Below are 57,671 nucleotides of genomic sequence, written 5' to 3'. Positions count from 1 at the left end.
CGGCGATCGCCCACGGCATCTCAGATATCATTGGCTCTGTAGAAGAAGGCAAGCTGGCAGACTTATGCCTATGGGATCCTGCTTTCTTTGGCGTGAAACCAGAGACTGTCGTGAAAGGGGGCTTCATTGCCTGGGCGCAAATGGGAGATGCGAACGCCAGCATTTCAACCCCTGGTCCGGTACATATGCGGCCCATGTTCGGCAGCTATGGGAAGGCAATCTCGAGTACGGCGTTAACCTTTGTTTCGCAAGCCGCAATGGCAGACGATATCGCTACCCAGTTAGGGCTAGAGTCTAGTCGACTGCGAGCAGTGTCAGACACTAGGCAGTTAAAGAAAACAGATCTAAAGCTGAACGATGTGATGCCTAATATCGAAGTAGCGCCAGAGACTTTCGAAGTGAGAGTTGACGGGAAGCTGTTAACTTGCGAACCTGCCGACCGGTTACCGATGGCTCAGCGCTACTTCCTGTTTTAGAAACGTTAGTCAACTATTTGAGAAACGCCAGCAGGCAGATGACAAAGAAGTAATAAAAAGACCCACACACGCACCGAGACCAGATTCACGTCTGCATAGAAACTCAAGTGACTCAGTTTGTATCAAACGCTACAACTCGTGATCTAACCCGGAGCATAGGATACCTTCAAAATCAGTAAGACTATATAGAGGAAAGCTAGTGAAGAAAGCTAGTCTAGCTTCTTCATAGGGACTGATTCCGACTGAGTTAGATTTGCTGTTTGGCTCAAGCCTAGAGCTTGTCAGGGCGCAGAGACTGTTAGACGTGTGATTTTAGGGAGTAGAGAGATTAGCTGATGGCTAAACTGGGTAGACGTAAGTTTTTGGTATACGGCACCGCCGCTGCGGGTGCGAGCGTTTTCTTGAAGTCTTGTGCTTCGACACCGGAAGAAGGTGATACGCCTGCTGCTGATGCGGGGGCAGATGCATCAGCTGATTCGGGAGATACAATCAAAGTCGGTATTTTGCACTCTTTGAGTGGCACAATGGCGATCAGTGAAACCACCGTTGTAGATGCGGAAGAGATGGCGATCGAAGAGATCAACGCAGCCGGAGGATTGTTGGGAAAACAGATTGTTGCAATCAAGGAAGATGGCGCGTCAGACTGGCCGACATTTGCAGAAAAAGCTGAAAAGCTAATCGATCAGGACGAAGTTGCGGTGGTCTTTGGCTGCTGGACATCAGCTAGTCGCAAAGCGGTACTGCCCGTCTTTGAAGAAAAGGACCACATGCTGTGGTACCCCGTACAGTACGAAGGCCAAGAGTGCTCCAAGAATATTTTCTACACTGGCGCTGCGCCTAATCAGCAGATTGAACCTGCGGTTGACTGGCTGCTAGAAAATAAAGGAACAGAGTTCTTCCTAGTCGGCTCTGACTATGTTTTCCCTCGAACTGCCAACAACATTATCAAAGAGCAGCTAGCAGCTAATGGCGGTACAACCGTTGGTGAAGACTATCTGCCTCTAGGCAATACAGAAGTTACGCCAATCATTGAGAAGATTCAGCAGGCGTTGCCAGATGGGGGAGTTATCTTCAATAGCTTGAACGGCGATAGCAACGTTGCTTTCTTCAAGCAGATGAAGAGTGCAGGCATGGAACCTGATAAGTATCCAGTGATGTCTGTCAGTGTTGCCGAGGAAGAAGTCCGCCAGATCGGACCAGAATTCCTAGAAGGACACTATGCCGCTTGGAACTACTTCCAAACCGTTGAAAGCCCCGAGAACGAGAAGTGGGTCGCAGACTTCAAGGCCAAGTACGGCGAAGACCGCGTGACTAACGACCCGATGGAGGCGGCCTACATCATGGTCTATCTATGGGCGCAAGCGGTAGAAAAAGCAGGTACAACTGATATCGCGGCTGTGCGCGAAGCGGCCTATGGTCAGACGTTTGATGCGCCAGAAGGGCTAGTAACCATGCAGCCTAATCACCATATCTCTAAGACTGTGCGAATTGGTGAAGTTCGAGAAGATGGCTTATTCGAGATTGTCTCTTCTACCGATGGTCCTTTGGAGCCTATTCCCTGGAATCAGTACGTTGCGGATACGAAGGGCTTTGCCTGTGACTGGTCTGATCCCGAAAAGGGCGGTAAGTACAAGGCTGAAGAAGTCTAGACTTAAGGTCTTGATTCGGAACACACGTCTAAACAGCATACCGGTTGACTCAGCAATCTGTAAGGGTATACCATGCTACGCCCCTACGGATTGTTGAATAGATAGCAAGGAGGTGGCGGTCGCTAAGACCTGTCACCTCTTTTTGGGTTGTCGTTGAATTATCGATTGCCGCTGAATTGTCTGTGGCAGCGTTGTCTATAGCGACTTTGTCTGTAGCAAAGAGTGCATTTGCTCGGACTGTTCTATGAGAGCGTGTTTGTAACGTAGGTCAAAGGGATAGGAGGTTAGAGAAACTGCTGTGATAGATAGCTTGATCACTACACTGTTTAACGGGGTAAGTATCGGCACGGTTTTGTTGATTGTGGCGCTAGGTCTAGCGATTGTGTTTGGTCTGATGGGTGTGATTAACCTGGCCCATGGCGAGCTGATGATGCTAGGAGCCTATACAACCTATGTGGTACAAAATGGCTTCAAAATGCTAGGAGATGGCTGGCAAGGATGGTACATCTGGGCAGCGATTCCGATGTCTTTTTTGGTGGCAGCGTTAGTAGGGCTGGCACTGGAGCGAGGCGTCATCAGATTTCTATATGGCAGACCGCTAGAGACGCTATTGGCGACTTGGGGAGTTAGCCTAATCTTGCAGCAGTTTGTGCGGAGCGTAGGCTGGTCAATGGTGATTGGCTTGCTAGCGTTTTGCGGACTGTTTTTTGGTGGGAAGTGGGTGCTTACTCGCTTCGCTAGCATTGCTGAGCATCGACGGAATTTAGTGAGTACGGGCTTATTTTTGCTTTCGGGGGCGATCGCGTTCCTCCTTGGCAGCAGCCTCAACAGCAACCAGACCCTGGCAGAACCCTGGTTCAGTGCCCGTAACGTAGATGTGACCGCGCCTAGCTGGCTACAGGGTAGCGTATCTGTGACCGACTCGATTCAGTTTCCGGCCTCCAGACTATTTATCATTGCGCTGACGGCAGTCTGTCTATTAGGCGTCTATTTATTCTTACAAAAATCAGCCTGGGGCTTACGCATTCGTTCTGTGACTCAAAACCGTGATATGAGTGCCTGTTTAGGCATTCCGACTGCGCAGGTAGACGCCGTTACCTTTGCGTTGGGTTCAGGGCTAGCCGGAATCGCCGGCTTTGCGGTGACGCTATTGGGATCAGTTGGCCCAAACCTAGGCGTGAACTACATCGTGGATGCTTTTATGGTGGTAGTTGTAGGCGGCGTTGGCAACCTGCTAGGCAGCGTCATTGCAGCGCTGGGAATTGGCATCGTGACCTACCTGCTAGGTTCTGGTACGATTCCGCTGGCATTGGGATCTGGCGACGGCTTCGTTGTGTCATTCTTTGACTTTTTTGCAACAACAAGCATGGCGAAAGTAATGGTGTTTGCTCTGATCATTGTGTTCTTACAGGTACGTCCGGCGGGTTTGTTCCCACCCAAGGGCCGTTCAGCGGAGGTGTAGACAATGGCACAAGCAAATACATCAGTATCTGAGGTTGGTGCGAAGGTGGGAAAGGGTCGGCTGATTCAGCGACGCTGGGAAGTGCTACTAGTTGTAGCGATCGCCCTTCTTCTGATAGTTGTCTTTCCGCTAATTCTCTCTAACTTTCGGTTGGGGCTGCTTGGTCGCTTTCTTTGTTTGAGCATTGTTGCACTAGGTATTGATCTAATCTGGGGATTTACCGGACTGCTAAGCCTGGGTCATGGCATCTTCTTTGCGATCGGCGGATATGTGATCGCGATGAATCTACAGCTGCAAAGCTTGAGCGAAGGCAGCATTCCTGACTTCTTTAGTCTGTACGGGGTATCTGAGCTGCCGGCTTTTTGGCGGCCGTTTTACTCTTTTCCGGTGACGCTGATAGCGATTGTTGTAATTCCCTCAATCATTGCTGGACTACTGGGCTATCTAGTTTTTCGCAATCGTATTCGAGGCGTTTACTTTTCGATTTTGACGCAAGCAGCGCTAGTCGTCTTTTTCAACTTTTTCAATGGGCAGCAAGAGCTGATCAATGGCACCAATGGGCTCAAGACCAATACTACAGAACTGTTTGGCCAGTCGGTCGGTGGCGACGGTATGCAGTTTACTTTTTACTGCGTCACGGTTGTCCTATTAGCGCTGACCTACGGACTGTGCCGGTGGCTGACGAGCGGGCGCTTTGGCCGGATGCTGATAGCTATTCGCGACGATGAGAACCGGGTACGGTTTTCTGGCTACGATCCGACCGCCTTTAAAGTGCTGGTGTTTGCTGTCTCAGGTGGAATTGCAGGGGTGGCCGGAGCGCTCTATACGGTGCAATCAGGTATCGTTTCACCGCAGTATATGAGCATTGCCTTTTCGATCGAGATGGTGATCTGGGTAGCAGTCGGTGGCCGCGCTTCTTTAGTCGGAGCCATTATCGGCGCGCTAGCAGTGAACTGGGGGCGGGCGCTGTTAAGTGAAAGCTATCCAGAGATTTGGCTGTTTTTCCAGGGAGCACTATTTTTGATTGTGGTAACGGTACTGCCAGATGGCATTATTGGTTGGTTCCGTTACCAAGCGGCAGATGATTTGCGATCGCTTTTTGGCAAACCTCAGCGGGTCAACACCTACCCTCGCCTAGAAGTAGATGAAACCGTGAAACAAGAAGCTGAGATATACACTAAGCCTACCGTTGCTCGCCCGATTGATCCGACTAGTGATCCGACTAGTGATCCGACCATAAAGCCATCCTCAAAGTCGAATGTAGAGTTAGGAGACAGGCCATGACAACTGCTAGTCAACTAACCCCTTTGTTAGAAATAGATAATGTCACCGTCAGCTTTGATGGCTTTAAGGCGATCAACGGCCTCAACTTCACGCTAGCAGAAAGAGGGCTGCGGGTGATCATTGGTCCGAACGGTGCCGGAAAGACAACCTTTCTAGACGTGATTACGGGGAAAGTGCAGCCGACAACCGGACGAGCATTGTTTAAAGGAAAAGATATCAAGTCTTTACCCGAGCATGCGATCGCCCGTCTTGGGATCGGACGAAAATTTCAAACGCCTCGGGTGTATCTAAACCTGACGCCGAGGGAGAATTTAGAGCTTTCTTGCAATCGTCAAAAAACGGTCTGGACAACATTGTTTAAACCCACACCAAAAGCTGAAGCAAGAACTGTTATTGGCTTGATTGATACTATTGGCCTAAGTGCCAAAGCTGATGTCCCAGCCGCGCTACTTTCACATGGAGAGAAACAGTGGCTAGAGATTGGGATGCTAGTTGCTCAGTCACCTGATTTGCTATTAGTTGATGAGCCAGTAGCAGGGCTCACGGACGAAGAAACCGAGCGAACAGGAGAGCTGTTATTATCTTTGGCCGAAAGTCACGCTGTGGTTGTAATTGAGCACGATATGGAATTTGTTCGGCAGATTGCGCAGCACAACAAAGTAACGGTGCTTCATGAAGGGAGTGTGCTATGCGAAGGCACGATGGATGAAATTCAAAATGATTCGCGTGTAATCAAAGTGTATCTAGGTGATCCAGACTCATGACCCAGTCCACTACGCTTCTACGACAGCAGCCAATACCTACCGCGCCAACGCTGAAGATCTCTGGGCTCAATGTTTACTACGCAGAAAGCCACATTCTTCGCAACGTAGATATGACCATTCCTCAAGGCAAAATGGTCTGTTTGATAGGTCGTAATGGTGTTGGCAAGACGACACTGCTCAAAACTGTGATGGGTCTACTTACCCCTCGCAGCGGTCAGATTAACTACCAGGGCCGCTCTCTTTTGGGATTAGCGACCAACCAAAGAGCAAAGCTAGGCATTGGCTATGTCCCTCAAGGCAGAGAGATTATTCCAAGACTAACGGTCAAAGAGAATCTTCTTGTTGGCTTAGAAGCGAAGGCAAATCAAAAGGGAAATCCTTTAAACGAGGAAGTGCCTGAAGATATCTTGCAGCTATTTCCAGTGCTAAAACAGATGCTTTCTCGGATGGGCGGAGATTTGAGCGGCGGACAGCAGCAGCAGCTGGCAATTGCCCGCGCGCTGATGGGTCGACCCAAGCTTCTAGTGCTTGATGAACCAACCGAAGGAATTCAGCCCTCGATCATTCTTGATATTGAAAACGCAGTGCGTCAGATTGTCGAAACTAAAGGCGTATCTGTTCTGCTAGTAGAACAGCATCTGCACTTTGCTCAGCAGGCGGACTATTACTATGCAATGCAAAAGGGGGGCATCGTTGACTCCGGAGAAGCTAGCCAGTTAGACAGCCATGTAATTCAGCGATTCTTGGCGGTATAGACCCTTTGTCGGCTCCCAGTTCAAAGACAACGTTCAAAGATAATCACCCCATAACTTAAAGAAATATTTCGTAATGTAATTCCAGTGTTTTTGTTAAGCAAAGGCATAGTCTGCGGTTCTTTGCGACACAATAAGGATTCCAACTTTTTTCTTTCTAGATAATACTACCCCTCGGATTTTCTGCGATGGCTCCTTCCGACCAAATTGTAAACCGCTTGAATAATCGCCCATCAGTACCTACTCAGCAAGGTCTTTACGACCCCAAAAATGAGCATGATGCCTGCGGCGTTGGCTTTGTGGTTCAGATGAAGGGGCAAGTCTCTCACGATATTGTGCGGCAGGGCCTGACGATTTTACTGAACTTAGATCATCGAGGTGCTGTCGGCGCTGAGCCTAACACGGGCGACGGTGCTGGTATCTTGCTCCAGATACCCCACCGATTTATGACGAAGGTGGCTGCAGCCGAAGGAATTACTTTGCCAGCGCCAGGACAGTACGGCGTAGCCATGGTCTATGCCAGCCCAGACGAGGCGGTCCGAACCAAAAGTAGAAAAGAATTTGAAAATGCCGTTACAGAAGCGGGCTTGGAGCTGCTGGGCTGGCGCGACGTCCCGACAGATAATTCGTCTTTGGGCCCAACTGCTCAAGCGAGTGAGCCCTTTATACAGCAGGCATTTATCGGTCGTGGAAGTTTAGCCACAGATACTGATGAATTGGCAATGGAGCGGAAGCTATACGTTGTCCGCAAGCGATCGCATCACATTCGTAAAACTGAGCTTGACAACTACTGGTATGTGGCCAGCTTGTCTTGCCGCACGATTGTGTACAAGGGCATGCTAATGCCCTTGCAGGTGGGTAACTATTATCTAGATCTGCACGACGCTGATATAGAAAGTGCGTTGGCTTTGGTGCATTCTCGCTTTAGTACGAACACATTTCCTAGCTGGGAGCGTTCACACCCTTACCGATACATCGCTCACAACGGTGAAATCAATACCTTGCGCGGTAATATCAACTGGATGACCGCCCGTCAGTCGATGTTCGAATCTGAACTATTCGGCGAAGATCTAGATAAGGCAAGACCGCTAATCAACGTCCAGGGCAGTGACTCGACCATCTTTGATAATACGTTAGAGCTATTGGCATTAAGTGGGCGATCGCTACCTCACGCGCTAATGATGATGGTGCCTGAACCCTGGTCTGGCCATGCCAACATGGACGCTAAGAAGAAAGCGTTTTACGAATATCACTCTTGTTTGATAGAGCCTTGGGATGGTCCGGCTTCAATTGCCTTTACCGACGGCACTCAAATGGGCGCAGTCCTAGATAGGAACGGCCTTCGCCCCGGCCGCTACTATGTCACTAAAGACGACCGGGTAATCATGGCCTCTGAAGCAGGCGTGCTACCAGTCGCGCCAGAAGATGTGGTCAAAAAAGGTCGACTAGAACCCGGCAAAATGTTCTTGGTTGATACTAAAGCTGGCAAGATTGTTTCAGATGAAGAAATTAAACAACAGATTGCAACTGAGCAACCTTATCAGACTTGGCTAGACGAGAATCTTGTTTCTCTTGATGATTTAAGCTCAACTGACGACAAAGCTTTTGAAGAAGCGCCCGAAGTAGATACTAGCCCTAGCGCGGTCACTAAGCGACAGATGGCCTTTGGCTATACGTTTGAAGAGCTACGGATGTTGCTTTCACCGATGGGCAAAAATGGTGTAGAAGCCATTGGTGCGATGGGTACAGATACGCCTCTTCCTGTTCTCTCCAATCGACCGAAGCTGTTGTATAACTACTTTCAACAGCTATTTGCCCAAGTCACCAATCCGCCTATCGACTCTATCCGCGAAGCGATCATCACCTCTGCTACAACAACCATTGGATCAGAGCGAAATCTGTTGGAACCTACGCCCGAAAGCTGTCATTTACTCCAGCTCAAAACCCCCTTCATCACCAATGCTGAACTCGCTAGGATTAAGTGTAATACTCAATTCAAGACAAGCGTTTTACCCATCTTGTTCGACCCTGATCAGGGCGAGGCCGGGCTTAGCGGGGCGATGGAAGCGCTGTGTATAAAAGCTGACGAAGAAATTGAATCTGGTCACGAAATCTTAATTCTCTCCGACCGTGACATCGCTCAGAACCGAGCACCGATTCCGGCACTGCTAGCAGTTGCGGGGCTACACCATCACCTCATTCGTCACGGTACGCGCACTCGTGTAGGAATTGTGCTTGAATCAGGTGAGCCGCGTGAGGTGCATCACTTTGCAGTGCTTTTGGGCTATGGCTGTGGAGCAATTAACCCCTATATGGCCTTCGAGACTTTCGAGCGGATGATCGAAGAGAATCTGCTGCGCGATATCTCGCTAGAGGCGGCTTGTAAGAACTACATCAAAGCGGCAACCAAAGGCGTGGTAAAAGTCGCCTCTAAAATCGGAATTTCAACATTGCAAAGCTACCGAGGCGCACAAATCTTCGAGGCGATTGGTCTTAATAGCTCCGTTATCGATAAATATTTTACCTGGACGGCTTCTCGTATTCAGGGGGTCGGTTTAGAGGTATTGGCAGAAGAAGCCATTCAGCGGCATCGTCATGCCTTCCCGGATCGACTAGCAGCAGGTAGCAGCAACGCAGCCACTCTAGATGTAGGCGGTGAATATCAGTGGCGCAAAGATGGTGAGGCTCATCTACTTAGTCCGCAAAGCATTCATCTCTTACAACAGGCAACTCGCGAGGGTAATTACGATCTGTTTAAGAAGTACTCAGCGCTTGTAAACGAGCAGGGCAAGCAGTTCTTCCGTTTGCGCGATCTGTTGGAATTCACACCTCAAGCGTCGATTCCGATTGAAGAAGTCGAACCCATTGAAGCGATCATGAAGCGCTTTAAGACTGGGGCGATGAGCTATGGTTCGATTTCGCAAGAGGCGCATGAGACCTTGGCGATCGCTATGAACAGAATCGGTGGCCGATCCAATACAGGAGAAGGGGGCGAAGATCCCGATCGCTACACCTGGACCAATGAGCAAGGCGATTCCAAAAATAGTGCCATCAAGCAGGTCGCCTCTGGTCGCTTCGGCGTCAGCAGTCTGTATCTTTCACAGGCCAAAGAGCTCCAAATCAAAATGGCCCAAGGTGCGAAACCTGGTGAAGGCGGACAGCTACCTGGTCGTAAGGTTTATCCTTGGATTGCTAAGGTGCGTAACTCTACCCCCGGCGTGGGTCTTATCTCGCCACCGCCTCACCACGACATCTACTCAATTGAAGATCTCGCAGAGCTAATTCACGATCTTAAGAATGCCAACCGCGAGGCTAGAGTGAGTGTGAAGCTAGTTTCTGAAGTTGGCGTTGGCACGATTGCCGCAGGCGTAGCCAAAGCCCATGCAGATGTTGTTTTAATTTCTGGGTTTGATGGCGGAACGGGCGCTTCGCCGCAGACCTCGATTAAGCATGCAGGGCTGCCCTGGGAATTAGGACTGGCTGAAACGCATCAGACGCTGGTATTAAACAATCTGCGTAGTCGGATTGTGATTGAGACAGATGGCCAGATGAAAACGGGCCGAGATGTCGCGATCGCAGCTCTTCTTGGCGCAGAAGAATTTGGCTTTAGCACCGCGCCGCTTGTCACCTTAGGCTGCATCATGATGCGTGTTTGCCATCTCAACACCTGCCCTGTCGGCGTCGCCACTCAAAACCCAGACCTGCGTAGCAAGTTCAGCGGCGATCCTGCCTACACCGTTAACTTCATGAAGTTCATCGCCCAAGAAACTAGAGAAATCATGGCAGAGCTGGGCTTTCGGACCCTAGATGAAATGGTAGGCCGTACAGAAATGCTGGCGCCCAAAAAAGCCATTGATCATTGGAAAGCTAAGGGCATCGACCTTTCTCCTTTGCTACATAAGCCCGAAGTGGGTCCAGAAGTTGGCCGCTACTGCACTCAGGCGCAAGATCACGGTCTAGACAAATCGCTTGACATCACCAAACTACTGGAGATTTGCAAGCCTGCGATCGAAAAGGGAGAAAAAGTCAAAGCAACATTGCCTATCACTAATATCAACCGCGTCGTCGGTACTATCGTCGGCAACGAAATCACCAAAAACTACTGGGAAGGTCTACCTGATGACACCGTTCACCTGCACTTCCAGGGCACAGCGGGTCAGAGCTTTGGTGCATTCACGCCTGCGGGCATGACCTTAGAGCTAGAAGGCGATGCTAATGACTATCTTGGCAAAGGGCTCAGCGGCGGCAAGATCATCCTCTATCCGCACAAGTCTTCTGAGCTAGTGGCCGAAGATAACATCGTGACTGGGAACGTTACGCTTTATGGTGCGACTCGTGGCGAAGCCTATATCAACGGCCAAGCGGGAGAACGCTTTTGCGTACGTAACTCTGGCGCTCAGGCAATTGTAGAAGGCGTTGGCGACCATGGCTGCGAATACATGACAGGCGGTAAGGCCATTATCCTAGGTCGTACCGGACGTAACTTTGCCGCTGGGATGAGCGGTGGGGTTGCCTACGTGCTAGACGAAGATGGCGACTTTGCTACCCGCTGCAACACTGAAATGGTCGGCTTAGAGAAAGTCGAAACCTCTGGTGAACAGCAAGAGCTGCGAGATATCATACAGCGCCATCTAGAACTCACAGGTAGCAACAAAGCAAAAGTAGTGTTAGCAAATTGGGAAGATACGCTGCCTAAGTTTGTAAAAGTAATGCCACGCGATTACAAGCGAGTGTTACAGCACATTCAAAAGGCGCTTGCAGATGGCCTTAGTAACGACGAAGCGATGTCTGCGGCCTTCGAAGAGAACGCTCGTGACTTAGCTAGAGTCAGCGGTAGCTAGTCGGGCTTCCCACAAAAGGCTACGTTAGAGACTGCGCTTCGTCCTCGACACTTCCCCTGCGTCCGACACGTTGAGAACTTAGGGCTCCCGTTGATTGAGTGGAGCCGTAGAACGATGCTCTTTTCGAAGATTGGCCTCGCCCTTGAGTAGCCACACCCTATTAACTATTTTTTCTTATCCTTCATTTTCACCGAACGACAAACCATGGGAAAACCAACCGGCTTCATCGAACACCTGCGCGAAGCACCCTCCGAACTTTCTCCAGAAGATCGCATTCGCAACTGGAACGAATTCCACATGCCTATGCCCGAAGAGAACCTGCAGACGCAGGGAGCTCGCTGCATGGATTGTGGTACTCCTTTTTGCCATACGGGTGAACTGATCAGCGGCATGGCCAGCGGCTGTCCAATCAACAACCTTATCCCCGAATGGAACGATCTAATCTACCGAGGACTTTGGCGAGAGGCGCTAGACCGTCTGCATAAAACCAACAATTTTCCTGAATTCACGGGTCGCGTTTGCCCTGCGCCTTGTGAGGGCTCCTGCGTTCTAGGGATCACTAGCCCACCTGTAACAATCAAGAATATCGAGTATTCCATCATTGAAAGGGGCTGGGAAGAAGGCTGGATAGTGCCACATCCACCCGCCAAGCGGACTGGAAAGACAGTTGCGATCATCGGGTCAGGGCCTGCTGGATTAGCCGCCGCTGATCAGCTGAATAAAGCTGGTCATACCGTAACGGTCTACGAGCGTGCCGATCGCCCAGGCGGGTTACTGACCTACGGCATTCCGAATATGAAGCTCGATAAGAAAGACATCGTGCGCCGCCGCTTGGATATCTTGGAAGCAGAGGGAATTACGTTTAACTGTGGCGTTGAGGTCGGTAGTGACTTACCTGCTCAGAAGCTATTGAACGATTTTGATTCTGTTATTCTTTGTACTGGATCTACCCGGCCTAGGGATTTACCTATTGAGGGAAGAGAACTAAATGGTATCCACTTTGCGATGGAGTTTTTGACTGCTAATACCCGGGCAGTATTGGACGGTAAGCCAGGTGATGACTATATCTCTGCGGCGGGTAAAGACGTGGTGATTATCGGCGGTGGTGATACAGGCACAGACTGTGTAGGCACGTCCATTCGTCATGGTTGTAAGAGCATTAATCAGTTAGAAATTATGCCCAAGCCACCGGAAGTGCGCTCTTCTAGCAACCCATGGCCAGAGTGGCCAAAGATTTATCGTTTGGACTATGGTCAAGAAGAGGCGAAGGCGCTGTTTGGTAAAGATCCACGCGGATATGTAACTACAGCAACTAAGTTTGAAGATGATGGTAACGGCAACGTGGCTGCCGTTCATACGGTAGAAGTGCAATGGGAACGTGATGAGAACGGTCGCTTTACGCCAATTCACCTACCCGGCAGTGAAAAGAGAATCCCAGCGCAGCTAGTACTGTTGGCCATGGGATTTTTGGGACCAGAGTCTCCCTTGATGGATGCACTAGGGTTAGAAAAGACTGAGCGGAGCAACATCAAGGCTGAGCACGAAGAATATACAACCAATAAACCGGGTGTGTTTGCAGCGGGTGACTGTCGCCGGGGGCAAAGCCTGGTCGTATGGGCAATTAATGAAGGGCGTGGTGTGGCTAGGGAGTGCGATCGCTACCTCATGGGTACAACAGAATTACCCTAGTCTGAACAGGAATAGTAGACGGTTACCGACTAGTTGATAGTTTGGTTGATAGTTTGATAGTTACCTGTTCGCGACAGCCTAATTTACAGACTAATTTTAGCGACAGACAATGACAGAGTAGCTAGTCGAAGGCTTCGCTAATTGCTTCGCATAGCAGGGAAACCATTGCGTAGCCGAGGAAACTATAGCCAGTAGAACTATTGAAGACTGCGCCTCTTAACCTTCGTGTTAGATAGCTTTTCTATGCCTTAGTATTTGGCAAAGGAGCAGAAGGCTATGTGAATTGTATTGGACTATATCAGGAGCTACAGACGATCTTTTGGAGTTTCAGCCATAATGGGGATTAGGGTAAGTCAGCGAACGGAGTCATAGGGATCGCAGAATCCGTACTTGCAAACTCAGTATACCCACACCTCCCAACCTCAAAGAAACTGTCAAAATAAGCTTGGGATTCCCTTTTTTATTTTTCGTCTGTTGTGCATTAGAGAGCGTTTATGAAATTTGTTCCCAGCTTGTCATTGGTTGGCCAGTTCTTCAGGCGGATGGCGACTGTGGCAGTCACCTTAATGCTGACAAATAGTCTATGGGCTTTACCTGTTTGGGCCCAAGCTGCCTCTTCCACGACGGCTACTGCACAGGCAACCACCCTTTCACCCGAAAATCTTTCGCCAGAAAGCTTTGTAGCTAGTGCGGTTCGCTCTGTTGGTAGCGCAGTTGTCCGAATTGATACAGAGAGGACAGTAACGCGCAATGTTCCAGATTTGTTTTATGACGATCCGTTCTTTAGAGGACGTATGGGTGGTGGCTTCCAAAGCATTCCACAAGAAGAGCGACTCCGAGGACAAGGCTCAGGATTTATTATTAATGACCAGGGCGATATTTTGACAAATGCTCATGTCGTCAACAACGCTGATCAGGTAACGGTAAAGCTCAAAGACGGCCGTCAGTTTGAAGGCTATGTAGAAGGCGTCGATGAGATTACAGACCTAGCGGTCATTCGGATCAATACAGCGGGCGAACCGCTCCCTGTCTCTACGCTAGGCGATTCGGATTCTGTGGAAGTAGGAGATTGGGCGATCGCAGTTGGAAATCCACTCGGATTAGACAATACTGTGACGCTTGGCATTGTCAGCACCCTCAAACGCTCGAGCGCAGCGGTTGGCATTCCAGATAAGCGTATCGACTTTATCCAGACAGATGCAGCCATCAATCCTGGTAACTCCGGCGGTCCATTGCTCAATGCGCAAGGTGAGGTAATTGGCATTAATACGGCGATTCGCGCTGATGCAATGGGCATTGGGTTTGCAATTCCGATCAACAAAGCTAAAGCAATTCAAGCTAGCTTGTCTCGTGGTGAGCGAATTGCGCATCCTTATCTAGGCGTACAGATTGCTACGCTGACGCCGGATATGGCCAAAATGAACAACGAGGATCCCAATAGCGCGATCGCACTTCCAGAAACTGACGGTGTGTTAGTCATCAGAGTGTTACCTAATACGCCTGCTGCTGAAGCGGGGCTGCGTCGAGGAGACGTTATTACTAGCGTGGCCGGTTTTCGAGTAAAGCAAGCCGATCAGCTGCAGAGTAGAGTCGATCAGGTGAAGGTAGGCGAATCGTTACAGATGACTTTACGGCGAGGCGAGCAAACTCAACACCTATCAGTTAAAACAGCTGATCTCTCAGAACAACAAAGTGCGTAGTTGGTTGTCAGCACTATGTCAGCGTGACAACTCAAACCGGCAAAGAAAAGAGTCTTGAGATATTGACCTCTCAAGACTCTTTTTCCAATAACTGCTTGTTCCTACGATACCTACCTACTGAACCCCTAACCTAAACTGATAGCAATGGCTGGATGCATACTTCGCGAGAAGGCAAAGCCTACGGTCATTGCTGACCACTTAGCTCTTCATACATCAAGGGTTTCAGCCCTAGAAAATGTGAAGAGCTAAGTGGCGAAACGACAGAAGGCTAGTACCGGCCTAGACTAAGCCTGTTCTATCATCAATCAAACCGTCTCCTCCGATTAGTGTAGAAGGCACGTTATCTGTTTCGTCAGCTTTCTTCTCAGTTCCACCAACCATACCGTCGCCAGCAATCAGATCCAATCCGCCTTCTCGGTCATAGGCTCTAGCGGTGCGATCATCTAACACCATGTCTGATAGCGCCATGTCGTTATTCAAAAAGGTGCCGTCAAATGAAGTATCAACTTCAGGTGAAGTCGGTTCCTCATAAGCATTGAAACCTGTGCCTGCTGGAATCAGGCGACCGATGATTACATTTTCCTTCAGACCACGCAGCCAATCAGACTTACCTTGAATGGCCGCCTCTGTCAGTACACGAGTGGTCTCTTGGAAACTCGCTGCTGAGATGAAGCTATCCGTGTTTAACGAAGCCTTGGTGATACCCAAAAGCACAGGTGTGTAATCCGCAGGGGCCATCCCTGTAATCGACATCGCCTCATTGACTTGCTCTAGCTGACGAATCTCAACTAGCTCGCCTGGTAGCATCGTGGTATCTCCACCATCTTCCAAACGCGCTTTCGAGGTCATCTGGCGGACAATTACCTCAATATGTTTGTCTGAGATGTCAATTCCTTGAGACTGGTACACCGACTGTACTTCGTTTACAAGGAAAGACTGAACTCTCTCCAGGCTAAGCATCGCCGCTTCATGGGTACCTTTGCTTTCGCGATAGTACTTATAGAAGACCTCTAGAATCTGATGAGGATTTGAAGGACCATCCGTTAGCGGCTCGCCTGTCTCGACCTTTTGACCATCTCCAATCACTAGGTTTTGCCCCGGTGTAACTGGGTAGTCAGTCACGACACCATCGCTCTCAATCACCTTGATCTCGACCGTCTCATCTTCTGCGTAAACCACTTGCGCTGTACCTGGCCGCTCTGCCAAGATGCAGGCTTCCTTGGGCTTACGAGCTTCTAGCAGTTCTTCGATACGAGGTAAGCCCTGGATGATATCCCCAGTCTTTGCTCGCTCAAATACTAGTAATACTAGACCATCACCTCGCTGGACCAAGTCACTATCTTCAATGTGCAAGACCGCGCCGGTAGACACCCGATAAGGTCTTGCGAGTCTCATCACAATTTCGTTCTCACCAACTGAGAGCACCTGCCCTGAATGAACAGTTTTAACGCCGGAGGCTATCTCAGTGTTGTCAACTAACAAATCACCTTCAGAGACCGTAGGCTGATTGCCTTCAGTCGATACTGTGATCTGATCGGCATCACGCACCACCAGCACCCGTCGAACTGACTCTAGATCCTCGCGGATACCACGAATTTCGCCTGCTTCCTTCGACTGAATTTCAGTCCGTGCGATCACTGCTCCCGGATGAATTTCATCGCCATCTTGGACAAGTAGACGAGTGCGCGTACTGCCTTGGGTCTGATCTGCTTCAATATCACGTCGAACGACTAGCGTTTCTAGCACCACTAGCTGAAGCCGTTGCTTAGCATCTTCCTCAGTACTATCCGCTTTCAGCTCGATATCAGCCGTTAGCTGACTACCACCTTCATCGATATCTAGAACTAGCTGTGTCCGCAATATTTCTAGTCCCTCTACCGACTTCACTCTCTCTCCATCTTTGTAGAGTAAGCGCTGGATTGCCTTCAGGCTAATACCCTTGTCGTCACTATCGCTAACAGAAGCTTGGCTAGGAATAGAAGCTTCATCAGGCACTTCAAACTCTTGGACAGGACGCAGCAGCAGCGCTGCACCTTCAGGTGTCTCGACATACTCTACATAGCGAAGCGAATCAGCTACAACGCCAGGCATGACTTCTTCACCCGCGTTGACGATATCACCACTCTTCTTACCAGCATCATCTGGACTATCCACCATGTGGATATCGCCTGGTCGAATGACGATCTCACGCAAAATATCATTTTTCTGAGTAACTTCAATGACGCCGCCGGTCTGACAAAAAATGTCTTTGACAACTTCTGTACCCGCTTCGACGTACTGGCCATCTTCGACCATCAACAAGGAAATATCTTTGTTGATCTCATGAGCCTCTTCAGGAACCCAAAGTAGCGTCCCGCCTTTGGTCACTTCGTACCCAGTCTTAGCCTTGCCACGTTTGGAGATTTCTACCCCAGCAAACTTGATAATCCCACCCGTTTGAGTACGGAAGGTATCGTCTACTAGCTCAGCGACTACCTGACCGTTAGTAACCTTAGTTCCAGGGGTGGCATTAATTGAGAACCTTTGTCCAGTAGAAGTATTCAAGAAGTAGTGCTCACGGCCTTGGCCACTTTCAATCTCAACTTCCGCTCGATCAAGCACCACAGAGGCGGTAATAATTTCAACTTCACGGCCTCCTTTACCATCATTAGAGGCGTTGGTAAGACGAACAATCCCCCCTCGCTCTGTAATTAATTTGGTCTCAGCGAGTACACCGGCCGCTTCAATGCGATCGCCATTTTTTACAACCGGTTCTGCGCCCGGCGGCAGGTTATACACCTCGCCCGAGAGCACCCACATCAATCCACCCCGTTGAGCTAGACGAGTCATATTGCCCTGGCGGTCAGTCTTTTCTTCTTGCACTAGACCGTCAAATTTCACCTCACCCGAAAGGTCCGAGGTAACGTCCTTACTCGCTTTCTCAGTGACTTTCCGCACTCGGCTAGTACTAGGCATCTCGGCGATCATTTCGCCCTTCTTAATCTCATCCCCATCTTGGGCAAACAAAATTGCGTTCTTGGCTAATGAGACGGCATATTCCTTGCCGTTAGATTCGATCGCAATCTGGCAGTTCTCGTCCATCACTAGCGCATCTTCACCGTGACGAGTACGAAAGGTGCGAGTTCTAAGCCCTTCTGGAATCCGAATCACACCACTCCGTTTGGCGTTAACCTGTGGGGCTAATTCGCCGGTAAAGGTTCCACCCGTATGAAAAGTGCGCATGGTTAGCTGCGTACCTGGTTCACCAATAGACTGAGCAGCGATAATACCGACGGCTTCTCCTAGATCAACCATATGTGAATGTGCCAAACTCCAGCCATAGCAGTGCTGGCAAACGGAACGAGCAGCCTCACAGGTTAGCGCCGAACGAGCTTTGATTTCTTTGACCTTAGCTTCTCCAATCGCATCTGCAATATCATCCGTAATCGGCTGATTACGCTCTACAATCACATCGCCAGTCTTGGGATGAACGACATCTTCGGCAGGAACTCGGCCCAGCAAGCGATCTTTTAGCGGAATCAGCACCCGCTCACCGTCTGTCATGGGTCTAACAGGGATGTAGCGCTCTGTGCCACAGTCAATTTCTCTGACAATCACATCTTGCGATACGTCTACTAAGCGGCGAGTTAGATAGCCAGAGTCAGCAGTTCGCAAAGCCGTATCTACTAATCCCTTGCGAGCACCATAGGAAGAGATTACATACTCAGTGACAGTAAGTCCTTCGCGGAAGTTGGTTTTGATCGGCAGGTCAATGATTTCGCCCTGCGGATTGGCCATCAAACCGCGCATACCCACAAGCTGGCGAACCTGAGAAATATTTCCCCTCGCCCCTGAGTTGGACATCATATACACAGAGTTAAGCGGGTTGTTGTCACGGAAGTTTTCTACAACTTTGTCTTTTAGGTACTCACTAGTGCTATTCCAAGTATCGATTACTTTTTGAAAGCGTTCTACTTCTGTAATTTCACCCCGCGTATAGCGCTCTTCGGTATCGCGAATCTCTTGTTCGGCAGACTCTAGCATTGCCTTTTTGCTAGGCGGCACTTCTAGATCTTCTACGCTGATAGAGACCCCTGCCTGGGTAGCGTATTTGAAACCCAAGCTTTTGATTTCATCAGCCATCTGAGAGGTACGAGCGGTGCCGTAGTGCTCAAACGACCAGGAAACAAGATTTTTTAGCTGCTTTTTGTCAATAACCCGGTTTCTAAATACTCTTGGTTTTGCTACGCTTTGCTGCTCTGTCATGCTCTGCTTTTTTCCCTTCGAAGTCTGCTTTGCTGCTGTTTGTTGCCGATGCTGTTTTCAATAGTTGAGCTGGCTAGATCTCTATTGGTAGATCTTTTAAGTAAACCAGGTGAACTAGCCAACTTTTAGAGACTAACCAGCTGTTAGTCTGCTGGGTGCCTAGAAACCTACTCAGCCAATGCACCTAGTACGGCGTGGTTATAAATGATTCGACCAGGCGTAGTTTCTACATACTGAGAGATGACGTTGCCTGATTCATCTTCTCTAACCCGACGGAACTTGTAGGTTTTTGTCGAGCCGCCGTTGCCGTCTTCTTCGACTTTGATGGGCTCATTGTCTTCCTCCGCTGTTTCTACATCGCCGACGAAACGGAGCCAGACTTTAGCATGAAGATCAACGTTTCCTTGCTCATAGGCAGCGATCGCATCTTCCATGTTGGCAAAGTAACGGCCAGCGCCCTTTTGTTTACTAGGATTATCTGCTGTCAGGTAGTAGCAGCCCAGTACCATATCTTGGCTAGGTGTGATGATTGGCCGACCCGTTGCAGGCGATAGCACGTTGTTAGACGCGAGCATCAACAGCCGAGCTTCTGATTGCGCTTCTAGAGATAGCGGGACGTGAACCGCCATCTGGTCGCCATCAAAGTCAGCGTTAAAGGCGGGGCAAACAAGGGGGTGTAGCTGAATAGCCCGGCCTTCCACCATAATTGGCTCGAACGCCTGGATACCAAGTCTATGTAACGTCGGCGCCCGGTTCAGCATAACCGGATGGTTTTCGATCACATCTTCTAGCACTTCCCAAACGCTAGGATCGCTGCGCTGGATCAGTTTCTTCGCTGCCTTAATGTTATTGACTAGCCCCTGACGGATGAGTCGATGAATTACAAAGGGCTGAAACAGCTCAATTGCCATTTCACGGGGAAGTCCGCACTGATGGATCTTTAGATTGGGACCCACCACAATTACCGAGCGACCGGAGTAGTCGACCCGCTTACCCAACAGGTTTTGGCGGAATCGACCTTGCTTCCCTTCAATGATGTCTGAGAGAGACTTCAGAGGTCGGTTGTTCGCACCAACCACTGTCCGACCGCGTCGACCGTTATCGATCAGGGCATCAACGGCCTCTTGCAGCATCCGTTTCTCATTGCGGACAATGATTTCTGGCGCTAGAATCTCTTGCAATCGAGCCAGACGGTTATTCCGATTGATCACCCGGCGATACAGATCATTTAGATCAGAAGTCGCAAACCGGCCACCGTCTAGCTGTACCATCGGGCGCAGGTCGGGCGGGATTACCGGAATTACATCTAGTACCATCCAATCAGGGTTAGAGCCTGTAGCAATGAAGTTATCGATCACTCTCAGACGTTTGATCAGTTTGGCTCGCTTCTGCCCTTTTGAGGTCGCGATCGTCTCGCGAAGCATTTCAGCCGTTTCTTCTAGCTGCAGATCTTCTAACAGTCGCTTCAGTGCCTCAGCGCCAATACCGACCTCAATGCCAGAAAGCTGAGACTCTTCTGCATAGAGCTGGTCCTCAATCTCCATCCACTGATCTTCACTCAGCAGCTGTTTGTAGGAGAGATTGTCTGCATTGCCTGCATCCAAAACTACGTAAGCATTGAAATACACAATCTGTTCGACATCCCGCAGGGGCATATCTAGCAAGATAGCAATGTAACTGGGAATGCCCTTTAAGTACCAAACATGGGCAACTGGCGCAGCCAGCTTGATGTAGCCCATCCGATGACGACGAACTCTTGATTCTGTAACTTCTACGCCACAACGCTCACAGACAATGCCGCGATGACGCACACGCTTATATTTGCCACAGTGACATTCCCAATCCTTCGCCGGGCCAAAAATTCGCTCGCAAAATAGCCCATCCATCTCGGGTTTGAGCGTTCTGTAGTTAATCGTCTCTGGCTTGGTGACTTCTCCAACTACGGTGCCGTTGGGTAGGGTGCGCTCTCCCCATTCTCGAATTCTCTCTGGCGAAGCAATCCCAATTTTGACGTAGTCAAACCGCTGTTCTACTTTCGGCATCCTTTATTTCCTTACTATCTGATTCCGTACTATTGCGTGGCAACTTAATGAGCGAATCTAACCAACAAGTTTGGCCTGCTCTTACCGTTAAAACATTGCCAAACTTGCCGATCTCACACCCTTAAAATGGCTGCGGTGGTTGGTTTTCTAGAGGCGTGATCGGAGAGTTGGTTTCAACGCTAGAACCGAGAGGCGCGATCGCAGCTCCAGCAACACCAGCGGTTCCGGCCGGTTCCTCTCTAGATATCGACTCGTAAGTAGGACGAGACGGTGTCCGACGATTACCTACATCTGCCATCAAATCCACCTCGCTATCGCGGCTAGTCCCGTCTTCTTGTGTCTCTAGCTTGTGAACCGCAATATCTAGGCATAGCGACTGTAGCTCTCGCATCAATACCTTGAATGATTCGGGCGTGCCTGGTCTAGGAATTGCCTTGCCCTTGACGATCGCATTTAACGCTTCATTCCGCCCTTGCATATCATCAGATTTCACCGTCAGCAGCTCTTGAAGCGTATAGGCCGCACCAAACGCCTCTAGTGCCCATACCTCCATTTCACCAAATCGCTGACCGCCTTGCTGGGCTTTTCCACCTAACGGCTGCTGGGTTACCAGCGAGTAAGGGCCTGTAGAGCGGGCGTGAATTTTATCATCAACCAGGTGAACTAGCTTCAGCATGTACGACTGACCGACAGTGACCTCTTGGTCAAAAGGCTCACCCGTACGACCATCATACAGCTGAATTTTGCCAGGATTATCAGGGTTGAATACCCAGTCTTTACCAGTTTGGTTACGCGCTTCTTGAAGCTTGCCATGAGTAGTTTCCAACGAAGCTTCTTCGCCATACATCTCATCAAACGGCGTCACCTTAAACCGAGCATCTAGGTTTTGCCCTGCCCAACCAAGCAACGCTTCGAATACCTGCCCTACATTCATCCGAGACGGTACACCTAGCGGATTGAGCACAATGTCAATTGGCGTTCCATCAGGCAAATAAGGCATATCTTCCACCGGCAGAATTCGGGAGATAATTCCCTTATTGCCATGGCGGCCCGCCATCTTATCCCCAACTTGAATTTTACGCTTTTGAGCCACATAAACCCGCACTACCATGTTCGCCCCAGGAGGAAGCTCGTCGCCCTGCTCGCGAGTAAAGACCCGAACATCGACAACGCGACCTTTCTCACCGTTGGGTACACGCAAAGAGTTATCACGAACGTCTCTAGCTTTTTCACCAAAGATAGCTCTCAGCAGCTTCTCTTCCGGCGGCTGATCCGATTCACCTTTAGGCGTAACTTTACCTACTAGGATATCGCCAGAACTCACCCACGCTCCTACACGAATGATGCCAGTCTCGTCTAGCTGACGCAGCGCATCTTCACCAACGTTTGGAATTTCACGGGTAATTTCTTCAGGCCCTAGCTTGGTTTGACGCGCCTCAATCTCAAATTTTTCAATATGAATAGAGGTATAAACGTCTTCGTAGACGAGACGCTCGCTCAGTAGAATGGCATCCTCGTAGTTATAGCCCTCCCATGGCATATAGGTAATCAGCACGTTCTGACCTAGAGCGATTTCACCACCCTCAGTCGCAGAGCCATCAGCCATCACCTGACCAGCAACGACTTTAGTGCCTTCAAAAACAAAGGGACGTTGATTCAAACAAGTATCTTGATTTGAGCGTTGATACTTCTGCAATTCGTAGGAATGAACCTGACCTTCTAGATCGGTAACTTTTATCCAGTTAGCATCAACGTAGCTGACAACACCATCAGTACGGCTAATAGTCACCATGCCAGAGTCGCGCGCGGCTTGAGCTTCTAGTCCGGTACCCACCAAGGCTCGCTCAGGTCGTAGCAAAGGAACTGCCTGACGCTGCATGTTTGAGCCCATCAGCGCTCGGTTAGCATCGTCGTGCTCTAGGAAAGGAATTAAAGAAGTTGCAACCGAAATGATCTGTACTGGCGAAACCGCTACATAATCAACCTCTTTCGGCGAGGTGACTGTAAAGTCCTGACGATACCGGACAGGAACAGATTCACCCAAGATATTATTATCCGAGTCGATCGGAACATCACCAGGGGCCACACGTAGATCATCTTCCTCGTCAGCGGTCATATAGACAGCCGGCTTGTCTTTGACGATTTGACCGTTTACCACTGGGAAAAACGGGGTTTCAATGAAGCCAAAGTCGTTCACCCGAGCATGAGTTGCGAGCGAGCCAATTAAGCCTGCGTTTGGACCTTCAGGTGTTTCAATTGGACAGATCCGGCCGTGGTGGGAAGGATGGATATCTCGAACAGCAAAACCTGCGCGTTCGCGAGTAAGGCCACCCGGACCAAGCGCACTAATTCTGCGTTTGTGAGTCAGTTCAGCTAGCGGGTTAGTCTGATCCATGAACTGAGAGAGCTGACTAGAGCCAAAAAACTCTTTAATGGCGGCAACTAGGGGTTTGGGGTTAACCAAAGATGCTGGAGTCAACGAATCAGCATCAGAAACCGTCATGCGCTCACGAATAATCCGCTCTAATCTATTAAGACCAACGCGAACCTGGTTTTGCAAAAGCTCACCGACAGAGCGGACTCGGCGGTTCCCCAAATGGTCAATATCGTCAGGATTACCAATGTCAAACTCTAGATTGATCAAGTAGTCAATTGCGGAGACGATGTCTTGAGGCGTGAGTACCCTGGTTGATTCAGGGATATTTAGACGCAGTTTGCGGTTGAGCTTATGACGACCCACTTTGCCAAGGTCATAACGTTTGGGATCAAAGAAGCGCGACTCTAATAGCTGCTGTCCTCCATTAACCGTAGGCGGTTCGCCTGGGCGCAGCTTGCGATACAGCTCTAGTAGCGCTTCTTCTTCGCTGAACTGACCTTCCTTTTCAATCGTCTTCTGGAAGTACTCAGGGTGGCGCAGCGAGTCAAAAATTTCGCCATCGCTAAGACCTAATGCCTTTAGTAAGACCTGCGCTGAGAGCTTGCGTGTCTTATCAATGCGCACCCAAACCAAATCGTTCTTGTCTGTCTCAAACTTCAGCCAAGCTCCTCTGTTAGGAATCAAGTTAGCTGTATAAGTACGCCGACCGTGTTTATCTGTCTCAGCTTTATAATAGACACCAGGGCTGCGGACGATTTGATTGACAATGACTCGCTCCGCACCGTTGATGATAAACGTACCGCGATCAGTCATCAGTGGCAGGTCACCAATGAAAACTTCTTGCTCCTTAATATCACCTGTCTCCTTGTTAATTAGGCGAGTAGGCACGTACATCTGCACCGAATAGGTACTGTCGCGACGTTTGGCCTCATCCACCATGTATTTTGGAGCCTTGAGTCGATAGTCTTTACCCAAAAAGTGAAGCTCTAGCTTGCCAGTGTAGTCAGTAATAGGAGAAAAGCTTTCTAGCTCTTCGACTAGCCCTTCGCCTAAGAACCACCGAAAGCTAGCTCTTTGAATTTCGACAAGGTCAGGTAAGAGATGGACTGGCGTTGTATTAGTAGCAGTGGGAGTGACAGCAACAGAATCAACAGTGGTAAGCGTAGAATCAACAGTGGTCAGAGTAGGGTCAGTCATGCGTTCCTCAAAAAAATCACGCCAGGCAAAGGCAAGCGTTTACAAAGTGAAAAAGAGACAAGAAGGAGTTAACTTTCGGGAGTTCGAAAGCACCAGGGGAAAAGTAGGTGCATAAGGGCAGATACCCATAAGAACTCACAAAATATAGAAAGGCTCACAGCGAAAGGTGAACCTTAGCTTGCATTATTAATAATTGTGAAGTCCGCCTGCATTTGGCAGAAAGATCGGAGGAATTCCTGTGTCGAAGTAGCAAATGATGGATAAGGAAGGACAATCCTTTTCAAATGATGGGCGATCGCTTCAGCTAACATATGAGGCTTGTATCCTATATATTCGGGGATATTGACATCTTTTCGTTAGGGGAAGAATTACATGAGAGCCTACAAACGAATCAAAAAATATTTTTTTGCTTATCTATCATAAGCTAAACACGCAGCCCAAAACTATCAGAATGTCAAGATGTTTGACTAATTTTGACCAATAAGGCTGACTAAGTCATAGGTAGGCGTCGTAGACAGGCTTAAGTGTGCTCCTAGAAGTCCTAGTTGTTGGTCTGGGGGTTTTGCTCCTTTTCGCGCTTCTACTGTACTGTGCATCCATACTTGTAGGACATAAGCTATGTCTATTGTCTATGGCGTCAATAGCTCGGTTGGGAGTGAAAACAGCTGTTGGGCATTGCGAGTAGTTTGCTGAGCGAATGTGGCTAGGGGAATTTCTCTTAGCTCTGCGACATATTCAGCGACATGTCTGACAAAAGCTGGCTGGTTACGTTTTTCTTTACGCTTAGGAACAGGCGAGAGGAAGGGACAATCAGTCTCTACTAAAATGCGATCGCTAGGAACCATCTTCGCCGAAGCTTTGACCTGCTTAGAATTTTTGAACGTGACAATTCCACTAAAACTAATAAAAAAGCCTAAGTTCAAAAAGCGCTGAGTCTCTTCAGGGCTGCCAGTCCAGCAGTGCATCACGCCTCTGACGCTACCTTTTTGAGCAAAGAACGTTTCCAACAATACAGCCATCTCCTCAGCCGCCTCCCTGCAGTGAATGATTACTGGCAAGTTCAAAGACTGCGCAATTTCTAGCTGCGCGACAAAGGCCGCCTTTTGAATCGCCTTATCATCGGCCTTGAAAAAATCTAGACCCATTTCACCAATCGCAACGACCCTGGCATCTGACTGCGCTAGATATCTAATCTCTTCCGCTGTTGTATCGCTCCACTTGTCCATATCTAATGGATGGAGCCCAACGGCAAAAGAAATCTCTGGATATCGCTGGGCGATCGCCTGAATCTTCTCAAACTCACTTGGATCGACACAGGAATGAACCAGATGAGCAACTCCTGCCTCTCTCCAAGCTGCGGCTACATCATCCCTATCAACATCAAAAGAATCGAAATTGATATGAACATGGGTATCAACAAGACGCATACAGTCGCAGCAAAGTCTAGGGTTTAAGAAAGCCTAAGGGTCTAGGCACAAAAAACAAAGTCAGCGCCAGAGAACCCAAACAGAGATCGAGCGAGGCACTTTAAGCAGAATGGTTCCTATCTTCAAGAAATCGCGTCTACTTAATCCACTTGTCTATTCAAGAATCTACTTAAGAAGCAGTGTCTAGATACATCAACAAGGCTTAATTCGACAGTCAGCTACTCTAGGCATCAGCAACTTCGACGCTTGCGATTGCGAGGATGTCACTAGCGAACGCAGTATTGCCACTCAGACAACGTCACTGGGGAGCCTTATCAGGCAACACTTTCAGAAGGAGAAGCTGTATCGGCAGAAGACCCAGCAGCTGCCTTCAACGCTTTGGCCAAGCGTGATTTGCGCCTAGCACCTGCATTCTTGTGAAGCACACCGCGCTTAACCGCTTTGTCGATCTTGCTAACGACTGCTGACATTCTTTCTTGCACCAGCTGGCTATTTTCATCAGTAGGGTCAGAGGCGTTAGCTTCTAGTGCCTCGTGGTATCGCTTAGTTAAGGTTTTTACAGCCGATTTGTATGCCTTATTGCGCAAACGATTCCGCTCTGCAACTCGAATGCGTTTAATCGCAGATTTTGTATTTGCCATTATTACTCGCGCTAATCGCCCTTATATCAATTCAGTAAGCCTATCAGAATTAACGATTATAGCACTGAAGATTCAAAACCTCACAGTCAGAATCTCTAGTTTTCTGAATGAGTGGGAAATTGTTGTCAACTGTGCGTTTGCAATTTGAACTGTTGGATGGCGACCCTTTATAATTCCACGCTAAGCTATTGAAAAGTGGTGAGTGGTTGCTATCCGTTTGCCTTGCTTGACTTGTTGCCCTTTTCTCTTGTCTTACATGCTGCGAATTATCAACCAGCTAGGTGATGCTAAAGCGGAACTTCAGCGTATTTGCGATCGCACCCATGATGCAGAGGTCGCGGAAGCGGAAGCCACGGTCAAAGAAATCGTGGAGGCCGTAGCGAAAACTGGAGACGAAGCGCTACTACACTATACCGAGAAGTTTGATGGCCAGCAGCTGACGACTGCGACATTGAAAGTGGATGGTGCCAGGCTAGATGCGGCCTATCAGCAAATTTCCCAAGATCTCTTGCAGGCGATTCGCAAGGCCTGCACTAACATCGAGAAGTTTCATCAACAGCGTCTGCCCAAAAGCTGGGTAAGCTTCGAAGACAACGGGATCGTGCTTGGTAAGCGCTATGCCCCAGTAGAAAAGGCAGGAATCTATGTACCGGGGGGGCGAGCTAGCTACCCAAGTACGGTAATGATGAATGCGATTCCGGCGCGAGTAGCTGGCGTGAAGCGGGTAGTGATGGTAACCCCAATTGGCAAAGAGGGCGTAATTAGCCCGGCGGTGCTAGTAGCAGCCCAAGAAGCAGGTGTAGAAGAAATTTATCAGGTGGGAGGGGCGCAGGCGATCGCGGCTCTTGCCTACGGGACTCATACTGTTCCATCTGTGGATGTGATTACCGGACCTGGCAACCTATACGTTACGCTAGCGAAAAAGCAGGTGTACGGGAAGGTGGGGATCGATTCGCTAGCAGGCCCGTCTGAGGTACTTGTAATTGCAGATAGCAGTGCGAATCCAGTACACGTAGCAGCTGATCTATTAGCACAAGCAGAGCACGATCCGATGGCCGCAGCGGTGTTAATTACGACCGATAGCACGCTCGCCCAGGGCGTTGCTGATGAAGTTGAGCGGCAGCTAGCTCAGCATCCAAGGCAGACATTGACCGAAAAGGCGATCGCTCACTATGGCGCTGCGATTGTTGTCGATACGCTAGAGACCGCTGCTAAGCTATCAGACCTTTTCGCACCGGAACACCTTGAGCTAGAGATAGAAGATCCGTGGGATTTACTACCCCTAATCAATCAGGCGGGGGCAATCTTTCTTGGGCATGATACGCCGGAGGCTGTCGGTGACTATTTAGCGGGTCCTAACCACACTCTGCCAACATCAGGCGCAGCTCGCTATGCCTCACCCCTAAGTACTGAGACATTTATGAAGCACACTAGCTTAGTTCAGTACAGTCGTAGCGCCCTGAAGGAAGTAGCCGCAGATATCGATGTGTTAACTCGCGCTGAAGGATTACCTTCCCACGGCGATTCGGTACGACTCCGAGTAGATGAATCGTAGCCTAGAAGAATCGTAGCCTATATGGAATTAAGTCTTCTGCCTTAGCTTTACTACGATCTCAATTGAGCGTTTTCTCACTAAGCGCGATTCTTGATCAGGCATTCACTAAGCTAGGCATTTACTTAAGCCCCTTTAGGATCAAACCTTTAAGATTGCTAAGACTGTTGATCGTGAGGATAGTTTCCTATCAATTCCCGGTTCTTAATAATCCAACGCAAAACTAACTTTGCTAAGGAGGCTTTTTGACGTATAGCTCGCAGGGACTTTGGCAAGTTGAGTGCTTGCTCTGTAGCAGGATGTAACAAATCGAACATACCAGTCGCAGCAAGATCAACAATGCCAAACTCAGAGTCTAGATAGGTAAAAGTGTCTAAAAAATATAGTGCACTTTTCCAGTTTGGCGGATCAATTTTGATCTCGTTGTCGGCCAGCCACATAGTATTCATTGGTTCTCATTTGCATTCTCTACTTTCTGTATGCCCTATTTCTGACAGGTCCAATTCAGAAAGGAGCCAGCTTAGCGGAGGCATTATCGGAGTTTAAGTTTGTAATGAAGCAGGTAGTTGTCCGTAGGTTTGGTGGTATAGAAACGATGGACGTAGTATCAGTAGATACACTGAGACCAGCGGTAGGTGAGGTGGTGATTCGACTGACAAGCGTAGGGCTAAACCAGGCGGACTTGATGGCACGGCGGGGTGAGTATCGACTCAGTTCAGGGGAACCGCCTTTTACGCCGGGAATCGAAGGCGGCGGTGTGATTACCGCAGTTGGAGAAGGGGTGAGTGATCGCACAGTAGGGCAGCGTGTGACCTTAACGGTGGGCGCAGTCGCGAAGAAAGGAACGTATCGGTCAGAGTTTCTAGCCGCGGCAGCGGAAACAATCCTTGTTCCAGAAGGCGTTGACGATGAACTATTAGGTGCGTTGTGGCTCCCATTTCTGACCGCTTGGGGAGCGTTGGTGTGGCGACAGGCCGTGCAGCCAGAGCAGATAGTGATGCTACCTGCAGCGAGTAGTAGCGTGGCGATCGCCGCTAGCCAAATTGCCAAACAGTTGGGTTGTCGTACGATTGGCACCACAACTAGTCCAGATAAAGTAGACACCCTGCAGTCTTTAGAAGCGGCTCAGTACGACCATATTGTGGTTACAAGGCAATCTAAAAGTGAAAAGCCCTGGTGGCGTAGCATCAAACAGATTACGCAGGGTAGAGGTGTCGATGTGATCTTCGATCCAGTCGCGGCAGGAGAATTTTTAAACACTGAAATTCGGTTGCTAGCTCCCGGTGGCACCATTTGGGTCTATGGTTTGCTCGGCACGCCCGATACTGTAGATATCTCGCCACTTATTCGTAAAGATGCTGCCATTCGAGGCTGGCTGCTGAATTCTATTGTTGGAACTTCGGCCGAGAATGAGGGCTATCAGCATATTCTCAAGCAGGTAGCAGCAGGTCACTATACGCTGCCAATTGCAGGTAGATTTCCATTAGAAGACGTGCGTGAAGCTCATACTGAGCTAGAAGCTGGTGGGCATATTGGAAAATATATTCTGCAGCCAGGTGGTTAGGCAAAAGATCTAACCCTAGTCTGAATAACCCCTAGTCTGAATAACCCCTAGTCTGAATAACCCCTAGATACAACAGATGTAAATTAGAAAGGCAGTCTTCAAAGCCCCAGCACGTCAACAGCGGCTACGCGTGCGCGGCTGTGCGTGCTCTGTCTGGTAATTGCAACAAGGAAGTTGCGCCTATAATGAGTGCATTCTCTTTCTATTTGACCACCAGCGAATCAGTAGTCAATAGATGGTCTATGCTTAGCGTAAGCTTGCTCCTACGTTAACGTCAGAATGCAGATCCTTTCGGTTGCGCTCACAAACTTCAAAACACACAAAGAACAGCAGTTTGATTTCCAGCTAGGTACAAACGCTATCTGCGGGGAAAACGGCGCTGGCAAAACCAGCATCCTAGAGGCGATCGCCTGGGTACTGTTCAACTATCAAGGCAGCTATAAGAAAGAAGATCTCATTCGAAACGGAGCTAGCAGCGCCCAGGTCAGGGTCGTCTTCATCTCTAGTCGTGATAGTCGAACCTACGAAGTTCAGCGCTCTACAACGCATGGCTACACTCTTTATGATCCTCAGCTTGCTGAAAAACTTCCCTACACCCGTATCAAAGACGAAGTTTTGCCCTGGCTTAGACAGAACTTAGGCGTCGCCCCCGGCACCGATTTAGGACAGCTGTTTGCAAATACCATCGGTGTTCCTCAAGGTACGTTTACTGCTGATTTCCTATTATCAACCGAGAAGCGAAAGCCGATTTTTGACATCATCTTGAAAGTAGAAGAATACCAGGAGACCTATCGTCAGAGTAACGGTTTAAGAAGATATGCGGAATCGCAGGTACAAAGGCTAAAAGATCTCATTGAACAATACGAAGATTCGTTGAAAAGCTGGGATGAACTCAAAAATAGACAGCAGCAGCTTCAATCAGAAATCACTCAGGGAGAAAGCTATCTAGAAAGACTAGAAGTAAAGCGAACTGCTCTCTTCGAGCAGCGTCAGCAGCTAATTGATCAGGCTGAGGAAATTCAGCAACTGCGTCAGCAGCAGCAGCAGCTCAACAATCAAATAAAAAGCCAGGAACAGACTCAAGAGCGAATAGTCAGTTCTCTAACTCAGGCGCAGCAATCTGCCAATATCTGTCAGGAACAACAGTCTACTTATGAGGCGTTTATCGCGATAGAACAACAGATTGAAAAACTGACTGAGGAAGGAAAAGCTAGGCAGCAACTCGATCAGCAGCAACATACTATCGAGCAGTCTTTATCACAAAGCCAGCAGGAACTCTCTCGGTTAGAAGTAAAATTAGAACAGTTTTCTGCTGCGAGAGAAGAGTTAGCCTCCTTAGCGGCTGTGATTAGCGCTCAATCAAAGCTGGAAGCTCAGCGAGATACTCTACAGCAACAGCAACAGAAATTTGCAAGCGTGCGCTTACAGTGTAAAGCACTAAAGCAGCAGCAGGAGAATATCCTGCGAGAAGTCGCTGAAGTAGAAAGCGAGATAGGTCGTCTGAACCGGTTGAAGGAGAAGCAGGGGGATATCGAGCAGTGGGAGCAGCAGCTAACGCGGACTCGAGAGCAGCTCAGCCGGTTAACAGCCGCGCAACAATTTGAGCAAGAGATCCGAACAATGCTAGATCGAGGAAAATCTAGCCAAGACGAATATCGCCATCAGGTAGCCGCCGCATTAAAGACTTTGGATAGCTGGGCGCAGCATATTGATGAATTAAGCGTGGAGGCGATCGCTCCAGTCAAAGACGCACTATTTCAAGGGGGCCTTTTGTCTAAAGGAACACTTGATCGCATAAAGAGTATTTTGAATGATCTCACTCAGCAAACTGATAAGAGACAATTGGAGAAGCAAAGTAAGACGCTACAGTCTTGGATAACACAAGCCTACAAACAGCGCGCTGAACTAGTAAGCCTACCCACTCAAGAATCTAAAAGAGTTCAGCTGAGCGCACGGCAAGAACAGATTGCTCAGCAGTTAAGCCAATTGACACAGCTGCTGACTACAGAGGAAACGATTGGTTGCTCGCTAACGCAAGTAGAAGAACAGCTCAGGCGTTTAGACAATCCTAAGGGCAAGCAGCAGCTAATTGAGCGAAACTTAGAACGGCAGGATGCGGTAGATCAGCAGTACAAAACGCTAAACGCCACTCGCGTGGCCCAGGTGCAGCAGCTAGAGACAGTTACCGCTAAGCTGAAAGCGTTTGCTCGCTTAGACGAACAGCTTCAAGCACAGCAGCAGCTCCGACAAACCCATCAGGCGGGATATCTACTGTATTTACAAAATCAACAGGCGGCTCAGCAAGCAGCTTCTCTACAGCTCGAAAGTGAGGCCTTAGCGCTAGCTTGCCAGCAGAGTCAGTCGCAAAAGGCACAGGTAGACAAGCAACTAGCTGTGCTTACAAAAGACTTCGATCCGAACGCTTTCACAATCGTTGATAAACAATACATGGACGTGAATTCTCAAGCCGATCGACTACGCGGTAGCTTGCCTCAGCTTAAGCAGCGGCTGATAGAACTCACTGGTCAGATCGACCGACTAAAGGCAACCGCAGAAAAACGTGATCAAGCTCAGAAAGAGATCAAAGAGCGCGATCGCCTCAAACGGTTCATCAACTACGCTCGTAAAGTTTATAAGGAAGCAGGACCAAGGATTACTGAACGCTATGTACAAAGTATCTCTAGAGAAGCTGACCGCCTGTTTCGTGAGCTGCTAGGCCGGACAAACGTAGCCTTAGCTTGGAGCGCCGACTATGAAATTACGGTACAAGAAGGGGCACATACGCGGCGATTTATTAATCTATCGGGCGGTGAGCAAATGTGTGCAGCGCTAGCGGTTCGACTCGCACTGCTAAAGGTGCTAGCTGATATTGACGTAGCTTTCTTCGATGAGCCAACAACCAATATGGATCGAGCTAGACGCGCTAGCTTAGCTGAGGCGATCACCCGGATCAAATCGTTTAAGCAGCTATTTGTGATCAGCCACGATGATACTTTCGAGCATGTGACTGAAACAGTGATTACCGTCGAAAGAGACCCCGACTAACAGCTTGAATTGGAGCCAAGGCATTCCATGCTATGGCAAGCGTCGTAGGCAATCCGATGATTGTGTGTTACTTAGCCAACTGCTACTTGGCCAACTGCTATAGCGGTTCTAGCAGTTAGAAATATCGCGAACTAATCAACTAAAGCGATAGAAAGACAAGTTACGTATACGATACGTCCCAATTTGTGCAAACTGGTTGCCCCTCGCCAAGTCGCCCTTTGGAAAAGACGCCTATCAGCTTTTTGATCACAGCAAAGAATTTAAGCGACTTGGAACATCATTCTGGGCATGATCATAAAAGTCTAATCACTTTGCAGCGCTTTTTGCTTCAAAATTTGTCTGCCTGAGGTGTTTCTCTATGGTCGTTGATTTGTGTCGTCTATGAACAATAATCCAAGTGCGACGCATATACAGTCACTAGTCCCCTCCTGGAAGGGATTGTCTTCGGCAGATCCACTGAACACAAAGGCACTTGAGCAGATTTTTAAATTTTCACCAATCGGGACGACAATTTTAGATTTAGACGGTCGATTCCTCAGCGCCAATCGAAGTTTTTGTCAGACGGTGGGCTATGCCGAAGATGAGCTAGCCAACCGCTTATTTACTTATCTGATCCATCCAGACGATGTTCCCATATTGAAGGAATCAAGCAAGCAGCTACTCTCAGGGAAGCGGCAATATTTTCAATTCAAAACTCGCTACCGGACCAAAAAAGAAAACCTGCTGAGTGCATGTCTGAGTGTAAGTTTGATACACAATAGCCAACAGCAAGCCATCTATTTCTTGTTACAGGTGGTAGATATAACAGAGTATAAGCTGGAACCGCAGCTTCGTCATAGGGCCTTTCCTGACAGGCTAACAGGGTTAGCGAATCAGGCTTTGTTTGTAGACAAAGTAGAGCAGGCAGTAGCCTGGCAAGAGCATCAGGACGACACTCAGTGTGCGATATTGTTGCTTGATATCGATCGATTCAAAGTTATCACCGATAGGTTGGGCCGTTCGATTGGCGATCAGCTGCTAATAGCGTTGGGCAAACGGTTGGAGACAAGCATTCGTCAGTACGATAGCGTGGCGTGCCTTGGTGGAGACAAATTTGCCGTTCTGCTAGAAGAGATTGAGGGATTGGATGGAGCACTAGTCGTGTGCGATCGCATCTATGACAGGCTGGAGAATCCCTTCAAGCTGGGTAGCTACGAAGTGTTTGCCAGCATCAGCATCGGTGTAGCCTGTAGCAATGCGGGATATGAGCAGTCTAGCGATCTGCTGCGCAACGCCGAGGCAGCCCTCTACTATGCAAAAGGACAAGGGGGAGGGTGCTACGCAGTTTTTGATCGAACCATGCACGAGCGAACCGTAGCGCTATGGCAGATGGCTACTCAGGCCCAGTTCGCTGTAGAACAAAGAGAACTCAGCTTGCATTATCAGCCTGTGATTAATACCAAGACGGGGCAAGTTGTTGCAGTAGAAGCATTAATTCGCTGGAACCATCCCCAATACGGACGCATCTCGCCTGGTGAGTTTATTCCGGTAATGGAGGAAACTGGTGTAATCACACTTATTGGCAGTTGGGTGCTTCGAACGGCCTGTCAGCAAGTTGTCCAATGGCATCAACAGCTAGGAAACATTAATCCAGTCAAGGTCCACGTCAATCTATCCGCTCGTCAGCTAGCACAGCGCGATCTAGCACGGCACGTAGAATCAGTGCTTGCAGAAACTGGATTACCCAAAGATCTTTTATGGCTAGAGATCACTGAGACCGCCGTCATGAAGAACTATCAAGCAGGCATCCAGGTGCTCGAACAGCTTAAAGCGTTAGAGATAGGGTTATGTATTGATGATTTTGGAATAGGTTATTCCTCTTTAAGCCGACTGCAACAGTTGCCAATTGATCTGCTAAAGATTGATCGTTCTTTTGTTCAGCATATTGGCTCACGAGGTGAGAACACAGAAATTGTTCGTACGATTGTCGATCTAGCTAATAACCTAGGGCTAGATATCGTTGCAGAAGGCATAGAGACTGAAACACAGCTAGCAGGATTGCGATCGCTTGGCTGCTACAACATTCAAGGCTTTTACTTTGCTAAGCCAATGACACCGACAGCAGCACTTCAGTTCATCCAAAAGCGTAACCAAACAGAGGCGAACTTGATGCACTCAGCATCTGCCTAAGTGATCTGACTAAGTGATCTGACTAAGTAATCTGCCTAAGTGGCGTTTGTTTGCCGTAGGCCCAAAAGCTAGGTGCTAACCAAAAAGTCAATAAGTGTACTCAATGAGTATAAATGCTTTCAGATAGCTCCTCTAAGCTAGTAATGCTGTAGTCGGCGTGGGCTGCAAAGGGAAACTTTCCCTGAGGATCTAGATAGACGGTGGCAGTTTTGGCATTGCGACCGGTGAGCAAATCGAACTTATGATCTCCAACCATGACAGCGCTTTCTGGACCCAGCGACCAGTTCGCCAAAAGTTTGAGAATGCCATCGGGTTGAGGCTTGGGAGGACAGCAGCTTCGGCCCAGAATGTCATCGGGATGAAAGAAGTCGGCTAGGCCACAAGCCGTCAGTGTGATGTGAACGATATCCTTGGTATTGCGCGTGAGAATGCCAACCTGTTTGCCTTTTGACTTCAAGGTGCTAAGCAACCTTCGCGCCCCAGGCTGAGCAGTGGCTTGATAAGCGATGTCTGTTTCTATCACAGCTAGCTGTCGGTTACACGTTGCCCGCTCGTCCGGTGGAAGATGTTCTAGCGCCTCTAGTATGGGCTGGTTGGGGGGAAGTCCAAGCGCGCGGCTTATGGCAGGAAAGTCGTGGAGGCTTTTGGTAAGCGTACCGTCCATATCGAAGATCCAGGCGGTGCGGGTGTGGAGCATTGGCAAACTAATAGTGAGTGAGGAACTAGTGAGTGGGGGAACCGGGTGAAGGATGAACGGGTCGTAGGGCGGCTGGTAAGATCCAGATGCCTATTACAGATGCGCGAATTTCTATGACTACGATCAACGATAACTATCTCAAACTAAAAGCAGGGTATCTATTTCCTGAAATTGGCCGCCGAGTGCGGGCCTTTACGGAGCTAAACCCTGATGCACCTGTTATTAAGTTAGGCATTGGAGATGTGACTGAGCCGCTACCAGAGGCTTGCCGAACCGCAATGATTAAGGCCGTCAATGAGATGGGCGATCGCGCTTCGTTTAGAGGCTATGGCCCCGAGCAGGGTTATCCATGGTTGCGAGAGGCGATCGCCCAAAACGATTTTCAAGCTCGCGGCTGCGATATCGACGCGACAGAAATCTTTATCTCGGATGGGTCTAAGTGTGACTGCGGTAACATCCTAGATATCTTTGGTGATGACAACAGTATTGCAGTGACCGATCCGGTTTATCCAGTCTATGTAGATACGAATGTGATGGCTGGACATACAGGTGAGGCCGACGACAGCGGTAAGTATGAAGGCATCACCTACTTACCAATTAGCGCTGACAATGATTTTTCAGCTGATATTCCTTCAAATAAAGTCGATTTGATCTATCTGTGCTCGCCCAACAATCCAACTGGCGCGACCATGACGAAAGCTCAGCTTCAAGCCTGGGTGGACTATGCCAAAGCCAACGGCTCGATTATTCTGTTTGACGCTGCCTATGAATCGTTTATTACTGATGATTCAATTCCACATTCGATCTATGAGATAGAAGGAGCACGTGAGTGCGCCATTGAGTTTCGCTCCTTTTCTAAGAATGCAGGCTTTACCGGTACCCGCTGCGCGCTAACGGTGGTACCAAAATCTTTGAAGGGAAAGGCTAAAGATGGTTCGGACATAGAGATTTGGGGGCTGTGGAATCGCCGTCAATCGACCAAGTTCAATGGCGTATCCTACGTGGTGCAAAGGGCCGCAGAGGCAGTTTATTCTGAGGCTGGAAAGCAGCAAACGCAGGAACTAGTCAGCTTTTATCTTGAGAACGCTAGGATTGTACGTGAGCAGCTAACTGCAGCAGGTATCCAAGTTTACGGCGGGGTGGACGCGCCTTATGTCTGGGTGAAGACACCCAACGGACTGACCAGCTGGGACTTCTTCGATAAGCTGCTAAATGCTTGCAATATTGTGGGCACGCCCGGATCAGGCTTTGGCGCAGCCGGCGAGGGCTATTTTCGGATCTCAGCTTTTAACAGCCGTGAGAATGTAGAAGAAGCCATGAAGCGCATCACCAAAACATTCAAAGCCTAGTGGAATAAACCCGAACTGCCTATTCGATAGCTGTAGACAGAACAGCTATCGAATCGCCTGAGAAAACGGGTTCCAGGCTTTTACGGTTTCTAAGATGGTGCGATAGCCTAAGCTATTGGGATGAATACCATCACTACAAAGGCGATCGCGTATCCAGGCTTCACTTTCTTGGCTCCATTGCTCAAAGAGATCTAGGTACGGGATCTGGTGCGCTTCGCACAGCTGGCGAGTGATTTGGTTATAGTGCTGCTGGTCTGTACGACTAAAATATAGAACATCAGCAAACGGCATAGCCGCTTCGTTCACAGGCACCATACCAACGAACAGAACTGGACAGAGCTGTCTAGACTGAATTAATAGTTGTTCGAGCGACTGGGCAAAATCGACTGGGCTGCTCATGAGCCGTCCCTTGGCCCGACCTGTTCTAGCAGAATCATTGATGCCTACTGAGAGGATCAAAAGATCTGGTGTGCGATGTCTCAGTTCGCCGCGATTACAGAACTCTCTTTCTAACCGCTGCGTAACCCGGGCGACACCATCACCACGAATACCTAAGTTGTAAAAGACTGGCCCAGATTGCTGCGGGTCTAGACAGCCTCGTCGCAATCGTTCTACCCAGCCACCCCCTTCACTATCGCCATAGCCGTAGACTAGGCTATCACCCACAACAATCACCTTTTTGGGATGACCAACGTGAATTAGCGATTGAACAGCGCTCTGCCTAACGCTAGGCTGAACGGATGGAAGCGTTGCCACCATAGAGACTACTTAATTAAACTTCAAACTAACTTCACAAGGAATAGCACGAAGCCAAACAGCTTTGCAAATCTTTACACCGCTGCTAAAGTCGCTGCGGCTTAGGTGAAACAAGTTAGGAACTCTATCTTTTCGCTGCGTATCGCCAAGCCATTTTAGAAACAAAACTACTTGCTCTTTACACGGCGTATGTAATTCTGCGCAAAAAGCAGGTTATGAAGGGCAGGTTGTTAGGTTAGGTGCTGCGATACTTTATCAGCTAGTACGTCTGTCCAGTAATCTACTGTACCTGCATCAGCAGCTTCTACCATGACTCTGATCAAAGGTTCTGTGCCAGAAGCTCTTACAAGCACGCGACCTTGATCGCCCATAGCGGTTTCTGCTCGGGTAATTGCGCTTTGTAGCGCGTCGCAGCTCTGCCAATCGCGCCGAGTGCTTGAACAATCGACTCGAACGTTCTTCAACCTTTGAGGATAGGTGTTAAAGCTTTGAGCAACAAGATCGGGCAGTGAACAGTCTGCTTGCCTAACCAAATCTGCTAAGTGCAGCGCTGTCAAAATACCATCACCGGTCCAACTATAGTGATGGCACAGAATGTGACCTGACTGCTCTCCGCCCAGCATCGCGCCCTGCGAGATCATCTCGGCATGAACGTGCTGATCACCAACTTTCGTACGAACTAAAGTGCCCCCCTGTTTTTGCCAGGCTCGCTCAAATCCTAGATTAGCCATCACCGTAGAAATGATGGTGTTGTTGGGTAGCTTGCCTGCCTGTTGAAGCGTTTGCCCCCAAAAGTAAAGAATATAGTCGCCATCAATTACCCGGCCCTGGCCATCGACGGCCATGACGCGATCAGCATCTCCATCAAAAGCAAAACCGATATCGGCTTCTAACTCAGCGACGGCAGCTTTAAGGCTACCTAGATGCGTGGACCCACAGTCTACATTGATGCGATCGCCGTCTGGTAGGCCATGCAAAATAACGACCTCAGCGCCTGTCGATTCAAACACCTGCTTAGCAACGCGAGTAGCCGCGCCCCAAGCTAGATCTAGCACAATCCGCATACCCCGTAGATTAGGATGTGGCTGAAACGGCTGATGCAGAAAATCGACGTAGCGATCGATTAAATCGGGACGTTGATAGGCGCGGCCCCACTGCATATCGGTTGCTGCGCCCTGGCTAGTAGAGCTGGCAACCGACAGACTTTGACCCCGTATGGCCGATTCAATTTGCTGTTGGATAGTGCTCGACAGTTTGGTACCAGCGGAATCGAAAAACTTAATGCCATTGTCTGCCGGGGGATTGTGGCTAGCAGAGATCATGATGCCGCCCGCGTTTCCAATGGCACTGTGAGCAACGGCTGCAGTCGGACAAAGGCCTAAATCCCACACTTCTAAGCCCGCTGTGGTCAGTCCGGCAGACAGGCCAGAAGACAGCATGTTACTGGAGTTGCGAGAGTCTTGGCCAAGAATAATGGGACCTGTTTGACCATGAGCGCGCAGCACCTGCCCTGCCCAAAAGCCCACTTGGGTAGCTAGTGGTGCAGTTAGCAGTGTACCTGCTTGTCCACGGATACCGTCTGTCCCGAACAGCGGTGTCTCAGGAAGCGCAAGCTGAACGCTACACCTATCGGCAGGAACAAGATGGAAGTGCTGGTGAGTTTTTGGTAGAGGTGCGCCCGGCTGTTCTTCTATGCTCTGCTCTACAAAGACCTGTCCGGTTGAAACTGGCTCTACTAAGGATGGATGCGCTGCAATTGGGCTCTGGTGAGTTGACCTCTGTTCTTGCAGCTGGCGATCGCTTGGATTTCTTTTTACCTGAGAACTCACCATGTTTTTAAACTCCTACAATACACCAAAGAGACTGTTATTAAAGTCACTGAGTACCTACCGTGAATACTCCCTGAGTGTGGAGAATATCACCTTAAACTTAAGCACTGCGACTAACGTACCAATTTCAGTCAATAAATTGACTGGTTACTGCTACCCACAATAGTGGCGCTTAATGCTTTATTGAATTTTTTGAGCGCAGATTTAGAGACCCTCGATAACCAAAAGCTGAGAACCAACAGCAGACCAAAACTAGCCAATGGTCTCATCAGGTTCGAGTGCGAAAGTCTGATGCTCGAAGCCACAGCTAGAAAGCCACGGCTAGTGGGCATATTCGCACCTAGCTATCCACATAGCTTCTTTGAAACCAAGCGTTAGTCTTAGTATCAGCATGTAGAACTCAAATCAGCAGAGCTTAGATGCGTAGGGCTAGTAGCAGCCACTATAGTTGAAACGGGAACCACTTAGACTATGCCCCTCTACTCAATCAGAATTTCGCACAATATCAATTAAGTTAGCTCTATCGACTGAGGTCTTTTAGCTTCCTATGCAATATCCCGTTCAGTTTCAGCAAGGCATAGACGAATTTAATAGTGGCCAATTCTACGCCTGTCACGACACGCTAGAGGCAATTTGGATGGAAGCTGAGACAATAGAGAAGCCCTTTTATCAGGGAATATTGCAAATAGCAGTGGCGTTCTACCATCTGGGTAATCTCAACTGGAGGGGCGGCGCGATCTTGCTAGGTGAAGGGATTAATCGCCTGCGTAAGTTTGAGCCTGAGCATGAAAGCGTAGATGTCGAGACGCTAGTGGACCAGGCAGTAGAGTGGTTATCGCTCGTGCAGACAACGGGCGAAACAGGACTTGCTCAGCTGATGGAAGATCCTCCATTTCCTCTTCCCCAGGTACGCCAAACTCTTGGAGAGAGTAACAAAAGTGAGTTCAAATAGAGAGGTTAAGATCTCTAGACGAGCATATGTTTGAGCTTAAGGTATGAATAGTGGCATTGTCTGCGCTGTTGAAACAGCCATTTTTTTCTAGTATGGCTTTAGAAGCACTGTCATTGGCCTACTGTCTTTTGGTTCTCTCGGTCTTCTGGTTCTCTCGGTCAACCTTTCTTTATATCTGACGCATGCTGCATTGGCGATCGCACTTCATTCATCACTTTCTTCAGATCACGCTTAATGCTCCTCGCGTTAGACGCAGGCTAGCTCAGGTAGCTTGCGGAGGCGTGGTGGCGCTGGCTTTGCCGCTAGTAACTGCCGCTTTACCCTCTCAGTTTTTGCCAAAGATACTACCAAATACGTTTACCAAAGCTACGGCTCAGACAGGTAGGGACGCGCTTCAGCTTAAGGCTTCTCGGGTAGAAGCAAATTCTAATACAGGTGTAGTAACTGCTATTGGCAATGTTCAAATCGACTACCCTAGTCGGCAAATTTTTGCAACGGCAGCCCAGGCTCAATACTACAGTCGCGACCAGCGAATCGTCCTTAGCGGCAATGTAGACGTAGAGCAAGAAGGAAATACCTTACAGGCAGAAACCATAACCTACCTTATTGTCGAAGGTCGATTTGTCGCCACGCCTGGAGCCAATAGTCAGGTAGAAGCAGTCTATCTATTGCCGGAAGAGCCTGCGCCTACAAATTCCGGTGAAGCGCCTCCCCCCACACCAATCTCGGTTCCGACACCGCCAGACGAGCTACCCTCTGAGCTAGGCCCGATTAATTCCGAATAAGGTTTGTCAGTCTATCTAAGTCAGCTTAGCGAGGACTGACTGCGCCTAAACTTGGTCTATCCAATCACTTCTATGTCAATTCAGTTAACGAGGTCTCTTCTTTGAAACTCGTGCTTACAAATGTTCAGAAAACATACGGCAGGCGTACAGTTGTCAAAGGGGTAAGCCTATCCGTAGATAGAGGTGAAATTGTCGGGTTGCTAGGGCCAAATGGTGCAGGGAAAACGACGACTTTTTATATAGCGACGGGGTTGGTGCAGCCGGATATAGGCCAGGTATTGCTTGATGGACAAGATATTACCAGCTTGCAAATGTTCAAGCGAGCACGGTTGGGAATTGGCTATCTAGCACAAGAAGCAAGCATTTTTCGGAATCTGAGCGTGCAAGACAACTTGCTGCTGGTGATGGAGCAGACAAATGTTCCTCACCACCTACGTCGTGAGAAGCTAGCCCGATTGATCAAAGAGTTTCGATTGGAGAAGGTAGCCGATTCGCTGGGTATTCAAGTCAGCGGTGGTGAAAGGCGACGCACAGAGCTAGCTCGGGCACTAGCAGCAGGGCTAGAAGGACCGAAATTTTTGTTCTTGGATGAACCGTTTGCGGGGGTCGATCCGATCGCGGTTGCTGAGATTCAGGCGATTGTAGCAGAGTTACGCGATCGCAACATGGGTATTCTCATCACTGACCACAACGTCCGTGAGACGCTACAGATTATCGATCGAGCCTACATTATGAGCGAAGGTGAAATCTTAGCCTCAGGCAGTGCCAATGACCTTTCGGATAATCCGCTCGTTCGTCAGTACTATTTAGGCGAAGGTTTCAAGCTGTGACGTTTCCTCAATCTATAGCCTCTTTGACCTTTACTCAAAGGCTGGCCAGCTGGCTACCGCGGATTACGATCATGGATCGCTATATTGCCAAGGAACTTACGTTGCCATTTCTTTTTGGCGTTGGGGCGTTTTCTTCGATTGCTGTCTCTATTGGGGCGCTATTTGAGCTGATTCGTAAAGTCGCTGACGCTGGATTATCGGCAACCTTGGCCTTTGAAATCTTCTTGTTGAGCCTACCGACATTTACTGTGCTTGCCTTTCCAATGTCGACGCTGTTGGCCACGATGATGACCTATAGTCGGTTCTCTAGTGACAGTGAGCTGATCGCGATGAGAGGGTGTGGGGTAAGTATTAACCGCATCGTTGCTCCAGCGGTAATCTTGAGCCTGCTCGTGACCGGACTAAGCTTTTCTGTCAATGAGATCATAGCTCCGGCAAGTACAGAACGAGCAGCCCTTCTGCTAGCTAGAGCTTTAGATGACGAAAAGCCGCCGTTCAGGGAAGGCAATATTGTATTTCAACAGCAGGAACCTGCTGCCGACGGCTCAGGAGATGAGCTAGTGCGGTTCTTCTATGCGCGTAATTTCGATGGTACGACAATGCGCGACATCACGGTTGTGGATTTCTCTCAGGAGGATTCGGAAGATGGTCTAAAGCAAATTGTCAGTGCGGACGCAGCGACTTGGGATTTCACTAGAAACCTATGGGAGTTTACCAATGGCACCATCTATGCGGTGTCACCTACCGGCTCTTTTCGGCAGATCATCCGATTTGATAAGCAAGATTTACAGCTTCCTCGAACGCCGTTAGATCTAGCTAACCGCACGAAAAAGCAAGAGGAGATGAACATTGCCGAAACTAAAGAATATCTAACAATCTTGCAGCAGACAGGAGATGAAAAAGCGGTGCGCAAGCTCGCGGTGGCAATTCAAAGAAAATATGCGATTCCCTTTGCCTGCGTTGTGTTTGGCCTAGTAGGAGCAGCAGTTGGCGTGCGACCACAGCGGACTGGCAAGGCAACCAGCTTTGGCATTAGCGTTGTCATTATCTTTGGCTATTACCTACTTAGCTTCATCACTTCAGCAATGGGAGAATCAGGTGTGATTACGCCATTCTTAGCTGGCTGGGTTCCCCTGTTCATTGGTCTAGGTGCGGGTCTTCTTCTACTCGCTCAGGCCTCTCGCCAGTAATCAACAACGACGCTCTATCTTGCCTATTTTCTATCTTGCCTATCTCTAGTCCTCAAATTTTCTAATTTTCTAACTTTTTCCTACCCCTCGGCTTAGTCTAACCCCAGGCTAATCAGGAATCTTCAAAGCGTAGGCTGAATCCTCCAGGGACGAAACCCAGCTCGAATACACTGCTCTAGGGCGGTATCGACAGTAGCCTCAGTGGCGTCGGAAATATCGACTACGCAACTTCCGTAGCGATCTGGCAATAGGCTGCGACCGCAGTTTTCTAATACTTTTGTAGAGGGGGTTTCTAGAAGGCTGTCGTGGATACCGATAGTGCAATTGGCAACTTCTACGGGGCGGCGCGATCGCCCACAAACGAGCAGCGCACTTTCTGCCGCTAACCCGGTAAATTCGCTAACATCAACTACGCAAGCACCTAGCGCGTCGGGATAGCGAGCAGATGCACAAGCCGCGATCGCACTTTCTTGGGGAATGCCAGCATCAAGCATTCCGGCGGTGCAGCCAAAATAGTCTGGTGCTGCCACTGCTGGACTCGCCCCTAGGAGTACGAAGCTGGACGAGATCACACCAAATGCTGACGCTACCGCTAATCTAGCTCGAGTTCCCATAGCAGCGTTAGCCTCAGTACCTACTAGAGTAGAAGAAATGCTAGCTGATAAATCAGGCATCAAAAAAGATTTCATTGGACGTCTCGTTTCTTTTGTTCGCTCTAATCTAATCTACAGTGAATAAAGCGAAGATGACCGATTACGTACATGCAGGTTTAAAGAGAGGATTTGATATGCACCTGAGCGAAATTACGCACCCTAACCAGTTGCATGGTCTGCCCGTGAGTCAGTTAGAAAAAATCGCGAGACAGATCCGAGACAAGCATCTGCAGACTATTGCCGCTAGCGGCGGCCATCTAGGACCTGGTCTAGGCGTTGTCGAACTGACGTTAGGGCTGTATCAGACGCTCGATCTTGATCGGGATAAGGTGGTCTGGGATGTCGGTCATCAGGCATATCCACACAAGCTGATAACGGGTCGCTACAAAGACTTTCATACGCTGAGGCAACAGCATGGCGTAGCAGGCTATCTAAAGCGGACAGAAAGCCGATTCGACCATTTTGGGGCAGGTCATGCCTCAACGAGCATTTCAGCAGCGCTAGGAATGGCGATCGCCCGAGATTTGAAGGGCGAAGACTTCAAAGTTGCAGCCATCATTGGCGACGGAGCGCTGACGGGTGGCATGGCGCTAGAGGCCATTAACCATGCCGGACATCTACCTAAAACTAACCTTGTCGTTGTCCTTAATGATAACGAGATGTCGATTTCGCCTAACGTCGGCGCTATTCCTCGCTACCTAAACAAGATGCGCCTAAGCCCACCGATGCAATTTTTGAGCGACAATCTTGAAGAGCAGTTCAAGCAACTGCCTTTTGGTGAGACGCTCACCCCAGAGCTGAGCCGGGTGAAAGAAGGGATGAAGCGACTAGCCGTTCCAAAAGTCGGCGCTGTATTCGAGGAGCTAGGCTTTACCTATATGGGGCCAATCGATGGCCACAACCTAACAGAACTGATCAGCGCGTTTAAAGAGGCGCATAAGCACGGTGGACCTGTACTGGTTCATGTAGCTACCACCAAAGGTAAAGGCTATGAAATCGCTGAGAAAGATCAGGTGGGCTACCACGCACAGTCTCCGTTTGATTTAGAAACGGGGCTAAAGATTCCGGCTAACAAGCCAAAGCCGCCAGGCTATTCCAAAGTCTTTGCAGAAACACTGATCACGCTAGCTGAAAAAGATCCCACGATTGTTGCTATCACCGCTGCAATGGCGACAGGGACGCGCTTAGATTTGCTTCAGGCCAAACTACCCAAGCAGTATATCGACGTGGGCATTGCTGAACAACACGCTGTTACCCTAGCAGCGGGTCTAGCCTGTGAGGGTATGAAGCCCGTACCGGTAATCTACTCTACGTTTATGCAAAGGGCGTACGACCAGATTGTGCATGACATTTGCATTCAAAAACTGCCCGTATTTATGGCCCTTGATCGAGCAGGTATTGTCGGCGTGGATGGTCCAACGCACCAGGGAATGTACGATATTGCCTATCTACGATGCATTCCTAACATCGTGCTGATGGCGCCTAAAGACGAAGCCGAGCTACAGCAGATGGTCGTCACTGGCGTCGAACACAGTGGCCCTATTGTCGTCCGCTACCCACGGGGTAGTGGCTATGGTGTGCCGCTAATGGAATCCGGTTGGGAAGCGTTGCCGATTGGAAAGGCAGAGGTTCTGCGCCAGGGTGATGATGTGATGCTAGTGGGGTATGGATCGATGGTGTATCCGGCGATGCAGACCGCTGAAATTCTGAGTGAGCATGGGGTAGAGGCAACGGTGATTAACGCTCGCTTTGCCAAGCCTTTAGATACCGAGCTAATGCTGCCGCTGGCTGAGAAGATTGGGCGGGTGGTGACCATGGAAGATGGCTGTATTAAAGGTGGCTTCGGCTCAGCTTTAGCAGAAGAGCTGATGGATGCGGAAGTAGCAGCTCAGCTACTGCGTCTGGGTGTTCCTGACAAATTGGTAGATCATGCCTCGCCCGATCAGTCAAAGGCTGAACTCGGCCTCATGCCAGCGCAAATGGCAGAGCGGGTACTTGAGAAGTTTGGGCTAGGTGAGCTTACCCTAGAGATTGCCGAGAAGGTTTAGCTCAAAAATAGTCGGTCTTACTGCTAATTAGCCCTACTAAATGTTCTACAAAAAGGCTACCCTGACTCTGCATGTGGGGTAGCCTTTGTCTTTCTCTTTCGATAGAGCTTCTGATAGAGAAAGACCCCTTGCACCATTAGCTGACCGAGTAACCGACCAGATGCGTTATGCTTGCGATCGCCTTTGGAAAGCGTCATCAAAGTGCAGCCTGACCCAGCGATTAGACCCGCTGAGCCGAGGGTGAAGAGCACTAGAGAGATAATAATCAAGCGGTCGATATCGAAGAGCGATCGCAAACTCAAGCACAGTAGGCTAATCCCAAAAACAATCAGCGCAGCATGTAGTACTAACATGCCAACACGACTCCACTCGTACTGATACTTGAGCTGCTGGCGGTGGTTTCTGAGTCGCTTGATATTAGTTTTGATATCAGCTCTGAAACTATCAGATTTGAGGCGGTCAGCCTCAATTAGATTCGAAGTAGTATCGAGCTCGCCAGAAGAACGAGTGAGCCGTTGATAGCGTGACTTCGCTTGGCGTATCTGTTGCAAAAGCATGTCTTGCCGTAGCCACGCCCCGCATAGCAACCCGGCTGAGAGCAACATCATTAGGGCCGAGTTCAGAATAAGCAAGATGAGCTGATTCGTCTGTTCGATACTCATAGGTCGAAGATGCACACAGCACTCAAGACTAGCAGTTCAAATGTACTATACTACTCTGACAATCACAAGTGCATCGATCGCAGCTTTGAATTTCGCGACCACAATGTTTTGATAAAGAAGTATCTTGCAACCCTAGCCTATGGCTTTTCAATCTAAGCGATCGCGCATTTTTCTATTCTTTGCCATTGGCTTTGGTATGGCATTGTTGTCTGCGCTGCTCAAAAGTGCGATCGCCTGGATAGCTGATATTTATATCTACTCGTTGCCTTGGGTCGGCGGCTTCCTCCGTAGCGTCGAGCTAGCCGAACTCTCTAACTTACCAGCCTTCGCCTTACTAGGGGCTGGCATTGGCGCTGCAACCTACTTTCTGCCCCGTCACTGGAACCACAAAGCCAAACTCGCACTGTTTGTACTCTTGAGTCCTTTTGTTTTTAGCGCTAGCTACCTTACTCAGCAAAATCTCTGGATTAAGAAGGTCGCTGCTCGGACAGAAACGTCCTACCAAGATGCTAGGGAACTCACCAACCAATTTTTAGAGCGTGAAACCAACAACAAAGGCTACTTTGGCTACTTCCCTCTTAGCACTCGACTAGTCGAGCTACCGGTCCAACCTGACATCTTAAATTCAGAAACTGCTGTCGTCTCAAGCGATACACTTACCGATGCACTAGCTAGCTACGATGATCCTATGGCGAATGCTGCGGTCTTCCTGTTTAAGCAAGTCGGCTGGCTGATCCGATTTATGTACATCATTGTTGCTGCGCTGACTGGTCTAATCTACTACTTCAAAGGTTGTGATTGGGCAGAAGACACCTACCAACGCGCCGCAGGCAACACTCATCCGAGCGCCACGAGAAGACCAAAAGTGCGTTGATCCTAAAAGTGCGTTGACCTAGGTATCCTTAGCCACTTAGCGAGATCTTTGAGCCCCTTTCACCTCGACACTTGCACCTCCATGATGTCTTCTGTCTCTACGGCTGCTTTAGCTATACCTGCTTTGAGCGTCATGATATTAGCAGGCGGTCGCAGTCGCCGTATGGGAAAAGATAAAGCGCTGCTGCCAATGGGAAACGGACAGTCGCTGTTACTCAACACCGTTCAGATTGCCCAAATGCTATCAACAGAGACCGTTGTCGTTACGCCCTGGCCAGAGAGATATCAAGACTCAATCCCAGATTCTGTCAGTTTTATTAAAGAGCCTTTGCCACCTACTAGACCCTATAAAGACCTACTTTGTGCCGGACCACTCAGTGGTTTTGCATATGGATGGCAGGCTATCTCCTCTGACTGGTGCCTCTTACTTGCCTGCGATCTACCCCACCTAGAGGCTGCGGTCATACAGCGCTGGTGGGAATGGCTAACAGCCTATCTAAATGACACACAAAGCCCCATCCCTATGGCCTCTCTAGCCCCGGGTCCAAAAGGCTGGGAACCCCTTTGTGGCTACTATCATCGCGGTTGTGTCCCCTCGCTCAAACAGTATCTACATAGAGGTCAAAATTATAGAGGTCAAAATTCTTTTCAAACCTGGCTGTCTAATGCACCGATTGTGCCTTACAAATCAGTCCCTAAAAAAATGCTATTCAACTGCAACACGCCTGCCGACTGGGCAGTAGCAAGTGCTCAGTCTGACATCTCCCCTTGATCTCTAACCCCCTTTGAGACGCGCCCGAAACGCCGTCGGAACGCTGCGCTCTTCCTTACTGAATAGTTTCCATCTAATGGTTCGCTTCTTATTTGTATGAGCATATGCCCGAGTTGTACACTCCACACATGCCCTCAAAAAGTGTTGCGAGATATGAGTTTTCTTATCATTCCAAACTTACTTAAGCGCCGCTGAAGCCTCTTTTTGACCATTCAGAATTTGTTAAAGCCTTTTGTGGAGGAGCTTTGGCTGAATGTTAAGCTCTGTAATGTTTTTCTCAGGTAATTCCGTTCAATAGGCCACACTCCTCTATGATTGAACAAGAATTATTTGCAGCTGTTCACAAAGTCTGGAGATTCAAGCGTGGCTCTTCCGTTATTGACCTATTCCCCCAAAAGTCAGAACCAGCGGGTTGAGGGGTTTACCGTCCAGGGCGACGATCAGCCCACTATCTACAGCGCTGAAGCTCTTCTTGAGTACAGCGAAATGACCGAGTTGATCAATGCGGCCTATACTCAGATATTCTTCTACTGCTTTGAAGCAGATAAAGAGCCTTTCCTAGAGTCCCAGCTTCGTAACAGTCAAATTACCGTGCGCGACTTCATTCGGGGTTTGATGCTCTCTGATACCTTCTTACGCAACTACTACGCGAAGAACAGCAACTACCGCTTTGTAGAGCAGTGCATTCAACGCGCATTAGGCCGTGACCCTTACAATGAGCGCGAGAAGATTGCCTGGTCTATCAAGATTGGCACCAAAGGCGTTGAGGGATTCATTGATGAGCTGCTAGATAGCGACGAGTATATGGAGAACTTTGGCTACGACATCGTTCCTTACTATCGTCGTCGGGTGCTACCTGGTCGCGAGATCGGTGAGCGTCCTTTTGATATCAAGTCTCCTCGCTACGATGAGTACTATCGTGGCATCCTAGGATTTCCTCAGCTTCTGTGGCAAGAAGAAGTTCGTCGCTTCAAGCCTCAAGAAAAGAAAGCAACTGCTGGCAACCCTTCCTTGTATTTGGATATGGCTCGCAGCGTAAATCCTCGTCCCGCGCAGACGCCTCGTACGAACCTCTCTTCTATTAACATCGGAGCGACTGTACCTTTCCGTAAGCTAGGTGTCCCTGTTGCACCAGAACCTTCCAATAGGTAAATTACAGGGACTTGAACGCTTATTCGTCTTTTCCTCAAAAGGTTATAGACCGAGATGGGTTTTCTCATCTCGGTTTTTTTTATAAACGCTTTACAGAATAAGGGGTACCGCTGCTATTAATGGGTTGAGCTAAGTGCGGATTGCTGTAGAACTAGCCTGTAGCAATCCATCACCACTAGTCTTTGATAATTATTCTAGAAGAAGCAACCAGATGGAGTATTCCAAGAATCTATAGGGGTAAAACAGACTGTGTGTGCATCTCCTAGGCAACCGACTCCATCCAGTCAATGCATGCTTTCATACGGGCGCGCATCTCCTCACGCGTTGCCGAAAACCTTCTGCCATGTCCTGGCAGTACCCATTCAAAAGAGTAGTCTTGAGTATAGTTCGCTAGCTTCTTCATCGACTCGATTTGCTTCGGCCAAGAATCCCAGCAGAAATTACGGAAGGCATGAAGCTGATTTAGTCTTGCTGACCAAGCGAGATGATCGCCAGTAAACAAGTATTTGCGGTTATAGAGCAGCACCGTATGACCCCTGGAATGGCCGGGCTGAGGAATAATTAACAGATCGTCGTCTAGCGTGAATGGTTCTGTTCCTGACGGTTGAATTTCTACACTCTTTGTTCCCGTAGAAATATCATCGGCATGAAGAATGCGCTCAGCGCCAAAGTGGTCATGAAATTTTTGATGGTCGGCCACATCATCCCGGTGCGTTAGATATAGATACTTGATACCGCCCATCTCTTCTAGGCGTTTGACTAAAGGAGGCGTGAAACGAGGAGAATCAACTAAGACGTTCCCTTTGGGCCTTTGAATCAGATAGCTAGCCGCACCAAAGGACTTCTTCGAATGGTAGCCACAATAGAAAACACTGTCTTCGATCTGTAGCGGAAATTTCTGTTGAACCGCTCGGATATCAGTCGGCTTATTCTGCGTACCGATCGAAGCAGTGGGACAGGCTAGCAAAGCTTCGAGTGCGGCAACTCGCTCTAGGTCAGTGGTCGGTTGATGGTGAACAATCGACTGAGCACCAGCGCGGCTATAGATCTGTGGGGCTACCCAGCGACAGGTATCACAATCAATACAGCTACTGTCGACATAGAAATCGCCCACTACGTTTTGGTCGCGACGGTCTTTAAGGTTAGCCATAGCTTGCAACATTAGTCTTGAAGATACCTATCAACTTTAGCGCATCTACCTTCTAATGCGTACTCAATACGACTTTGCTTAGTGGCTGAAGGCGCAGTTGCTAACCTCTTTTGAACTCTAGTGGCGATCGCCCTAGTAGGAAGTGATCGCTTTCCGCGCTTTGCTATATGTTTCAGCAGCGCTATCTGCCAATTTCTAATCTTGCTTTGGTTGCAGCAGCGGATGTGCGATAGCGGACTGCTTTCATCGCAATGTTTGCGATCGCGATGAGAGCAGTCCGCTATACAGATGTAAAAAAAGCCCATCTAATGAATAGATGAGCCTGACACACGTTTTATTAGAAGAAGTGCTTTGGGATTACCCTACAAAGCCCTATCTGTAAGGAGCTGTAGCAATCCGCTGAATAGATACTCAAAGAGAAAGCTACGCCTATGGGCGGATTGCGGCACCTAACAGAACCCTAGCTAGTCCAACCACTCTCAGCTTGATCGTTAACATAGGCAGCAACATCTTCAATCTGGTCGGCTGTCAAACGGCCACTGAACGCAGGCATAGCGTTTTTACCATTCGTGACTTGATAGACAATCGCGCTGATATTATGCTCTGCGCCGTAGTTTTCCAGATAGCTTTCTAAGGCATCTTGCTTTAGTGTTTTGTCTGCTTGCACGACATTACGGCCGCCAGCATGACAAGCGACGCAGTTAGTTGCAAAGACCTGCTTGCCTTGCGCGATATCACCTGCCAGAGCAGGCGGCGCAGCTAGTAACACCGCTCCAAAAACAAAGCCGATTACTGCTGCTATAAAACCCTTCATAAAAATTGTCCTCTCAATTGCCAGCATCACTTTAGGAAAAAGCTTAGCGGCAGGTCAAAAGACAAGCTGTCTTCTAGACAGAGGACATAGCGAGCCACTGATGCATTAGCGAGTTGCTATGCACTTGGCGCTTTACATTAGCGCTTTACAAAACAAGGGCCTACCGCTGCTGGTGATGGTTTGAGCTAAGTGCGAATTGCTATAGAGCCGTATAGTGGATGCAATCATCACAAGGACCAGCAGGATTGATAGCGCAGCGAACTAGCTCTGATCGAGCGTTGTACGTACAGGAAGTATCGCCAATCACCCAAGTGCCATTCAGGAGAGTTCGTTCTTCTGGGATCGCGGTTTCTTTGACGTGAACAACGGCCTTGTGAAGATAGTAGCGACCAAGTTTGAGCTGGTACTGGTGACGGCGCACTAGGATTTGGTAGGTCTGTCCATCAATATCGACAAAGGTTCCAGGGTAAAGACTGCGGTCCATTTTGATATGTCCCAGTACGGTCTTTGTATCACTTAGGACGATGTCGGTAGGAAGTGCTTTTTTCTCCATAAGCTCTGAGCTCTTTAGATGCTCTTTAGATGGATTGGATGAAAGTTAGATAATCACGGATTGAAAGGACTAAAGACAAAGCGCACTCCTCAGCGTTGGCCAAGGAATGCGCTTTTGTCTAGCTCAATGGCTCATCACAAAGCTTAGAGAACTTACTTCTTCGCTTCTTGGCGCTCTTTAGCTTCTTTGATCACTTCTTCAGCGACATTCTTGGGACATGGCGCATAGTTGCCAAATTCCATAGAGAACTGACCGCGTCCGGAAGTCATGGTCCGTAAATCGCCAATGTAGCCAAACATCTCACTCAAAGGCACATCTGCTTTGATTCGAACACCCATCGGATTCGAGTTTTGAGACTTGATCATGCCGCGACGACGGTTGAGATCGCCAATGACATCACCCATATGATCGTCAGGCGTGAAGACATCTACGTTCATGATTGGCTCTAGAATCTGCGGACCTGCTTTAGGAAAAGACTGACGGTAGGCAGATTTGGCCGCGATCTCAAAGGCGATCGCACTAGAGTCAACCGGGTGGAAACCACCGTCTTTGAGCGTGACCTTCACATCCACCATTGGATAGCCAGCCAAAGGCCCTTTCTCTAGGCTAGTCGCAAAGCCCTTCTCAACCGCAGGCCAGAATTCACGCGGCACGTTACCGCCTGTGACCTTCGACTCGAACTCAAAACCAACGCCAGGTTCAGCGGGCTCAATAGTGTAGTCAATCTTCGCAAACTGACCAGAACCCCCTGATTGCTTCTTGTGCGTGTAGCTATCGTCTAGCAGACGAGTGATAGACTCGCGATAAGCCACCTGAGGCTTACCCACTTCGACTTCCACACCATGAGTCCGCTTTAGAATATCCACCTTGATATCTAGGTGCAGCTCACCCATACCCTTGATGATGACTTCGCCACTTTCTTGGTCAGTCTCTACATAGAAGGAAGGATCCTCTTGGACCATCTTACTAAGCGCCAGACCCATTTTCTCAGAACCGCCTTTCTGCTTCGGCTCAATCGCAATCGAGATCACCGGATCAGGGAAGACCATCGGTTCTAAGGTAGCAGGGTTCTTAGGATCGCAGAGTGTATGACCTGTCTGAACGTTCTTCATCCCGACGATAGCAACGATATCACCCGCCTGGGCAGTATCGATCTCTTCTCTAGAGTTAGCATGCATCTCGACTAGGCGACCCACTCGTTCAGTTTTACCCGTAAAGGTATTGAGGATCGTATCGCCTTTGCTAAGCGTGCCAGAGTAGATCCGAGTAAAGGTAAGAGCGCCATAGCGGTCATCCATAATCTTGAACGCTAGTGCCCGTAACGGTGCATCAGGAGTGACTTTTGCCACCTCACCCGTCTCATTACCTTCGAGGTCTACCTCAGGCTGAGGCTTCACTTCGGTTGGGTTAGGTAGGTAGTCGACAACCGCATCGAGTACGTTCTGTACGCCCTTGTTCTTAAAGGAAGAACCGCAGTAAGTAGGGAAGAACGCTAATTCACGAGTACCTTTTCGGATACAGCGCTTAAGCGTATCGATGTCTGGCTCATTCCCTTCGAGGTAAGCTTCCATAACCTCGTCGTCCATTTCAATTGCTGACTCGACCAGCATTTCGCGATACTCAGCGACCTTTTCCACCATGTCTTCGGGAACGTCAGTGAGTTCATAGTTCATTGGGTCGCCAGAATCATCCCAGATCCAAGCTTTTTGAGTTAGCAAATCAACCACGCCGACAAAGCCGTCTTCGATACCGATAGGCAGCACCATGACCAAAGGCTTAGCCGCTAGGATATCCTCTACCTGCTTGACGACGCTGTAGAAGTCGCCACCGGTACGATCAAGCTTATTAACATAGATAATGCGAGCTACTTTCGAGTCGTTTGCGTAGCGCCAGTTGGTTTCGGACTGAGGCTCTACGCCACCAGAGGCACAGAATACTCCGATGCCGCCATCAAGTACCTTCAAAGAACGGTACACCTCGATGGTGAAGTCTACGTGTCCGGGCGTGTCAATAATATTAAGCTGATGGTCGTCCCAGAAGCAGGTTGTCGCTGCAGACTGAATGGTGATACCGCGCTCTTGCTCTTGGTCCATGAAGTCTGTAGTTGCCGCACCATCATGAACTTCACCAATCTTATGGATTTTACCGGTGAGCTTCAAGATTCTTTCAGTAGTAGTCGTCTTACCTGCGTCTACATGGGCAAAGATACCGATATTCCGGTATTTGGTCAGGTCTTTCATGGTGATTTTGGTTAGTTGAGTGATAAAAACTGAAAGCACACCACACCTTAGATTAAGGAGGTGGTGCTTACAAGTGCGGTGAACAAGCCTCACACCCTTTTATTGAGCGTTAAAGGCGTCTCGTTAGCGGCGTAACTAACCTTCAACGAGACGCCTTCATGTAAGGGGTCTGCAAAAGTGTGTCGGATAGCTCAATAGTGCTGCTAATGGATGTGGTAGTGGTACCAACTGTTAAACATTGTAAATTATATTGCCCTACTCGTAGCGATCGGTTTCCCGTCTGCTGCTTGCCGGTAGTCAGCAACGTAATTCTCTAAGAATGATAGTGGATCGCTCATGTTTTCTGCGAATCCAAGAATATTGTGATCGCGCCACTCATAGACTATCTCTGGAGCGCTCCCACTACTAGCGCCAATCAAGAACGTCGCTCCGCGCTGCGTGAGATACATCGCATCCGGCATATACGTTTGCCAATTACTCAAGACTTCGCTCATATTCCGCAGCCGCAAGGTCGCTAGCTCAAAAGGCCGTTGAAAACCTTTGCCGCCTGCTAATTTAAAGGCGTCGCCGCTGAGTGCGGGGAGTGGCTTCGCTTTGATTACTTCATCATCAGAGATTAGCTGCGGGGCAGATCTATCGCCAATATAGCCACGAAAGACTTCTTTGAGTGTGCCAGGGCTGCCGATGCCAGCGCACATCAGTAGCAGGTTGAGATAGCCACTTTGCCTAGTGCTCAGCCCTGGAAACGAGACAGATAGTCCCTTGTACAAGCTCAGTTGGCGATGGATTGCAGCAGTCGGGTCTATATATAGATGCTCTGGAGGAAACCCTGTATAGTCGCAGAATTTTTGTCCAGCGGTGCGATCGCCAATGGCAACCGCTCTTACTTGGATATTCGCAGCTTCTATGTACGGGCGCTCACGCTGCAACCACCAAGCGTACTCCAACGTATCGAAATCTCCCAGAACTGGCCATACTAGCGCTAGCGTCCACCGGGAAGAGTGGCACGATTGTAACAGCGACCCTAGTTTTCCATCACTGACCCGTTGAAATTCGGCCTCATTTAAACAGGAGTAGGCGTTCATATGATTAGGATTCAATAGAATTAAAACAAGGCGATGAATAGTGCGACGAATAGTCTGACCTTATACTTTGGCTTTGCTTCATGCACGGCGCTTTGCCTGTCAGGTTAGCTGTTGTTGCTGTTATTGTCACTTGAAGCTTTAGAGGATATCTCTTTTCCCGACTCACACAATCTCACACGATAAAGACAGCGGTTCTCTTTGAGCTACCACCAGAACATCATCAGATAGACCTTTCAGCTGCGCTAGGGCATCTTACGCTGATGAGCTGCACACGAATCGTGAATGTATCTTGTGCTTTTCGATACAAACTGTTACTGATGGCATGGGCTTTAGTGTTATGTAGCATAGTGAGCTTCTCGTAACATTTGAGTTTTGCTCTCGTAAAAGCCTTGACTTTTCAACATGCATAGGCCAGCTTAGCCCCGAAATCCCTCTTAATTCTTGTCATCATGGTTGCAGTTCCCAGTTCGCCAATTTCTGATATGTTTCGCTCGTTTGCGGGAGGAACTTTGCCGCCGGTCGTTGAATCGTATGAGCGCAATAAGACGATTTTCTTCCCTGGGGATCCGGCTGAGCGAGTGTATTTTTTAACAAAAGGGGCGGTGAAGCTTTCTCGGGTATACGAGGCAGGTGAAGAAATAACGGTCGCTCTACTGCGTGAGAACAGCGTGTTTGGCGTACTTTCTCTAATTACAGGCGATCGCTCGGACCGGTTTTATCACGCAGTGGCCTTTACGCCGGTTGAGCTTATGTCTTTGCAGGCCGATCAGATGAGCGTGGCACTGAAAGAGCATCCTGAGCTTTCGGCGATGATGCTGCGGGGTCTGTCATCGCGAATCTTACAAACTGAAATGATGATTGAAACTCTGGCCCATCGAGATATGGGGTCGCGCCTAGTAAGCTTCTTGCTCATTCTATGTCGTGATTTTGGAGTACCTGGGAATGAAGGGATCACGGTTGATCTAAAGCTGTCTCACCAGGCGATCGCCGAGGCAATCGGTTCTACACGGGTAACGGTGACTCGTCTACTAGGCGATCTGCGCGAGCAGGGAATGATCTCTATCCACAAGAAAAAAATTACAGTTCATGACCCGGTAACGCTGTCTCAGCAGTTCACCTAGTGGCAAGCGCATAGAGACGAGTGTCTTCGCTTCTCAAGACAATCAGTTACTATCTTGATGCGAGTGATGCGATTTTCTTGCGGCCACACAGGGATGAATGACTGGATTTATATTACTTTTTGCAGTGGCTTGTTTGGGCGGTGTGATTGCTACGGTGGGCGATCGCATCGGCATGAAGGTGGGCAAATCTCGCCTGAGTTTGTTCAACCTGCGTCCGCGTCAGACGGCGACGCTAGTCAGCGTGGTCACTGGAATGGTGGCCTCTTTTTCCACGCTAATGCTGCTGATTGCACTAGATGGCCAACTGCGAAAAGGATTGTTCCAGCTCGATGACATTCAGCAAGAACTGTCCCAAGCTCAAAGAGATTTAGAATCGGCGGTCAATGAGCGAGAGAGCGTAGAAGGGACACTAGAAGAATCGAGGCAGCTACAGTCAGAGGCGCAAGACAGACTTAGGCAAACAAATCGATCTTTACGGACGGCGATCGCCAGAGAAGAAGAAACCCTTAGCAGCCTAATTGAGACACAAGACCAGCTGGAGAGCGTCTCGGCCCAAATCGGAAGTCTGCGCGATGAAATTGGCGGACTGCGGTCCGAGCGGCAGCAGCTAATCGAAGAACGAGCAGCCGTGCGCTCCCAAATTGAGCAGCGTGACCAGGCCCTGCGCTCACGTGATCAAGAACTACAATCACGTGACCAACAGATCGCCCAGCGCGATCAAGAGATTGAGGAACGTGCCCGCCGCCTCAACGATCTCCAAGCTCAGCAAACGCTGCTCACCGAAGAAATTGCCCGCCTAGACGATGAATTTCAGGTTTTACGCTTAGGCAATGTGGCGATTCGCCGAAATGAGACCTTAGCGGTTACGCTAGCGCGTTCTGATTCTGAAGAAGCCGCTCAGCGGGCAGTAGAAGCTGCCCTAGTTCAAGCCAATGCGATCGCGTTGCGAAGTATCTGGCCTGGACTAGAGGAGGTTGAAGACTTTGTCATCCAGTTCGATCCTGATATTGTCCAACAGATTATCGAAACAACGATAGATGCTAGAAGCTATATCATCAGAGTCTCCTCAGCCGCTAACTATGTAGTAGGTGAACCTTGCGTAGGCGAAATCTTGAATGGGGGGGGCGAACCCTGTTTACAGGTCAACCTAGAAGCACCTGTGAACGAAATTCGATATATCCCTGGCGAAACGGTTGCCTCTGTGCAAGTAACTCAAGAAGATCTGACCGATGAAGACCTAGCAGAACGCTACAGGGCCTTGCAGGTGCGCGCCGAAATTCAAGC

Annotated in this window: 40 protein-coding genes (2 of these 40 only partly in view); 24 read left to right on the top strand and 16 right to left on the bottom strand. The window is 49.1% G+C overall.

Annotated features, from left to right (window positions below; all coding sequences use genetic code 11):
- The 9 genes from ureC to S7335_RS06580 all read left to right on the top strand — a co-directional run.
- Positions 1-476: the final stretch of an urease subunit alpha gene (ureC, locus tag S7335_RS06620; protein WP_006457433.1), read on the top strand. 1,261 nt of this gene lie to the left of the window's left edge; only the last 476 of its 1,737 coding nucleotides appear in the window; its start codon lies off the left edge, out of view; its stop codon occupies positions 474-476.
- A 335-nt stretch (positions 477-811) separates the two neighbouring features.
- Complete coding sequence (gene urtA, locus S7335_RS06615) at positions 812-2,125, top strand: urea ABC transporter substrate-binding protein (RefSeq protein ID WP_006456658.1); 1,314 nt, start codon at positions 812-814, stop codon at positions 2,123-2,125.
- 301 nt (positions 2,126-2,426) lie between these two features.
- Positions 2,427-3,587: an urea ABC transporter permease subunit UrtB gene (gene urtB, locus S7335_RS06610; RefSeq protein ID WP_038017312.1), complete on the top strand. Its 1,161-nt coding sequence runs from the start codon at positions 2,427-2,429 to the stop codon at positions 3,585-3,587.
- A 3-nt stretch (positions 3,588-3,590) separates the two neighbouring features.
- Positions 3,591-4,871, top strand: coding sequence for an urea ABC transporter permease subunit UrtC (urtC, locus tag S7335_RS06605; RefSeq protein ID WP_157620109.1), 1,281 nt, complete (start codon positions 3,591-3,593; stop codon positions 4,869-4,871).
- Positions 4,868-5,635, top strand: coding sequence for an urea ABC transporter ATP-binding protein UrtD (gene urtD / locus S7335_RS06600; RefSeq protein WP_006456199.1), 768 nt, complete (start codon positions 4,868-4,870; stop codon positions 5,633-5,635). Before urtC ends, urtD begins: the two co-directional genes overlap by 4 nt.
- On the top strand, positions 5,632-6,390 hold the full coding sequence (gene urtE, locus S7335_RS06595) for an urea ABC transporter ATP-binding subunit UrtE (RefSeq protein WP_006457381.1): 759 nt from the start codon (positions 5,632-5,634) through the stop codon (positions 6,388-6,390). The genes urtD and urtE overlap by 4 nt, the downstream gene beginning before the upstream one ends.
- Positions 6,391-6,575: 185 nt before the next feature.
- Complete coding sequence (gene gltB, locus S7335_RS06590) at positions 6,576-11,228, top strand: glutamate synthase large subunit (protein ID WP_006456174.1); 4,653 nt, start codon at positions 6,576-6,578, stop codon at positions 11,226-11,228.
- 204 nt (positions 11,229-11,432) lie between these two features.
- Positions 11,433-12,917: a glutamate synthase subunit beta gene (locus S7335_RS06585; RefSeq protein ID WP_006454309.1), complete on the top strand. Its 1,485-nt coding sequence runs from the start codon at positions 11,433-11,435 to the stop codon at positions 12,915-12,917.
- Positions 12,918-13,411: 494 nt separating this feature from the next.
- Positions 13,412-14,617, top strand: coding sequence for an HhoA/HhoB/HtrA family serine endopeptidase (locus S7335_RS06580; RefSeq protein WP_006453391.1), 1,206 nt, complete (start codon positions 13,412-13,414; stop codon positions 14,615-14,617).
- A 279-nt stretch (positions 14,618-14,896) separates the two neighbouring features.
- Here S7335_RS06580 and S7335_RS06575 read toward each other — a convergent pair whose 3' ends face one another.
- The 5 genes from S7335_RS06575 to rpsT all read right to left on the bottom strand — a co-directional run bounded on the left by S7335_RS06575 (position 14,897) and on the right by rpsT (position 26,546).
- Positions 14,897-18,862, bottom strand: coding sequence for a DNA-directed RNA polymerase subunit beta' (locus tag S7335_RS06575; RefSeq protein ID WP_006457492.1), 3,966 nt, complete (start codon positions 18,860-18,862; stop codon positions 14,897-14,899).
- Between the two features lie 167 nt (positions 18,863-19,029).
- Positions 19,030-20,904, bottom strand: coding sequence for a DNA-directed RNA polymerase subunit gamma (locus S7335_RS06570; protein ID WP_006456786.1), 1,875 nt, complete (start codon positions 20,902-20,904; stop codon positions 19,030-19,032).
- A 121-nt stretch (positions 20,905-21,025) separates the two neighbouring features.
- A complete protein-coding gene (gene rpoB, locus S7335_RS06565; protein ID WP_006455596.1) occupies positions 21,026-24,478 on the bottom strand; it encodes a DNA-directed RNA polymerase subunit beta in 3,453 nt (1,150 codons plus the stop codon).
- A gap of 629 nt (positions 24,479-25,107) precedes the next feature.
- Positions 25,108-25,905 (bottom strand): TatD family hydrolase, encoded by a 798-nt coding sequence (locus S7335_RS06560; RefSeq protein WP_006453466.1) that lies wholly within the window; start codon positions 25,903-25,905, stop codon positions 25,108-25,110.
- A gap of 314 nt (positions 25,906-26,219) precedes the next feature.
- Positions 26,220-26,546: a 30S ribosomal protein S20 gene (rpsT, locus tag S7335_RS06555; protein ID WP_006453882.1), complete on the bottom strand. Its 327-nt coding sequence runs from the start codon at positions 26,544-26,546 to the stop codon at positions 26,220-26,222.
- Between the two features lie 256 nt (positions 26,547-26,802).
- On the opposite strand from rpsT, the gene hisD reads away from it, so the two are divergent.
- Positions 26,803-28,101: a histidinol dehydrogenase gene (gene hisD / locus S7335_RS06550; protein WP_006455587.1), complete on the top strand. Its 1,299-nt coding sequence runs from the start codon at positions 26,803-26,805 to the stop codon at positions 28,099-28,101.
- A 155-nt stretch (positions 28,102-28,256) separates the two neighbouring features.
- Here hisD and S7335_RS06545 read toward each other — a convergent pair whose 3' ends face one another.
- Entirely contained in the window at positions 28,257-28,547 is a 291-nt protein-coding gene (locus tag S7335_RS06545) for a hypothetical protein (RefSeq protein ID WP_006456256.1), read from the bottom strand.
- Between the two features lie 104 nt (positions 28,548-28,651).
- On the opposite strand from S7335_RS06545, the gene S7335_RS06540 reads away from it, so the two are divergent.
- The 3 genes from S7335_RS06540 (at position 28,652) to S7335_RS06530 (ending at position 34,876) form a co-directional block, all read left to right on the top strand.
- A complete protein-coding gene (locus S7335_RS06540; protein WP_006453841.1) occupies positions 28,652-29,662 on the top strand; it encodes a zinc-binding dehydrogenase in 1,011 nt (336 codons plus the stop codon).
- A 279-nt stretch (positions 29,663-29,941) separates the two neighbouring features.
- On the top strand, positions 29,942-32,707 hold the full coding sequence (locus S7335_RS06535) for an AAA family ATPase (protein ID WP_006454898.1): 2,766 nt from the start codon (positions 29,942-29,944) through the stop codon (positions 32,705-32,707).
- A gap of 381 nt (positions 32,708-33,088) precedes the next feature.
- On the top strand, positions 33,089-34,876 hold the full coding sequence (locus tag S7335_RS06530) for a bifunctional diguanylate cyclase/phosphodiesterase (RefSeq protein ID WP_006456339.1): 1,788 nt from the start codon (positions 33,089-33,091) through the stop codon (positions 34,874-34,876).
- 100 nt (positions 34,877-34,976) lie between these two features.
- On the opposite strand, the gene S7335_RS06525 is transcribed toward S7335_RS06530, so the two are convergent.
- Positions 34,977-35,573, bottom strand: a complete 597-nt coding sequence (locus S7335_RS06525; protein WP_038015800.1) for an HAD family hydrolase — start codon at positions 35,571-35,573, stop codon at positions 34,977-34,979.
- 113 nt (positions 35,574-35,686) lie between these two features.
- On the opposite strand from S7335_RS06525, the gene S7335_RS06520 reads away from it, so the two are divergent.
- The gene (locus S7335_RS06520; RefSeq protein WP_038017300.1) at positions 35,687-36,922 is read left to right on the top strand and encodes an LL-diaminopimelate aminotransferase; all 1,236 of its coding nucleotides are present in this window, start codon (positions 35,687-35,689) and stop codon (positions 36,920-36,922) included.
- A gap of 45 nt (positions 36,923-36,967) precedes the next feature.
- Here the strand turns inward: S7335_RS06520 and S7335_RS06515 are convergent, their stop codons facing one another.
- A complete protein-coding gene (locus S7335_RS06515) occupies positions 36,968-37,681 on the bottom strand; it encodes a GDSL-type esterase/lipase family protein (protein ID WP_006454180.1) in 714 nt (237 codons plus the stop codon).
- A gap of 227 nt (positions 37,682-37,908) precedes the next feature.
- The gene (glmM, locus tag S7335_RS06510) at positions 37,909-39,510 is read right to left on the bottom strand and encodes a phosphoglucosamine mutase (protein ID WP_006454449.1); all 1,602 of its coding nucleotides are present in this window, start codon (positions 39,508-39,510) and stop codon (positions 37,909-37,911) included.
- 544 nt (positions 39,511-40,054) lie between these two features.
- On the opposite strand from glmM, the gene S7335_RS06500 reads away from it, so the two are divergent.
- From S7335_RS06500 to S7335_RS06485, 4 genes are all read left to right on the top strand, one after another.
- Positions 40,055-40,459, top strand: coding sequence for a DUF309 domain-containing protein (locus tag S7335_RS06500; protein WP_006455075.1), 405 nt, complete (start codon positions 40,055-40,057; stop codon positions 40,457-40,459).
- A 182-nt stretch (positions 40,460-40,641) separates the two neighbouring features.
- Complete coding sequence (locus S7335_RS06495) at positions 40,642-41,244, top strand: LptA/OstA family protein (RefSeq protein ID WP_006453953.1); 603 nt, start codon at positions 40,642-40,644, stop codon at positions 41,242-41,244.
- A 101-nt stretch (positions 41,245-41,345) separates the two neighbouring features.
- Positions 41,346-42,074, top strand: coding sequence for an LPS export ABC transporter ATP-binding protein (lptB, locus tag S7335_RS06490; protein WP_038015795.1), 729 nt, complete (start codon positions 41,346-41,348; stop codon positions 42,072-42,074).
- Positions 42,071-43,264, top strand: a complete 1,194-nt coding sequence (locus tag S7335_RS06485; RefSeq protein WP_006456836.1) for an LptF/LptG family permease — start codon at positions 42,071-42,073, stop codon at positions 43,262-43,264. The genes lptB and S7335_RS06485 overlap by 4 nt, the downstream gene beginning before the upstream one ends.
- A gap of 122 nt (positions 43,265-43,386) precedes the next feature.
- Here the strand turns inward: S7335_RS06485 and S7335_RS25795 are convergent, their stop codons facing one another.
- A complete protein-coding gene (locus tag S7335_RS25795; protein ID WP_006455989.1) occupies positions 43,387-43,953 on the bottom strand; it encodes a hypothetical protein in 567 nt (188 codons plus the stop codon).
- Positions 43,954-44,051: 98 nt separating this feature from the next.
- Here S7335_RS25795 and dxs point away from each other — a divergent pair, with 98 nt between their 5' ends.
- A complete protein-coding gene (gene dxs, locus S7335_RS06475; RefSeq protein WP_006455998.1) occupies positions 44,052-45,965 on the top strand; it encodes a 1-deoxy-D-xylulose-5-phosphate synthase in 1,914 nt (637 codons plus the stop codon).
- Between the two features lie 56 nt (positions 45,966-46,021).
- Here the strand turns inward: dxs and S7335_RS06470 are convergent, their stop codons facing one another.
- Entirely contained in the window at positions 46,022-46,627 is a 606-nt protein-coding gene (locus S7335_RS06470; protein ID WP_038015792.1) for a hypothetical protein, read from the bottom strand.
- A gap of 139 nt (positions 46,628-46,766) precedes the next feature.
- Between S7335_RS06470 and S7335_RS06465 the strand changes: the two genes are divergently transcribed.
- From S7335_RS06465 to S7335_RS06455, 3 genes are all read left to right on the top strand, one after another.
- On the top strand, positions 46,767-47,501 hold the full coding sequence (locus tag S7335_RS06465; RefSeq protein ID WP_006455329.1) for a hypothetical protein: 735 nt from the start codon (positions 46,767-46,769) through the stop codon (positions 47,499-47,501).
- Positions 47,502-47,585: 84 nt separating this feature from the next.
- The gene (locus tag S7335_RS06460; protein WP_198011354.1) at positions 47,586-48,272 is read left to right on the top strand and encodes a molybdenum cofactor guanylyltransferase; all 687 of its coding nucleotides are present in this window, start codon (positions 47,586-47,588) and stop codon (positions 48,270-48,272) included.
- A 363-nt stretch (positions 48,273-48,635) separates the two neighbouring features.
- The gene (locus tag S7335_RS06455; RefSeq protein WP_006454437.1) at positions 48,636-49,424 is read left to right on the top strand and encodes a phycobilisome rod-core linker polypeptide; all 789 of its coding nucleotides are present in this window, start codon (positions 48,636-48,638) and stop codon (positions 49,422-49,424) included.
- A gap of 262 nt (positions 49,425-49,686) precedes the next feature.
- On the opposite strand, the gene S7335_RS06450 is transcribed toward S7335_RS06455, so the two are convergent.
- From S7335_RS06450 to S7335_RS06425, 5 genes are all read right to left on the bottom strand, one after another.
- Positions 49,687-50,574 (bottom strand): MBL fold metallo-hydrolase, encoded by an 888-nt coding sequence (locus tag S7335_RS06450; protein WP_038017288.1) that lies wholly within the window; start codon positions 50,572-50,574, stop codon positions 49,687-49,689.
- A 460-nt stretch (positions 50,575-51,034) separates the two neighbouring features.
- Positions 51,035-51,388 carry a cytochrome c6 PetJ gene (gene petJ / locus S7335_RS06440; RefSeq protein WP_006454454.1) on the bottom strand — a complete coding sequence of 118 codons (354 nt, stop codon included), beginning with the start codon at positions 51,386-51,388 and terminating at the stop codon, positions 51,035-51,037.
- A gap of 199 nt (positions 51,389-51,587) precedes the next feature.
- Positions 51,588-51,941, bottom strand: a complete 354-nt coding sequence (locus tag S7335_RS06435) for a DUF6464 family protein (protein ID WP_006457657.1) — start codon at positions 51,939-51,941, stop codon at positions 51,588-51,590.
- A 152-nt stretch (positions 51,942-52,093) separates the two neighbouring features.
- On the bottom strand, positions 52,094-54,181 hold the full coding sequence (fusA, locus tag S7335_RS06430) for an elongation factor G (protein ID WP_038017286.1): 2,088 nt from the start codon (positions 54,179-54,181) through the stop codon (positions 52,094-52,096).
- Between the two features lie 245 nt (positions 54,182-54,426).
- A complete protein-coding gene (locus tag S7335_RS06425; RefSeq protein WP_050765793.1) occupies positions 54,427-55,266 on the bottom strand; it encodes a peroxiredoxin-like family protein in 840 nt (279 codons plus the stop codon).
- A 449-nt stretch (positions 55,267-55,715) separates the two neighbouring features.
- On the opposite strand from S7335_RS06425, the gene ntcA reads away from it, so the two are divergent.
- Together ntcA and S7335_RS06415 are read left to right on the top strand one after the other, a co-directional pair.
- A complete protein-coding gene (gene ntcA, locus S7335_RS06420) occupies positions 55,716-56,387 on the top strand; it encodes a global nitrogen regulator NtcA (protein ID WP_006457314.1) in 672 nt (223 codons plus the stop codon).
- Positions 56,388-56,484: 97 nt separating this feature from the next.
- Positions 56,485-57,671 carry the 5' portion of a DUF3084 domain-containing protein gene (locus S7335_RS06415; RefSeq protein ID WP_006455389.1) on the top strand. The gene runs 244 nt beyond the window's last position, so 1,187 of the gene's 1,431 nt are visible here — the first part of the coding sequence; its start codon is at positions 56,485-56,487; the stop codon falls past the right edge of the window.

Origin of the sequence: Synechococcus sp. PCC 7335 (genome assembly GCF_000155595.1) — a bacterium.
In the GTDB taxonomy this organism is placed as follows: Bacteria; Cyanobacteriota; Cyanobacteriia; order Phormidesmidales; family Phormidesmidaceae; genus Phormidesmis.
The sequence above is the reverse complement of the archived record's forward strand: the minus strand, read 5'-3'. Positions and strand labels throughout refer to the sequence as shown.

What these genes read in the sequence shown, in the direction of transcription:
- urtA (WP_006456658.1), top strand. Translation starts at nt 812, where the DNA reads ATGGCTAAACTGGGTAGACGTAAGTTTTTGGTATACGGCACCGCCGCT.
- urtC (WP_157620109.1), top strand. Translation starts at nt 3,591, where the DNA reads ATGGCACAAGCAAATACATCAGTATCTGAGGTTGGTGCGAAGGTGGGA.
- urtD (WP_006456199.1), top strand. Translation starts at nt 4,868, where the DNA reads ATGACAACTGCTAGTCAACTAACCCCTTTGTTAGAAATAGATAATGTC.
- urtE (WP_006457381.1), top strand. Translation starts at nt 5,632, where the DNA reads ATGACCCAGTCCACTACGCTTCTACGACAGCAGCCAATACCTACCGCG.
- gltB (WP_006456174.1), top strand. Translation starts at nt 6,576, where the DNA reads ATGGCTCCTTCCGACCAAATTGTAAACCGCTTGAATAATCGCCCATCA.
- S7335_RS06585 (WP_006454309.1), top strand. Translation starts at nt 11,433, where the DNA reads ATGGGAAAACCAACCGGCTTCATCGAACACCTGCGCGAAGCACCCTCC.
- S7335_RS06580 (WP_006453391.1), top strand. Translation starts at nt 13,412, where the DNA reads ATGAAATTTGTTCCCAGCTTGTCATTGGTTGGCCAGTTCTTCAGGCGG.
- S7335_RS06575 (WP_006457492.1), bottom strand. Translation starts at nt 18,862, where the DNA reads ATGACAGAGCAGCAAAGCGTAGCAAAACCAAGAGTATTTAGAAACCGG.
- S7335_RS06570 (WP_006456786.1), bottom strand. Translation starts at nt 20,904, where the DNA reads ATGCCGAAAGTAGAACAGCGGTTTGACTACGTCAAAATTGGGATTGCT.
- rpoB (WP_006455596.1), bottom strand. Translation starts at nt 24,478, where the DNA reads ATGACTGACCCTACTCTGACCACTGTTGATTCTACGCTTACCACTGTT.
- S7335_RS06560 (WP_006453466.1), bottom strand. Translation starts at nt 25,905, where the DNA reads ATGCGTCTTGTTGATACCCATGTTCATATCAATTTCGATTCTTTTGAT.
- rpsT (WP_006453882.1), bottom strand. Translation starts at nt 26,546, where the DNA reads ATGGCAAATACAAAATCTGCGATTAAACGCATTCGAGTTGCAGAGCGG.
- hisD (WP_006455587.1), top strand. Translation starts at nt 26,803, where the DNA reads ATGCTGCGAATTATCAACCAGCTAGGTGATGCTAAAGCGGAACTTCAG.
- S7335_RS06545 (WP_006456256.1), bottom strand. Translation starts at nt 28,547, where the DNA reads ATGAATACTATGTGGCTGGCCGACAACGAGATCAAAATTGATCCGCCA.
- S7335_RS06540 (WP_006453841.1), top strand. Translation starts at nt 28,652, where the DNA reads ATGAAGCAGGTAGTTGTCCGTAGGTTTGGTGGTATAGAAACGATGGAC.
- S7335_RS06535 (WP_006454898.1), top strand. Translation starts at nt 29,942, where the DNA reads ATGCAGATCCTTTCGGTTGCGCTCACAAACTTCAAAACACACAAAGAA.
- S7335_RS06530 (WP_006456339.1), top strand. Translation starts at nt 33,089, where the DNA reads ATGAACAATAATCCAAGTGCGACGCATATACAGTCACTAGTCCCCTCC.
- S7335_RS06525 (WP_038015800.1), bottom strand. Translation starts at nt 35,573, where the DNA reads ATGCTCCACACCCGCACCGCCTGGATCTTCGATATGGACGGTACGCTT.
- S7335_RS06520 (WP_038017300.1), top strand. Translation starts at nt 35,687, where the DNA reads ATGACTACGATCAACGATAACTATCTCAAACTAAAAGCAGGGTATCTA.
- S7335_RS06515 (WP_006454180.1), bottom strand. Translation starts at nt 37,681, where the DNA reads ATGGTGGCAACGCTTCCATCCGTTCAGCCTAGCGTTAGGCAGAGCGCT.
- glmM (WP_006454449.1), bottom strand. Translation starts at nt 39,510, where the DNA reads ATGGTGAGTTCTCAGGTAAAAAGAAATCCAAGCGATCGCCAGCTGCAA.
- S7335_RS06500 (WP_006455075.1), top strand. Translation starts at nt 40,055, where the DNA reads ATGCAATATCCCGTTCAGTTTCAGCAAGGCATAGACGAATTTAATAGT.
- S7335_RS06495 (WP_006453953.1), top strand. Translation starts at nt 40,642, where the DNA reads ATGCTGCATTGGCGATCGCACTTCATTCATCACTTTCTTCAGATCACG.
- S7335_RS25795 (WP_006455989.1), bottom strand. Translation starts at nt 43,953, where the DNA reads ATGAAATCTTTTTTGATGCCTGATTTATCAGCTAGCATTTCTTCTACT.
- dxs (WP_006455998.1), top strand. Translation starts at nt 44,052, where the DNA reads ATGCACCTGAGCGAAATTACGCACCCTAACCAGTTGCATGGTCTGCCC.
- S7335_RS06470 (WP_038015792.1), bottom strand. Translation starts at nt 46,627, where the DNA reads ATGAGTATCGAACAGACGAATCAGCTCATCTTGCTTATTCTGAACTCG.
- S7335_RS06465 (WP_006455329.1), top strand. Translation starts at nt 46,767, where the DNA reads ATGGCTTTTCAATCTAAGCGATCGCGCATTTTTCTATTCTTTGCCATT.
- S7335_RS06460 (WP_198011354.1), top strand. Translation starts at nt 47,586, where the DNA reads ATGTCTTCTGTCTCTACGGCTGCTTTAGCTATACCTGCTTTGAGCGTC.
- S7335_RS06450 (WP_038017288.1), bottom strand. Translation starts at nt 50,574, where the DNA reads ATGGCTAACCTTAAAGACCGTCGCGACCAAAACGTAGTGGGCGATTTC.
- petJ (WP_006454454.1), bottom strand. Translation starts at nt 51,388, where the DNA reads ATGAAGGGTTTTATAGCAGCAGTAATCGGCTTTGTTTTTGGAGCGGTG.
- S7335_RS06435 (WP_006457657.1), bottom strand. Translation starts at nt 51,941, where the DNA reads ATGGAGAAAAAAGCACTTCCTACCGACATCGTCCTAAGTGATACAAAG.
- fusA (WP_038017286.1), bottom strand. Translation starts at nt 54,181, where the DNA reads ATGAAAGACCTGACCAAATACCGGAATATCGGTATCTTTGCCCATGTA.
- S7335_RS06425 (WP_050765793.1), bottom strand. Translation starts at nt 55,266, where the DNA reads ATGAACGCCTACTCCTGTTTAAATGAGGCCGAATTTCAACGGGTCAGT.
- ntcA (WP_006457314.1), top strand. Translation starts at nt 55,716, where the DNA reads ATGGTTGCAGTTCCCAGTTCGCCAATTTCTGATATGTTTCGCTCGTTT.